Consider the following 56,065-nt stretch of genomic DNA (forward strand, 5'->3'; position numbering starts at 1 on the left):
GCCACGACGAATTCCGCGTAGAAGCCTCCCTTGGGGCTCAGGAACGCGGCGGCGTAGACGCGGTCCCCCACCTTGAAGCGCCGCACGTTCTTCCCCACGGACACCACCTCTCCCGCGCCGTCCGTGCCGGGCACGTAGGGGAAGTGGGGCTCTCCTTGCATCATCTCCGCCATCTCCCCTTCCCGCTCCAGGGCATCCCAGACGGCCACGCCCGCCACCTCGACGCGGATGAGGATTTCATCGTCCCCGCACGTGGGCACGGGCACGGTCTTGATGCCGAGGACCTCCGGGCCGCCGAAGCGATCCAGCGCCGCGGCCTTCATCTTCTCGGGAATGGAGGGGGCCATGGTGGACTCCTTTGGGTGAAGCCGGTTCACGCGGAGGATGGGCACTCTCCAAGGCCCTGTCAGGGCTCGGCCCGCCGCACGGTGGGCAAGGGTTGCATCCACGGGCGCCCGGTGAAGCGGCAGCCCCGTCAGGAGAGGTTCTGCGCGGTGTTGATGAGGGCCACGTGGCTGAAGGCCTGTGGGAAGTTGCCCAACTGCCGTTTCGTGCGCGGGTCGTACTCCTCGGCGAGCAGGCCCACGTCATTGCACAGCGACAGCAGCCGCTCGAAAATGGTGCGCGCCTCGTCCATACGGCCCAGCAGAATGAGCGCGTCCGCGAGCCAGAAGGAGCACGCCAGGAATGACCCCTCGCCCGGTGGCAGTCCGTCCTCCGAGCGGTGCGTGTCATAGCGGCGCACCAGCCCGCCCTCGCACAGCTCGCGCTGGATGGCGTCCACCGTGCCCACCACGCGCGGATCCTCCGGCGGCAGGAAGCCGAGCTGCGGAATGAGCAGCAGCGCCGCGTCCAGCTCCTTGCCCCCGTAGGCCTGGACGAAGCTGCCCCGGCTGGCGTCATAGCCGCGCTCGCACACCTGGGCGTGGATGCGCGCGCGCAGCTCCCTCCAGCGCTCGAGGGGCGCGGGCAGGCGGAACTCCTCGGCCGTCCGCAGTGCCCGGTCCACCGCCACCCACGCCATCACCTTCGAGTGGGTGAAATGTTGCGGCGGGCCGCGTACCTCCCAGATGCCCTCGTCCGTGCGCTCCCAGTTGGACTCGAGGAAGTCGAGCAGGTGCCGCTGCAACTCCCAGCCCTCCTCACGCGGCGGCACCCCCGAGCGCCGGGCCATGTGCAGGCAGTCGAGCACCTCGCCGTAGACGTCGAGCTGGAACTGGCACACGGCCGCGTTGCCCAGGCGCACGGGGCTCGCGCCCTGGTAGCCCGGGAGCCAGGGCAGCTCCTGCTCGGTGAGGCGGCGCTCGCCGGAAACGCCATACATGATTTGAAGCTCCCGGGGCTCGCCGGCCACGGCGCGCAGGAGCCAGTCGCGCCAGGCCTGGGCCTCCTCCCGGTAGCCCGCATCCAGCAGGGCGAGCAGCGTGAAGGTGGCATCGCGCAGCCAGCAGTAGCGGTAGTCCCAGTTGCGCACGCCGCCGAGCGCCTCGGGCAGCGACGTGGTGGGCGCGGCGACGATGCCGCCCGTGGGCGAGTAGGTGAGGGCCTTGAGGACGATGAGGGAGCGCAGCACCTGCTCGCGCCAGGGGCCCTCATAGGTGCAGTGCGAGGACCACTCGCGCCACCACGCCTCGGTGTGCTCCGCGGCGGTGGCCGGGTCGATGCTCGGGGGCGCGGGCTCGTGCGAGGGGTGCCAGGCGAGGAGGAAGCGGGCGCGCTCGCCAGCGGAGAGGGAGAAGTCCGCGCGCAAGGTGGCGTCCTCGTTGCGCGGGCGGACATCGGACAGGAGGGTGAGGGCATCGGGCCCGGCCATGGCGGAGAAGCGGCCGTCGATGGCGTGGACCCAGGGGGTGCGGCCGCCGTAGCCGAAGCGGATGACGAGCTCCATGCGGACGGAGACGTGGCCCTGGAGGCACACGGCCTCGCGCACCAGGTCCGGCTCGCGGCCGCGCGGGGGCATGCAGTCGACGACGCGCAGGGTGCCGGTATCCGTCTCGAAGTCCGTCTCGAGGACGAGGGTGCCGGGGCGGTAGCGGCGTTGGACGCGGCGGATGCCTCCCGAGGGGGCGAGCAGCCAGCGGCCATGCTCCTCGGAGCCCAGGAGGGCGGCGAAGCAGGCATCGGCGTCGAAGCGCGGCAGGCACAGCCAGTCGATGGAGCCATCCTTCCCCACCAGGGCGGCGCTCTGGGTGTCGCCGATGAGGGCGTAGTCTTCGATGGGGAGGGGCATGTCACTCGAATTGGGAGACGACGGTGAAGGGGACGCTCTTGGGCAGGGTGATGGCACGGTCGGTGGTGCCGGCCTCGGCGTGGATGCCGCCCGGAGCCTCCGCGCCGAGCACGAGGCACACGGGGTAGCTCTCTCCATCGGGCAGGTTCGCCCGGGTGTAGCGGACCTGGACCTTGCCGGTGTTCATCCAGAGCTCGCCCGCGACGAGCGTGCCCGCGGGCAGGTCGCCCACGGCGCTCTCCAGGCGGCTCGTCACCTGGCCCTGACGGTAGACGCCGTAGTCGTTGGGGCCTCCCGGCTGGGAGGCCTCGAGCTGTAGGGAGCCCTGCTGGCCCGGCTCCAGGCCCAGCTTCTTCATGAGCGTGACGGTGCCGGGGGCGCAGGTCAGCCGGGGCGCCTTCGTCTTCTCCTTGTCGATGTCGAACGTGACACACGCGGTGAGGGCGAGGGTGCTCGCGGCGATGAGGCAGGGCTTCAGGGATGAAGGCATGGGGGACCGGGTGTGTCAGGCGGGGGTGACGGGCCTCCGATGAGGAGTCCAGTCCCGGTGGTCCCAGACGAGCGACAGCGCGGTGACGAGCAGGCCCACGATGACGTCGTTGAGGGTGGCGGCGCGGTAGCCGCCGAAGCCCAGGAGGAACGGGGAGAGGATGAGCCACACGCCGAGCAGGGTGTTGGCGTAGCGCAGCTTGGGGACGGCGATGGCCGCGAGGGCCAGCAACATGACGCCCAGCCCCACGCACAGGTCATTCAACTCCGCTTCCTGGAGCCGGTAATCGAGCACGAAGGGCGCGGACACCAGCCAGAAGCCCAGGATGACGTTCAACCAGCGAGCCCACATTCGCCGCTCCTCCGGACGTTTGAAACGTTGACGGGTTCAAGGTGGGGAGAGAGGGGCACCGGGTGCAACCGGGAGCGCTGTCTCGGAGGGCGGGCGTGCACTCGCGAGCCCTTCCTCCTGCTCGCATGGGGGCACGGACGCGGTGACGAGCCCGAAGAGCAGGCATTGGACAGCGAGCCACCGGCGCTCGGCGGGAGACCAGGTGTGCGGGGGTGGAGTGACGCGCAGGCGCGGAAAGGAGAGCCACTCGAAGAGCCACACGCCTCCACCGAGCACGAGGCCGTGGACGGGACCCGGGAGCATGGGCCGGAGCCAGCCGCCGAGTACTCCGAGCGTGGGCCCGTAGAGCCAGCGCATGACGAGTCCCCACCGTTGAGCCTCCCGGGGACGCAGCCGCACGCCGAACCATGCGCGAGCCGCCCGCCTGGCGATGTGGCGCACCGAGTAGGGAGGCGGACGTCCGAGCAGGGCGTCGCGGAGGGGTTCGGAGGCGGTGAGGGCGAGGGTCCCGAGCACACCCGCGCCGAGAGCTCGAAAAATACGCCTGTTCGCCTGCTCGCTCACGGTCACCTCCGCGCCCACTCGCGTGAGATGCGCATCCATCCCCTCGCGCATCCATCCCCTCGCGCATCCATCCCCCCGCGCATCCTTCCACCCGCGCATCCTTCCACCCGCGCATCCTTCCCCTCGCCCTCCGGGAGAGGGACGGGGTGAGGGTATCGGAGACCCCGGGTTCAGCCCGTCAGGACCCGCTCCGGATCTCTTCTCGCTCTGTTGGCTTCTGTCCGGATGTGCGAATGCACACCGTGTCATTCGATTCCCGTGGGAGCATATCGGGACCAGGCTGCCCACGTTCACGGGCTGGAAGACAGTGACGGGTACCCTCACCCCGTCCCTCTCCCGAGGGGAGAGGGGAAATTGGGGAAACAGGAGACACGCGATGCCCCAGTACGACTTCGACTTGTTCACGATTGGCGCGGGCTCGGGCGGGGTGGCGGCGAGCCGCAGAGCGGGCTCGTACGGCGCTCGCGTGGCCATCTGCGAGGACAACCGCATCGGCGGCACGTGTGTGCACCGCGGTTGTGTCCCCAAGAAGCTGCTCGTCTACGGCGCCCACTTCCACTCGGAGTTCGAGGACGCCGCGGGCTACGGCTGGTCGGTCTCGGAGCCCGGCTTCGACTGGAAGAAGCTCCAGGCGGCGAAGGACAAGGAACTGGAGCGGCTCGACGGGGTCTACCGGCGGCTGCTGAAGGACTCGGGGGTGCAGCTCCTCGAGGGCCGGGGCCGGGTGGTGGATGGGCACACGGTGGAAGTGAATGGCCAGCGCTACACGGCCGAGCGCATCCTGGTGGCCACGGGCTCCCATCCCTTCCTCCCCGAGGTGCCAGGCATCGAGCACGCCATCACCTCGGACGGAGCGCTGGGGCTGGGCGAGGTGCCGCGGCGGCTGGCCATCGTGGGCGGGGGCTACATCGGGGTGGAGTTCGCGGGCATCTTCAACGCGCTGGGCGCGAAGGTGATGATGCTCATCCGGGGCGACACGGTGCTGCGCGGCTTCGATGACGACATCCGGGCGATGCTCACGCAGGAGATGCGCAAGAAGGGCATCGACATCCGGCCGGAAACCTTCGTCCGGGACATCGAGAAGCGGGCGGACGGGACGTTGAGCCTGCTGACGCGGATGGGGGACACGCTCGAGGTGGACGCGGTGCTGTACGCGACGGGGCGGGTGCCGAACACGAAGGGGCTGGGCCTGGGGGAGGTGGGTGTGCGGCTGGACGCGCGGGGCGCGGTGGAGGTGGACGAGTGGTCTCGCACGAGCGTGGAGAGCGTCTACGCGGTGGGAGACGTGACGGACCGCCTCAACCTCACGCCGGTGGCGATCGCCGAGGGCCGGGCATTGGCGGAGACGCTCTTCCACGACAACCCGACGAAGATGGACCACACGGGGGTGGCGTCGGCGGTGTTCAGCCAGCCGCCGGTGGGGACGGTGGGGTGTACGGAGCTCGAGGCGCGTGAGCGTTACGGCAAGGTGGACGTGTACGTGTCCAACTTCCGGCCGATGAAGCACACGCTGAGCGGGAGGGACGAGCGGACGATGATGAAGGTCATCGTCGAGCGCGAGAGCGGGAAGGTCTTGGGCTTCCACATGGTGGGAGCGGACGCGCCCGAAATCATCCAGGGGATGTCGGTGGCGCTGAAGTGTGGGGTGACGAAGAAGCAGTTGGACGCGACGGTGGGCATCCACCCGACGGCGGCCGAGGAGTTCGTGACGATGAGGGACAAGCGGCCGGATCCGGTGGAGGAGGCGGCGAAGGAGCTCGGCCACGACGCCCATCAAGGCTGACACGCCAGACACACACGGCATCGCGGAGACCCACCGTGCCCCCCACCCTCTCCCTCTGGGCGAGGGAAAGGGCGGGGGTCTCCACCCCCGTGCTCAGTTCCTCGAAGAAGACCCCGAGCCACCGAAGGTGGAGCCCGCGGTCAACTGAAGGATGCCCGGATAGGTGAGCTGTCCATGGTGCCCGATGATGTACTGGTACACGGGCACGCGGAGATTCAACCCGAGCCGCACGGCCCCCATCGGAAACGCGAGGCCCGCGCCGACGAGCACATCGGTGCGGCCGAGGTTGCCATCCTGCTGGACGAGCCCATCCCAGCGTTCGGGCTGCTCGTTGACGACATCGGCGCTCGCCATGAAGCGCAGGGCGCCGAGGACAGGACCCTCGGCGGAGACACCGGCGGCGAAGCGATTGCCACCCTGATATCCGAACCGGTTCTCCACGAGGGACAGCTGCGCCTGGCCCCACAGCCGGGTGCCCCAGCTTCCCCAGGTGCGCGAGGCCTCCAGGCCGAGCAACGGCTGCACGGTGCCGGTGCCGAACTGCACATGCTGATGGGGCAGTCCCTGGGCGCCGAGGGCGAACGGATTCTCCACCGTCCCGCCCAGGGGAACGGTCACCCCCAGACGTGCCGCCACGCCCACGTCGCCGAGCCGCCACGCATAGCGCCCCATGAGCCACGGGTCTCCGAGGCCGAACAGCGTCTCGTCGCGGTGGTGGATGTTCTCGTAGTCGAGCGTCAGGGGCGTGCCATCGAGCGTGGTGAAGCGCACGGTGGTGGCACTCAGCCGCAGGGGCAGTTGCACCTCCACGCCCAGCGCATCGGTGATTCCATGCTCCAGCGTGGCGCGCAGCTCGGCGATGGTGAAGTCCTGGTCATGGAGCTGGGGCGGCTCATCCCGCAGCTGGCAGATGGGGCCGATGTCCGGGCACTCGGACGGATGCACCACACGGACGGACGTGGCGAGGGTGGACAGGAAGACGCCGGTCTCTCCGGCGCGCAGGGTGGACAGGGTATTCCTCCCGACCGGGAGGTTGGGATTGCTTCAACCCGCGCAGGCGGCGGCGCGGTTGGGAATGGCGAGCCCCCACAGGCCCACGGCGATGGGCACCCATCTCATCGCGCACCCGCCTCGGCCAGGGCGGCCTCCAGCGCGGCGGGGTCGAACCCCTTCACGGCGCGCACGAGCTTCCCGTCCTTCCCATACACGACGAGGTACGGGAGGTTCTCCACCTGCCCGAGGTGGCGCTTCGCGAGCGGCGAGTCCCACGAGACGACGTTGAGCTTGCGGTAGGCGATGTCCTGGCGCGTGTTGAGCAGGGGGAACATGTGGGCATCCACCTTGCGGCAGGGCGGGCACCAGTCGGCGTAGAAGTCGAAGACGGTGACCTTGCCGGGCACGGCGTGGGAGGCGAGCTCGGGCACGTCCTCGCCCTCGTGGGAGAGCTTCACCAGGTCCGCGCCGGGGGCGAGCTCGGGCAGGGGCTCGAAGGACAGGTCCGGGTGGCAGGTGAAGCACTGGGACTCGGGGACGCCGTGCTCCCCGCACCAGTCCTTCGCGGCCTGGAAGCGGGGGGCGAGCTCGGGGTGGCAGCGGGTGCAGTTCTCCTGGGGAACGCGGTGCTCGCAGAAGGCGGCGTCCTGGGAGGAGGCGACGCTCAGCGAGCTGAGGTTGCCGTGGGGGGAGGGGGTGGTGGCGCATCCGGTGGCGGCGAGGCCACCCAGGACGCACAGGGTCTTCATCAGGCGCATGATTCAGCTCCTCCGCGAGGGCTTCGGGCCCGGGCGGAAAGGAATGGGTCGAACGGAATCCGAGACAGGGTGAGGGATTGGAATCCCCCAGGTTCCCGGGCGCTAACCCCCCGGAAACCCGAACCCGGAAATAAAAGAAGAAAGGGGAAGTTGAATTTCAGCCACGGGGAGGCTGGAATACGTCACGCGCGTGCGGCCGGAGGGACGGAGGAAGGGGTTCCGTCCATCCATCGGGCACGTGTTGCGGCCAGGCCGGTGGCGGCGAGGGGGCTTCCACGGGCAGGGGGGACACCATGCGGCCACAGGGGCAAGCCAGGCAGGTGGCGGGGCACGGCATGGTGCTCTCGCAGCAGTCCTCGCAGGACGCGTCCTCCGCCGCGCATGCGGCCGTCGCGCCCAACAGCAGGACGAGGGCGAGTGCGAGCAGGGTGGACAGGGCGCGCCGCATGGGGGGAATCCACACGTATCGTCATCCGCGGGGGGCGGCAAGCCTCGCGCCGGGAACATCCGGCTTCGTCAGGTTGTCAGGTCTTCAGTCGTCCCTGGCCGCGTTCCCGCCAGGCAATGGGCAGGTCCCCGTCTCTCCGATGGGAGGGGCGCGATGAAGGCGTCCGTCCGCCGGAAGTACAGGTCAGGGGGCCGTGCCAGAAAGGGGGTGCCTCATGAAGGACAGCAAGAGTGGAACATTGCAATCCTCAAGGATTGAGGATACCATGCCGGCCATGGAGTCCTGGGACCAGGACGGGGGAGGGATGATGGAGCTCACACTGGGGTACTTCCAGGTCGACGGCTCGCAGCTGGACGAGGGCTGCGAGGACGGGCTCTCGCTGTCGCGCCGCTCGGTCCTCACCGAGAAGCTCCTCCCGGCCCGCTGGACGCCGGTGCCGCGCAAGCGGGAGCGACGGGGGGGCACCCAGGAGCCCTCCTTCGCGTCCGTGTCCCTGCCGGTCTGACCGGTTCCTGTCACGAGCGTGCAACCTCAATCCTTCAGGTTGCAATCCGGGGATTCCCCGTTAGTCTCCGGCTCCATGGACACTCCGATTTCAGCCCGGACCGCCATCTTGATGTCGCTGATCGGCGGAAGGGGCTTCGGGCTGGAGATCATCGAGAGGGTCCGCGAGAGGTCGAACGGGAAGATCCACCTGAACGAGGGGTCGGTGTACCCGGCGCTCAAGGCGCTGGAGAGGGAGGGGTTGTTGCGCAGCTTCGATGGAGAGCCCCTGCCCGAAAGAGGCGGACGCCCGAGGCGGTACTACGAGTTGACGGGAGAAGGGCGGAAGGTGGCGAGGGAGCAGCGTACGGCCCTGCTCGGCCTGCTGCAGACGGTGGAGGCATTCTGAGATGAACGTCATGAACGTCCAGCACCCGCTTGACCCCCGGCAGGCGTTCCCCCTGCTGAGCGCCTTTGGGATGGAAGGGGACGTGGAGGACGGGCTCACGGACTCGCACCGGCCCGTCCTGGCCGCGGACCTCTGCCGGAAGGCACCGGAGCGCCCGCTCGAGCCCCAGGAGTCCGAGCAGGAGGACGGCCCCTGGGTGGACCCCGTGTGCCCACCACACCCGGTGGTGCGGCGGGTGGAGGGCTTCCTCGGGCGGTGGGGCCGGTGGTCCAGCGCGCGCGTGGCCAACGAGGAGCTGGGGGATGCCCTGGAGCTCATCCACAAGTTGGCCGCCGTCGGCGTGCCGGGGTGGATGCTCTACGCGCAGGCGGGCGTGGCCGCCTTCTGGGCGCTCGTCCACACGGTGCAGGATGCCGCCCTCCGGCTCACCCGGCGGCAGCGGGTGGAGCGCTAACCCTTCACCAGGTTCTTCATCACGAACCAGACGTTGGCGGGGCGCTCGGCGAGCCGGCGCATGAAGTACGGGTACCAGTGCTTGCCGTAGGGCACGTAGACGCGCACCGGGTGGCCCTCGGCCACCAGCCGCTCCTGCAAATCCCTCCGGATGCCATAGAGCATCTGGAACTCGAAGGCGCCGCGCGGCAGCCCCTTCTTCCGGGCATACGCGAGCGTCTCCTGAATCATGCGCTCATCGTGCGTGGCGATGCCGTGGTACAGCCCGCTGTCGAGCAGGATGCGCATGACGCGCAGGAAGTTCTCATCCACGTCCCGCTTGTCCTGGAAGGCGATGCCGGGCCCCTCCAGGTAGGCGCCCTTGCACAGGCGGATGCGGATGCGCTCGGCGCACAGGGCGCGGGCATCGGCCTCGGTGCGGTAGAGGTAGCTCTGCAGCACCGCGCCCACGTGCGGCTCGCCGAACTCCCGGTGCAGCGCGCGCACCACGTCCAGCGTGGCCTGCGTCACCTCGCCCTGCTCCATGTCCACGCGGACGAACGAGCCGCGCCGCTTCGCGTCGGCCACCACCTCGCGCGCGTTGCGCAGCGCCAGCTCCGGCTCGAAGAGCAGCCCGCACTGGGTCAGCTTCAGGGACACGTTGCCCCGGACGTCCAGTTGGTCGATGCGCGCCAGCAACCGCTGGTACTCGCGCACCTCGGCGAGCGTCTCGTCCGCGTCGCGCACCGCCTCGTTGAGGTGATCGAAGGAGACGGTGAGCCCGCGCGCGTTGAGCTCCTTCACGGCGGAGACGGCCTCCTCCAGGGTTTCGCCGGCGATGAAGCGGCGGGCGATGCGGCGCAGGGCGGGGACTCCGGTGGCGACATCCTTCAATCCCTCGCGGCGCGAGAGGAACATGAGTGCGGCGCGGGAGAGCTGGGTGGCCTGGTCCATGGGTGTCCTATCGGCGTCCTATCGGTGGTCTACGAATCGTGTTGGGCGAGGAAGTCGCCGACGAAGGCGTTGAAGGCGTCGGTGTGGCTCATGTAGGGCAGGTGGCTGGCCTCGCGGATGACCTCCAGGCGCGAGCCGGGGATGCGCGCGGCCACGTCCCGGGCATACGAGAGGGGCACGAGCAAATCCCGGGCGCCGTGGATGATGAGGGTGGGCACGCGCAGGTGCTCGAGGTCATCCAGGTAGTCCGCGGCGAGGATGTCCTCCAGCCGCCGCAGCAGCTCCAGGGGCGAGAGGCGGCGTGCCTCGCGGACGATTTCGGCCCGGCCCTCGGCGGGCAGGTGACGGCCGCCCAGCACCCGCGCCACGGTGGGGGCGAAGAGGTATGCGAAGGGTTTGGGCATGCGCACCAGCGTGGACAGGGCCAGGGCCCAGCGCCGCACGCGTTGCACGCTGGCCACCGGGGAGACGAGCACCAGCGCCTTGAGGCGCTCGGGGTGGGCCAGCGCATAGGCGATGGAGATGAGGCTGCCGAAGGACGAGCCCACCAGGGCGAAGCGCTCGGGGAGCCGCGCGTCCGGGTGAGTCAAGGCGGCGAGGTTCCACTGCAGCGGCGTGTGCGTCAGGGGCGTCTGCGGCGTCGGGGTCCACAGGAGGAGCCGCCGCTCGGCGGCCAGGGGCCGCATGGGCGCGAACGAGCGTCCCGAGGCTCCCAGTCCGGGCAGACACAGCACGGTGCGGGACTCGTCGAGGCTGCCTCCGGGGAAGGTGAAGAGCCGCACCGGGTGACCGCGCACCGGGCGCTGCTCGAAGGCCAATTCATAGCCCTGTTGAATCTCCTCCGGCTCGGGGACGAGTCGCGGTGGGGCGGGAAGGATGGCTTCACGCATGGCAGGCTCGGATGAGGAGGTGGTGCACCACCGAGGCGATCCGGTCACGAAAGTGTTTCAACCGGGACTCGGGTGCATCCGCCGGGGGCGGCTTCAGGGCGGGACCCACGGCGAAAGTCATTTTGACGGGCAGTGGGAGCGGTCCCAGACCCACCCCCAAGGGCACCCGGTATTTTTCACCGGGTGCGAGTGGAACACACCAACGCTCGTCATCGGGACAGAGGAAGGTGCCGTCCACGCCGAAGCCGGCGAAGGGGACGATGGGGACGCCCGCCCGGGCGGCCAGCCGGACGAAGCCCACCGTTCCTTCCCACCGCAGCGTGTAATGGTGGCGGGGCTTCTTGAATGTCTCCCACGCGCCGCCCGGATAACAGACGACGAGGTGTCCCTGTCTCAATGAGGCAAGGGCATTGTCCCGGGTGCCCTCAACGCCTCCCAACCAGGGCAGAACGGTTCTCACCAGGGGGACTTTGAAGAAGCCTCGCTCGGCCAGTCCCAGGGGGTAGCGGCCTGTAGCGCGATGTATCAAATGAAAGAAAGCAGGCGTTTCATAACCCCAGAGGCCGTGATTGCCCACGAGCAGGACGGGGCCGCGGGCGGGCAGGTGCTCGGCGCCCAGCAGGCGGGCGCGGTGGTAGAGGACGGAGAGCGCCGCGCCCGTCTCGGCGAAGCGGAAGACAGCCCGGCGCAGGGGGTTCAGGGTCGCATCCACGGGGTGGGAAGATGGAGATGCCCCGCCCGGATGACAGAGTGCCTCCGCCCGCCCGCCTGCCTCTCCTGCCCGCCTGGCATTGTTCGGACGCTGGAAGAACCAGGCAACCGCCACGGGGGTTCAACACCTGTCAGGAAGGCGGGAGGGCCCGGGGAGCGGGCGGCCTCCGGGCCCGGTGGTTGTCCGCCTCCGGTGGGGTGGCGATGGTTGTGGGGCCATGGGGCCTTTCGAGATGTTGTCAGGGAAGCAGAGGGAACTGCTGGCGTGCTTCGAGGCGCTGGCACCGGGTGAGGATGGGCTTCCACCGCCAGGGCGGGTGGAGGAGATGCTCGAGGAGCTCTGGCTGCATGTGCGGCTCACCGAGCGTCACCTGCAACCCCTGGTGGTGAGGGTGGAAGGACAGGCGAGGGCCCTCCAGGAGGCCGAGCTCCTCCTGGCCATGCATGAGCTGATGGCCGAGCTGGAGTGGTTTCCCCGGGGCAGCCTCGAGTGGCAGGTGCGGTTGATGGCCCTGGAGGACGCGGCACTGGCCCATGTCCGCTCGCTGGAGCTCCAACTCTTTCCCCGGTTCGCCGAGGCGCTCGATGCACGCGAACAGTCGGACCTCGTCCGGGATGTAGCGGCCACACGCGAGGAATTGTGGATGGAAATGCGGCGCTCCCAGTCCGTGTTCCGGGCGTTGGATCAGACCGATGCCTGTCTGATTTGACGCTGAACGTGTTTTCAGTGTGGGAGGGGTTGCTGACTACAATCTTCACGTCAGACGCAATCTTTATTTATTTTTGAGTGACAACTCGTGTATTGGTGGCGTTATGTCTGGGCGGCTGTTGAATAGAACAGGCCCTTGAACACAACCCCGAGATGGACCGGCTCGCCCCCCGAGACGGCCATCGAGAGAGGATACACGAGCATGTCGGTCGACAAGGCATTCCGGGAGATGGTGCGTAACGAGATCGAGTCGCAGCTCAAGCCGCTGCGCGACCTGGTGTCGCGGCTGGAGGCGGGCACGGCGGATCTCGACCGTCTCCGCACGGTGGCGGAGCAGCTGGCTCCCCTGGCGGGCGCGGTGGGCCCCCTGTTCGGCGTGAGCGCTGGCAGCCGCGGTGGCGCGGCGCCGGCCCGCCGGGGTCCGGGCCGTCCGGCTCGCGCGGCTTCGGCTCCCGCCGCGGCGTCCGGTGGCAAGAAGCGCGGCCGCAAGCCGGCCGCCGAGGGGGGGGCCCGCGATTGCGCCATCAAGGGCTGCGGCAAGCCCAGCCGCACCAAGGGGTACTGCGCCGCGCACTACCAGAAGCTGCGCATGCTGGAGAAGACCAACCGCCGCCCGAACAACTGGGTGGACTACGCCGAGCCCAACAGCGTCGAGGACATCAAGCTGCCGCGTGGCCGCGCCGCCGCCAAGGCGCTCGCCGAGGCCAAGAACGCGGGCTGAGCCGCACCCTGGCAGGGCTGGAGTCGAATCGGGCCCTCTCCTTTCTCCTTGGAGGGGGTCCGGTTCTTGCGGGCCCGTGGCGGGCCCGCCATTGTTGGCCATCATGAACAAGCGCGAGCTGGAACCCGGAATCTTCACCGACCTGGCCGGACGGACCACGTACGGCGATTACCTGCAGCTGGACCGTCTGTTGTCCGCGCAGGTGCCCCGCTCGCAGCCGCCGCACCATGATGAGCTGCTGTTCATCATCCAGCATCAGACGAGCGAGCTGTGGATGAAGCTGCTCGTCCACGAGCTGATGGCGGTCATCCGTTACATCCAGGCGGACCACCTGGAGCCGTCGTTCAAAATCTTTTCCCGGGTGGGCCACATCCAGCGGATGCTCTTCGAGCAGTGGAGCGTGCTGGAGACGCTCACGCCCAATGAGTACCTCGAGTTCCGCGGCGCGCTGGGGCAGGCCTCGGGCTTCCAGAGCCACCAGTACCGCGCGCTGGAGTTCCTGCTCGGCCACAAGGACGCGCACGCGTTGGGGCCCTTCCGGCACATGCCGGGCGTCCACGCGCAGCTCGAGCTCCTCCTGCAATCGCCTGGTGTGTATGACGAGTTCCTGCGTCACCTGTCGCGCCAGGGCCACGCCGTGCCGGCGGACCGGGTGGAGCGCGACTGGCGCGAGCCGTATGAGAAGAGCGCGGCGGTGATGGAGGTGTTCCGCCACATCTACGAGGCGCCCGAGAAGCACTGGGATGCGTACGAGATGTGCGAGAAGCTGGTGGACGTGGAGGAGCGTTTCCAGCTCTGGCGTTACCGGCACATGATGACGGTGATGCGAGTCATCGGTTTCAAGCAGGGCACCGGCGGCTCCTCGGGCGTGGGCTTCCTGCGCAAGGCGTTGGACCTGCGCTTCTTCCCCGAGCTCTGGGACGTGCGCACCGAGCTCGCTCCCCCGGCGGGCAGGTAGGGCGTCCCGCGCGGCTGCCCCGGGCGGCTCCCATTCCTAGCTTGAGCAGGAAAAGGAGGAGCCACCATGGGCGAGCATGACAGGCCGAAGCGCGAGCCCGCGCTTCCCGAGGACGACGAGGGCCATTCCAGGCGTCAGGCCGGAGACCGGCCCATCCCCACTCCGGGCCACATCGGCAATATTCCCGATGATGCGCCCGGCCCTGGCAAGCCGATCGTCTTTCCGCCACGTACGCCAGAAGACTGAGCCGTCCACCGCGGGAGGAGGGTGCATTGGGTCCCCTCCTCCCCCGTGCTAGAGCGGCGAGCATGCTCGCACCGACCCTCGCCCTCCTCCTCGCGGCCAATCCCAGTCCCGTCGATGCCTGGGCCCGTAAGGCCTGTCCTCTTCCCAAGCAGACGCCTGACTCCAACGTCGAGATGAAGTTCATGGAGCAGCAGCGCGCCGGGTGCCTCAAGAAGGCCATGAACAAGGCGCTCGACAAGGTCATCGTCCCCCTCAAGAAGTCCAAACCTCCCGCCTTCAAGGAATGGATGTCCTTGCAGGCCGACTACAACCGCTGGATGGCCGAGGCCTGCGCCGCCGTCGAGGAGGCCAACTGGGTGGACCTCGCCTCCGGTGAGCGCTCCATGGGCACGGGCTACGGTTTCACCGAGAGCCAGTGTCTCCAGCGCCAGTTCTCCTGGCGCGGCTTCTACGCGGACGCCTGGGCTCGCAAGGATTGGAATGCCATTCAACAGGCCCTCCAGGGCTTCTCCGAGTCCGCCCGCAAGGCGCGTGACACCCTCCAGTCCTACCGCTCCAAGGCCCAGGCCACCGCCGCCCGGGCCCCCGCCCACGTCGAGGAGTCCGACCTCCCCATGCGCCAGCTCGCCCAGGAGGACTGGAAGCCCTACCTGGAGCGCCTCGAGCGCGCCGCCTCCGCTCCCGAGCCCCTCGCCCGCCGTCAGTGCGCCCTCCACCCCAGCCCCGCTCCCGACTGCGCCCAGCGCCTCACCGACAGCCTCGTCTCCCAGCTCGACTTCTCCGAGGCTCTCAACAACCAAGAAACCGGGAATTGAGGAGAGAAACAGGGAATTGAGAAAAAGATGGAAGAGCGGTACGACGCCAGGAGGATGTCAGACCCTTCTGCAACATGGCATTCCTCATGACCGCCATGCTGAGCTCCGCCTTCCTCTCCGACGTCGAGCCCCTTCCCCTGCGCCGCAAGGGGCTCTCGTTGGCCCCGCGCCCCGTCAGCTCCCGCTCGGCCACGCTGCATGCCTATGCCGCCTCCCAGCTCGGCGCCGAGCTCATCGCCACCTACGGCGCCGGCCGGAGCACCGCCGGGGGTTGGCTGATGCTCTCCGGACTGGAAATCCACCTCGCCCAGAGTGTCCTCTCCCCGGACCTCATCGGCTGGCGGCGCGAGCGCCTGCCGCGCATGGCCCGTGGCACCGCGGGCATCACCCTCGTCCCGGACTGGGTCTGCGAGGTGCTCTCCCACCCCGAGGAGCGCGCCCACCTGCTGCCCCTCTACGCCCGCGAGGGCATCCGCCACGTGTGGCTGGTGGACCCCGAGGTGCGCACCCTGGAGGTGCTCCAGCTCGACGGCGCCCGCTATGCGCTCACTGCCCTGCACTCGGGGCTCGCCACCGTCCGTGCCGAACCTTTCCACGCCCTGGAGCTGCCATTGCGCCTCCTCTGGGCGGAATGAGCGGTTAAGGTACGGCCCTCATGGCCGCCGCTCCCCTCGTCTTCGAGAAGGCCCACGTCCTCTGCTACCGCACCTTTGATATCGCCGAGGAGATCAACCTCGAGCAGGCCCGCCGGGTCATCTCCTCGGATGCCCGCCGCCTGAAGCTCGGCCGGGAGAACAGCCAGTACCTCCAGCTGCCCAACCCGCCCCTGGCCTTCGAGCTGGGCCGGCGCGCGCTCGCCCTGCGCCACGGGCCCGTCACCGTGGACGTCACGGCGCGCCTCTTCGACCATGGCGCCGCCTCCATCATCCTGCGCGTCCCCGTGGCCCCGGACACCACGCTCGAGCCCCTCATCTCGCTCTCCGATGAGCTCTACGACAGCGTGGCCCTCGAGGAGCTCGCCGTGGAGCTCATCGAGTCCGTGCGCAAGATGATTGCCCCCGCCGTGCAGGGGCCGCACCTGTGGGACCAGAACGAGAGCTACACCGTCCTCTTCGTCGAGCGGATTCAAGGCAACCCCTCCGCCGAGGAGTTGATGGCGCGCGCGGACCTGGCCCGGGTGCTGCTCGGCGAGGTGAACGACAAGCCGCTGTCTCCGCGTGAGCGCGAGGCCGTCACCCAGTCCCGCTTCAGCTACACCGTGGACGACCTGGCCGTCATCGACTGGAACAGCGCCTTCGTCTACGAGCCCTCCGGCTCCAGCGACATTCCGGACCTGCTGGAGGTGGCCAACGCCCAGTTGCTCGAGTTCCGCTACTACGACTTCCTGCTCGACGCGCACATCGGCCGCATCCACGACGAGGTGCAGGCCAGGCGCCATGGCTTCCTCGGCCTGCTGCGCAGCCCCTACCGCGCCCTGGCCCGCGAGACGCTCTCCACCCTGGTGGACCTCAACGAGTTCATCGAGCGCGTCGAGAACAGCCTGAAAATCATCGGCGATTTCTACCTGGCCAAGGTGTACGAGGCCTCCGTCAAGCGCATGCGCATTCCGGCGTGGCAGGCCTCGGTGACGCGCAAGCAGCAACTGCTGGCCCAGACGTATGGCCTGCTCAAGGGCGAGGTGGACACCGACCGGAGCCTCACCCTGGAGCTCACCATCGTCCTGCTCATCGTCCTGGAGATCCTCTTCGCCTTCCTCCGGGTCTTCGAGTGACGGCGCGTCCCGTGTTCCGTCGGACATCCGGGTAAAGCAGGAAGTTCCGTTTATCCTGAATCGAACGCTCGGGCCGGGGGGTGGTGGGCAGCGGTCTGGCACCCGTGGAAAACTTCCACCTCACGCTCGGTGCAGGTGTCGCCGGGCCTGGGGGGTGGGGCATGCAGGTGCCCGGAAGCAATTTCGTCGCGGCGGTGGAGCGCATGTCGCGCGCGCTGGAGCAGCTCGCCTCGGCGCCATCGGCCATGGCCGTGTTGCAGGAGGTGGTGCGCTGCGCCGCGTCCTCGGTGGGGCTGGAGCGCGCCGCCGTCGCCTGGCTGGACGTGGACGGACGGCTGCTGGCGCAGGCCACTCCCGGGTTGTGCCCCGAGGCACTGGCCGCGTGTGGACGCCGCCTGCTGGACACTCCGCCTCCGGAGCCCGTGCCCTGGTTGTTCCACCAGACGGAGCGGGGGCTGGCGCCGGGGCTCTCCGGGGTGATGGATGGGCTGGGGGCGGCGTCGCTGCTGGCCCTGCCGGTGCGGGCCGCGGGCGGTGGCACCGTGGGCGTGCTGCTGGGGCCCTCGCCGGAGCCGCGGGGCTTCTCGCCGGAGGAGCTGCGGCGCTTCACCCTCTACGCGCAGCTGGCCGGGCTGGCCATCGAGCGCGGCCGGTGGGTGGAGTCCGCGCGCACCTCGGCGCTGCAGGCCCGCGCCGAGGCCGAGCAGGCCGAGCTGCTGCGCCTCATCAGCGTCCAGGCGGTGACGGAGGCCTTCGGCCGCGCCCTCACCCGCGAGGACGTGGGCCGGGCGGTGCTGGAGCTGGGCGTGCCCGCCGTGGGCGCGCTGGGCGGCACGGTGCACCAGGTCTCGGCGGATGGGGGCTCGGTGGAGCTGGTGGCGGCGGTGGGCGCGGACGAGAACGCGCTCGCCCCGGTGCGCTCCATGCCGAGGGAGATGCGGGAGATGCCCGGCTTCGACGCCGCGGCGCGGGGCATGCCGGTGTGGCTGGAGTCCCTGGAGGACGCGCGGGCCCGTTACCCCGCCTTCGTGGCGTACATGTCGCGCCAGCCCTGCCAGGCCTTCGCCTTCCTGCCCCTGCGCGTGGAGCAGCGCGGCCTGGGGGTGCTGACCTTCGGCTTCGCCCAGGCGCGGCGCTTCACCGAGCTGGAGCGCACCCTGATGATGGGGCTGGCCCGCCAGTGCGCCCAGGCCATGGAGCGCGCCCGCCTCTACGAGAACGAGCGCGCGGCCCGTCTCCAGGCCGAGGCCGCCGGGCAGCGGCTGCAACTGCTCGCCGACGCGGGCGTGTTGCTGTCCGGCTCCCTGGAGTGGGAGTCCACGGTGGCCAGCGTGGCGCGGCTCGCCGTGGGCGGCTTCTCGGACTGGTGCGCGGTGGACTTCCTCGACGACCACGGCGCCCTGCGGCGGCTCACCGTGCAGCACGTGCGCCCCGAGCGCTCGCTGATGCATGACAAGATTGAGAGCTACTCCCCGGAACGGGTCCGGCCCTCGGCCATCACCGAGGTGGTGCGCACCGGGCGCTCGCAGCTCGTCACCGGGCTGGTGCCCCCCTTCACGCGCCAGGAGGAGGCTCGTCCTGGAGAGCGGGCCGCGGGCGGCTCGTTCCTCATCGTTCCGCTGGTGGCTCGCCAGCGCACCCTGGGCGCCATGTCCTTCGTGCGCGGGCCCGACAGCCCTCCCTTCACCGACGCGGACCGCTCGCTGGCCGAGGACCTGGCCGCCCGCACGGGCATGGCCATCGACAACGCGCGCCTGTTGCGCAAGGCCCGCTCCGCCGAGGCCGAGTCCCGCCGCAACGCCGCGCGCCTGCGCAGCCTCGTGGATGTGGACAAGTTGTTGGCCGAGGCCGGCCTGGACCTGCCCGCGGTGTTGGATGTGATTGCCCGCAAGGTGTCCGAGGTGATGGGGGATGGTTGTGTGCTGCAACTCATGGCCGAGGACGGGGCCTTCCTGGAGCCCGTCACCATCCACCACCCGGACCCGGAGGCGCGCTGGCTGCTGGCCGGCACGGTGCACGCGCGGCGGCAGAAGCTGGGCGAGGGCCTCCACGGTAGCGCCGTCTCCAACGGGCGCGCGGTGCTGCTGCCGGACATCGACGTGGAGGAGGCGCGGGCCTCGGGCGGCCTGCCCGAATACCTGCCCTACCTGGACCGCTACGGCCCGCAGAGCCTGCTGGTGGTGCCGCTGACGGTGAAGGGGCGCGTGTTCGGCAGCCTGGGCGTGGTGCGCGACGTGGCCGGCGGCCGGCCCTTCGGCGAGGAGGACCAGATGTTGCTGCAGAGCCTCGGCGAGCGCGCCGCCCTGGCCATCGAGGACGCCCGGTTGTACGGCGCCGCCACCGAGGCCGTGCGCCTGCGCGATGACTTCCTCTCCGTGGCGGGGCACGAGCTGAAGACGCCGCTGAGCGCGCTGCGGCTGCAGATTCAAATGCTGGCGCGCACGGCTCGCGAGGTGGCCACCACACCCGGTCTGGCGCAGCGCGTGGAGAAGGCCGAGCGCACCAGCGAGCGGCTGGGCGCCTTGATCGACGAGCTGCTGGACGCGGGACGCATCACCGCCGGGCGGTTGAAGCTGGAGCGCGAGGAGGTGGACCTGGCGGCGCTCACGCGCGACACCGTGGGCCGCATGTCCGAGGCGCTCGCCCGCACCGGCAGCGAGGTGAAGCTGGTGGCCGATGCCTCCGTCCCCGGCCGCTGGGACCGGGTGCGGCTGGAGCAGGTGGTGGGCAATCTGCTCTCCAACGCCGCCAAGTACGGGCGCGGTCAGCCCGTGGAGGTGCTCGTCGAGTCCGGGCTGGATGGGCGCGCCCGGCTCTTGGTGAAGGACAACGGGATTGGGATTGCCCCCGAGGACCAGGCCCGCATCTTCGAGCGATTCGAGCGCGCCGTGAATGGTCAGCAGTTCAACGGGCTCGGGTTGGGGCTGTGGATCTGCCGGGAGATCATCGAGTCACACGGGGGGCACATCCTGGTGCGCAGTGTTCCCGGCGAGGGGTCCACCTTCACCGTGGAGTTGCCTCGGGAGTAGGTACTCACTCGAAGTCGACCGGGCGGTGTGGGTCGGCAAGTACCGCTTCGATGGGGCGGCGCCAGCGCGGAGCCAGCTCGGGCGCGGCGTCGAGCGCGGACGGAAGGCGGCTCAGGAAGTCCATGCCCGCCGGGGTGCGTGCGGCCCTGCGGGCCAGCCGGAAGAAGAGAGCGGTGTCACCGTCCAGGCTGCGGAGGAAGCTCTCCGGGGGCCAATCGCGGGAGACGTAGGTGTCGACGAGCCACTGCCGCAACTGCTTTGCCCTGTCCCAGTCCTTTCCGGTGAGGAGGGAGGCCAGAGCGCTGAACAGAGACTTCGCATCCTCGAGCAGCCGGGCATGAATGCGGGCGAAAACGAGTTCGACGATGTGCCAGCCCGAGGAGGGGCGGGTGCGCTCCATGAGGGCCAGGAGCTTGCTGGCCAGGTGGTCGTCCAGACTCCGTGGGGGGAGTCCACGCAGAACGTGAGCCAGATTCTCACAGGCTGGGTCCAACTCCTGGACCGAGGCATTCCACACCAAGTACTCCAACAGCCCGGGAATCCAGTCCCGGTCGTACGCCTGGGATGTGTCCAGCCAGGCGCGCAGGGTGGCCGCCAGTCCCGAGATGAGGCTGCGTTCATCCGAGGTGCTCGTGGCGGAGAGGAGCTGACCGCGCATGCCCTGGCTCAGCCATTGGCGCAGCATGGGGATGTCGAGCCACTGGGCGAGTACGTTGGGAGGTTGGGTGCCCTCGCAGAGGGCGCGGATCCACTGGGGGCCCAGTCGTCCCATCAGGTCCCGGACACGCCACCGGTCGCGCGTGTCGAGCAGGGCCTGGCGCAACTCCGGCGCGAGCAACTGCTCCGGGGGGATGAGACTGGCGGCCACCTGCGTGAGACGCTTGATGTGAGGGCCATCCTCACGCAATGAGAGGACGATGAGGTTCATCGCCAGCCCAGGAGTCTGGAGCAGTGCCTGGACGAACGGCTCGATGCGGTGGGCCTTCTCCGCGAACACGAGCAGCAGACGTGCTCCGTTGGGAGTGCCATCGCATTGACGCACGAGCTCGTTCGGGCCAAGTCCCAGCTCTCGTGCCGCCTCCGCTCCCGCCTCGGCCGCGAACCAGGTGAGGTGCCGGGGCGCCGATATCTCCAGAGCCCAGGAGAGCCGTGTGGACGAGGCCACCTCTGAGAGAAGGGAACTCATCACCTGGGGACGTATCTCCTGAGTCCGTTCCAGGCGCGCGATGAGGGTCCGCAGCGACTCCAGCTCGCTGCCCCTCAGTGTTCCCAGGAAGAGGTACAGCCCGAAGTCGTTCATGCGAACGGCTGCCTCTTCCAGGAGTGGAAGCAGTTTCTCCCCGGCAGGCGCGGGCAAGGGAGACAGGGCGTGCTGAGCAGCCGTTCGGCGTCCATGGGGCGGCAGAGAGGCGAGACCTGTCTCCACCAGCTCAGTCCAGTTCATTTCCGCCGCCGTCAGCAGCAATGGAGGCCCCAGTCGTATCGCGGCCTCTGGGCTGGCTGACAGGGTGTTCTTGACGACATCGAGAAGGGTGTTGCTCCAGCGGGTTCCCGAAGCGGTGAGCAACTCGGGGAGCGCGCGCAACGTCTGCTCGGGGACCCGCTCGAAGCGCCGCGCCAACTCCCGGGTCAGCACCTGCTCGACCTCGCGGGTGAACTCCTTGTCGGCATCGAGCCGCTTGCGTACCAGGGGTCTTCCGAGAAAGTCGGTCAACTCCCATAGGGGACGTGGCTCGAAGGCTGCATCGGCTTGGCGGTCGAGCAGGTTGCCCAGCACCTGATGGGTGGATGGGTGGCTCGCATCGAGGCCGGGCCAGAGCTTCTCGAAGAGGTCAGCCCGGGCGCGTGCCGCGGCGAGTCTTTCGGATGCCGCGGGCTCCAGGCTCAGGAAGCGCCAGAGGGTGGGGATGTCCTTGGCAGCGGGAATGTCCAGTCCGTTCTCGTGGCAGAAGGTCTCGAGCCGGCGAAGCGTCGTGACTCCATCGCGGGCGAACTCCGCTGCCCAGGGTTGTTGTGTGAGGCTGGCCAGGCGGGGGTTGAGTAGCCTGCCCGAGTCCCACCAAGCCTCACTGTTGGCCTGCTCCAGGAAGGAGCCCCGGGCGGCTGGCGGGATGCCCAGGAAATCGAAGGGACGGCCTTCTTCCCGCGTGCGGAACTGGAGGGCGAAGGTGCAGAAGGCGAACTGCTCACGCTGCTCGGTGCGAAGCAGCTCCCAGATGAGACGCGCGATGGCATCGGGCTGGCGCTCATCCACCCAGAGAAGGGGCCGCTCCGAGGTACCGAAGAGCAGCGCCACCACCGCGAGCACTTCATCAGGGTGGGGTTGCTCCCGAGGTGGGAGCGTGGGTTCGGCGGTCGAGAGCGGCTGGCGATAGGGCTCCCGGTCGCTCGCGCCTCGCGGACAGCGGTGAAGAGGCGCGAGCCGCCACAGGTCATCGAGCCTGCCGGCCTCGTCCCGGGGAAGCAGCAGGGTGTGGGTCAACACCGTGCCCGCGCGTGTGGCGGTGAGGTCCGGCCAGGTACAGGCGAAGGCATGGTACCGACCGCAAGGAAACCCGGTGTGGTAGTGGTCGAACCCGGCTCCCATGGGGAGGTAGCCGGAGAGGTCGCTCAGACGCTCCAGGAGCGCCAACTCGCGCGCATCGAGCACCGCGCCCTGGCTCGATGCGAGCAGGCGGTGGCCCTGGTCATAGCCGTGCAGCGTCTGGACGAGGTGGAGCATCGAGCGCTTCAGAGGGCCGCGAAGGCACGGTCGCCGTAGAGGGCCCAGTAGAGGGGCAGACCCATATCCCTGCTGTTCAGGATGCCCTGCGCCGGGTCCAGCCATTCCACGAAGCCAGAGGGGTCATCCATGTAGGTCTCGCTGTAGGTGGTGTCCTTCAGATCTCCTCCGGTGGCCGAGAGACCGAAGCGGAAGACGTCGTCCGGGAGGAAGTTGCTCCAGAGGTAGTCTTCGAGCAGCGGGAAGTGGTGGGACAGGAAGGCCGCGGGGCCCGCCTTGCGCCACTCCGGGGGGATGGCATCCCAGGCGGTGACGAGCAGCGCGATGCGGAAGCGCTCGCCGTCCTTCCGGGGGCGTCGGCCCGGGGGCAACTCGCGCACGTTGCGGATGAACTGAAGCAACTCGATGAGAGGAAGCTCGGCGGGAATGGAGACCGGGTCCGAGGCGGTGGCGTACGGCGGAGGCGGTGCTTCTTCCAGGTGAATTCGTCCGAAGTAATCAGCGGAGCGGTGCTGCTGCGCCGTCACCGGCGCGGAGGCCGATGAGGCCCCCGGCTCACGGAGCTGGCGCCAGCGCGTCATGTCATCCGGCATGGGGTGGGAGTGAAGGCGGGGGGGCCGTATGTCACCAGGACGGATCAGCAGCAGGAAGCCATGGGCGAGTGCGCGCTGCTGCCACTCGGAGGTCCACTCCCGGAGGCGGTCACGGAAGAGACGGTCAACCTCCTCGCCATCGTAGTCTCCCGCGCGCAGGGTGAAGGCATCGGAGCCGAAAGGCCCGCCTTCCGTGCGCAGCGGAACCACGAGCTCCTGGCGCTCCCCTGCCTTGGTGCGCTGCGGATAGCGGCCATGGTGGAGCGGCTCCGCGAGCCGTTGCAGCGCACGGGCATCCGCGTCCAGCCCGGCCATGTGCAGATGCTTGAGCGCCTTCGCCTTGAGCGCGTTGCCGAGCGCGCCCAGAAAGGTCGACTTTCCGCTGAACTGGGCTCCGAGGAGGGCGATGTTACGCGACATGCTCATCCCTCCAGCGGCGCATGGTGGCGAATCCCCTGGCGTCTTCGGGAACGGGCACTTCCAGGGGGGGCCAGCGCTCCCGGCTGTCGGCGTGCTTCATGACGTAGGCGAAGGGGTCCAGGATGCCAATGGGCTGTCCCTGGTTGAGCGCGCAGGGAAAGGCGCTGACGGGGAAGACCTCGATGGGTTGGCCCGCGCGCCGGGCCTCCTCTATCGCGGGCCAGGTGAGCCGGAGTCTCTTGGCCAGCGCACCCCAGGCTTCGCGATCGGCCCGCTTTTCGGGCGCTGGTGGCTCGACGGATTGGATGATGCGGTCGAACTTGCTGAGCACGAGGGCGAGCGGGGGACGGGGGTTCACGTCCTGGGTGTGCTCGAGCACGCGCCGGATGAGGATCGCGGTCTGGTCGTCGGTGGCTCCGCCTCCCCGAGCCAGCAGTGCATTCGCGTCCGCCAGCAGGATGAAGGCATCGCAGCGGCGGATGAAGCTCATGCGCTCGGTGGCGGTCGTATCGACGTACTCGGTCCAGTCCTTCACCCACTCGCCTGGGAGATCACTCAGGAGCAGGTCGACATGGCGGTCATCGTGGTCGTCCTGTGGGCGCAGGCCGATGTGTAGGAAGTGGCGCGGCTTGCTCGTATCCGCTCCAACGGTGGTGTGCGGGACGATGCCCTCCTGCTCCGGTCCGGTCCATTGGCCCGCCTGCTCCATCAACTCTCGCAAGCCGTGCAGGGTCAGGCTGGAAGCGAACCGGTAGGGGAAGGTGCCGCGTTGCCCGTTGGCGAGCTGGAGGAAGAACGAGGTCATCAGGCACGTCTTCCCGGCGTTGTACGGGCCGAGCACACCGATGAGCCGGGCCGGCGATCGCCACAGCAGGCGATTGGCTTCGCTCGGATCGAGATGCCGGCCGGACCAGGGCGCGGTCGTGGAGGGCGTGTCGGCGGCAGTCCTGGTCTCGCGGGCGAGTTCGGGACAGTCCGCGAGCGGCTCGGAGAACTCGGCGATCCTGGCACAGCGTCCACCCTCGGGCAGGGTGCAATCCGGGTTGCCGCAGCGCAGTGGGCGGATGGGGGAGGGCAGGGGCATCAGTCCTCCTCTTGCTCTTCGTCGTGGTCGTGGAGGTGCCGGTCGAGCAGTGCCTCGCGGAAGATCCACGCGGCCCAGTCTCCACGGCTGATTGGCGCATCGACGTCGAGGGCGAGGGCTTCACGTGCGCGCTCGCCGATGTCGGAGTCCTTCCCCTTGGGATTCATGGCCTCCAGGCGGGCCCAGGTGACGGGCAGGCCCAGCGCGTCCTCAGTGGCCAATTCCTTGAGGGTCTCGCTCATGATGAGCGCGTCCGTTGGTGCGGTGCCGCGGAGCATGAGGATGAGCTCTCCGAGCCAGTCCTTGAGCGGACGCTTCGGTTCGTTCACGTTTCCCTCGAGCTGGTACAGGGTTTCGACCAGGAAGGAAGCGGCTGGCTCGGAGGGGAGATTGAGCGCGAACTCGGATGCCTCCCATGCCATCCACCACAACCGCTCCGTCGTGTTCTCGATGCGGCGGTAAGGGCGGCGGGCGGCTTGCGAGTAGCGGGATTGGCCCCACCACATCAAATCCAATGTCGAGGGCGACCTGCTTGAGGCGTTGTTCAGCGCTGTTTCGGTCTGATGGGTCAGATTGGCGAGGGCCTTGGAAATTTCTGTGCGGATGGAGTTCGCCCAGGTAACTACGGCGACGAATCCCTGCCTGTTGATTTTGAAGAGGTCGATGATTTGAGCGCCAACATGGGAAAAAAAGGCGTTCTGCTCTTTGTACTTCGCCAAATGTTGCAGGTTGGGGTCGTTTTCCGGCCAGTGAATCGCTGGCGCTCCGATGGCTACATCAGGCACATCCAACTGCACGTCATCTGTGCTGTCCCCATCGTCAGTCTGAACCAGAAGCAGTTGGCGCCATGCATTGAGCTGCGCCCGCTGACGAGTCCTGCCCTGCATCACATCCCAGGCCGAATCGAACAGGGGCGCGAGCGCGAAGCCACCGCTGTTGAGATCATATGGCCACGCGGCCAGCAGCATGGCCTGGAGACCGAACATGCCCTGCGCCTCCACGCCCGCGTTGGCCCAGAGGTCGGAAACCTGACGGATGACCGTTTCGACGGCAGGGTGCTTGTCCACTCCGGACAGCTCCGGGTCCGCGAGCAACAACTGCACCGCGCGGACGACCACCTCGGGCGAATCCTCCCCTTCACGCAGCCACTTCGCGAGCGGTTCGAGTGCCTTGCCCTGAGCCTGGGCGGTCGCCTCGTCCACCGACGAGAGTCCCCATTCCCGGCGGATCGCATTCAACCGCATCGTCGGCGTCTTCTCGGAATCCGTCTTCGCCACGCTCGTTTCCTTTCCTCTGGCCCAGGCCGTGGCTATGTTGCGTCCGTCCCACCCGCCTGGGCCGCGAGCACGGCCTTATAGCACTCGAAGTCTTCCCCGAAGCGGGACTCCATGACCTCCCCCCAGGAGCCCACCGATGCCCTCGATGGCCTCGAACGCACCGCCCAAGAACTCGCGGTGCACGGTTACGAGGCGGGTGTCTCCTGGGATGATCTCCTGGTCCGGCTCCAGGCGCCTCCCCTCCAGCAATCTCCCTCGTTGCGTCCCGGTGCCGCGCGCCGCTCGGGGACGGAACTCCAGGCGCTCATCATCGCGCTCCGCGAGAAGTCGTCCTCCAGTGCTCCCCGGGAGGACAGGTCTTTCGTCCGCGCCGGCTATCTCATCGAGGGGACCCCAGGCCTGCCGGAGCCCAGCGTGCGTCCGGCCCTGGCCGAAGCGCTCGCAGCCCGCCAGCCCGCGCTGGAACTCCGTCAGCTCTTCCCAGACCTGTGGGCCGTGGACCTGGAGCTCTGGCAGCAGCTCGACTCGCAGGCCGTGAGCCCTCGCACCCTGGCGCTGCTCTGGCTCTCCAGCCCGGGCCGTCGGCTCGTCCAGGACCTCTCCGTCCTGCCTCACCTGCCGCGCGTCCGCACGTTCGGCGCCAGCGACTTCTCTCCCTCGCGGCTCCACTCCGCCTCCGGACCGTTCCCCTCCGGCACGTCCGCCCCGTCACCGCGCACTCCCTGGCACGAGCTGCACACCGCCGTTCCCGGCCGCGCCCTCGCGCACTGGCAGCCCGCGGACGGCAGCGTGCGCTCCGCGTTGCGCATCCTCGGGGGCCAACAGGGGGAGCCGCTCTTCCTGCGCGGCGCCGCACTCGCCTGGCTGTTGGACCGGGCCGCCGAGCAGCCCAGCTACGAGCTGGAAGGTCTCCAGCGGTCTCTTCGCGACGACCTGTTGCTGGCCTTCATCTCGGGCTTTCCTCCTCCCGAGGACGCGTCTCGCCACGCCAGGTCGCGGGACTCCGCCCGTCTTGAGACGGCCTGCTTGCTGCATGCCGCGCGTCTGGTGGAGGACGCGCCGTCCGGGACGGCTGCGGCCCGAGGCTGGAGCCTCGCCCGCTGGTTGCAATCCTGCACCTTCCGCAGTCCCTTCGTCGGAGGGGACGAGGAGGCCCTCTCCGCGCGTCTCCGGGCGCTGCTGCCTGCTTCCCCCTCGGACATCCCGAGCCGGGACGACGTGCTCGACCCGAGCCGCTTCAGTGACGAGGGCCAGGGGCTCGACATCGCCGAGCTGGCGCTCGTCGCTGGAGCCGCCCTTCACTACCGGCCGGATGCGCCCGAGACGCGCGCCAGGCTGCTGCCCACGCCCCTGCCGCTCGTCCAGGCCCTGCGCCGCGTGGCGGACAGGACGCTCAATCCCGGAGAGCTTCAGGCCGAGGCGCTCCTCGCGCGCTTCCAGGAGGGCTCCCTCCCGCGCGAGCCCACCGGACAGGGCCATGCCCCCTTGGCCGGGCCGGTGTCCAACGCTCTGGGCTGGGAAGCCCGCCACGTGGCCCCGCCCCTGGTTGCGCGCTGGGTGTTGTCGCACCATCGCATCTCCTGGCTGGCCAGGGTGTCGGCCAGGGTCCTGGAGGAGTGTCTGGAGCTGTTCCAGCATCAGCCGCCGCGCCATGACTGGCTGGCCCTCGCCGTCTTCGCCGAGGGGCAGGAACTGGGGCCCGGGGCGCGTGCCCGGGTGGCGGAGGTGTGGCGCGGCGTGCTCCAGGCGACCGGGGGCAGTCTGGGACAGCGCGGCGAGCTGACCCTGATGGCCATCGGCGTGCTGGATCAGCTCTCGGAGGAGGAGTCCGAGGGGGTGGCCGCGCTGGTGCGCTTCGCGGCCCCGGACTGGAGGCATCGCGACCTCGAGGCGCTCGCCGAAGCGGCCGAGAAGCAGGGGCGGGTCACGCCCTGGCGCGCGTCCATGGAGGGGTTGTTGAGCATGTGCGCGGATAAGTCCGTGGACACGGAGAACCGGTTGCGGGCGGCCCTGCTGGCGCTGCGCCGGGCCTCGAGTTCCTCCCTGCCCGAGCGTGCCGGGTACCTCCAGCGTCTGGCTTCCCTGGGCGCCCGGGCGCCTTTCATCCAGAACGTCGCGCTGCGGCGCGAGTTGCGCCGGCTCGGACTCGTCTCCGCGCTGGAGTCGAAGGGGGGACGGTGAGCGGACTGCTGCGGTGCTACTCGTTCCATTCGGTGAAGGGTGGGGTGGGCAAGTCCACCTTGTCCGTGCTCACGGCGCTCGGGCTGGCGCAGCGCGGTGCGCAGGTGACGCTCGTGGACATGGATCTCACCGGCACCAGCCTCGCCGACGTGCTGCCCCTGGAAGCACCGGCCTGGGAGGACCTGGAGCCCTCCGCGGCCCTGGCGCTGCTGCGGCCGCCCACCGGCTTCCTCTCCCATGAGGAGACCCGGGACCGGATGGAGCTGCGCGACGAGCTCGCGAGCGAGGCCATCGAGCGCGACCCCGAGGGCGCCGAGGCGCTCGTGCCCCGGTGCGTTCCCTTCCTCAATGACTTCCTGCTCTTCGCTACCCCGGATTGGGACGAGCAGCGGGACGTGGACATCCGCACCATGCTCTGGCGGATGCAAGGCGTCCCTCACGAGTCGCTGCGCGTGGTGCCCAGCAGCGCATTGCCCTCCGACCTCGACCGGACCCTGCCCGTCATCTTCGATGAGAACCACTCGGGTTTCCTCGAGGGGCGGTTGGAGTACCTGCTGGAGGCGCTCGTGCCCGGGCAGGGGGAGGCGGTGGTGGTCGTGGACACGCCGCCCACCATCCCCGGGCTGTCGCGAGCGGTGTTGAGTCTGGCCCTGCGCCTGTCGCGCGAGCCCAAGCGACCACTGGCCGACGATGGCTTCATGCCCGAGCGCCTTCGGGCCGCCCGTGTCGAGTGGACGGCCTTCCTGGTGGGGTCCATGGACCTCCAGGACATCCGGGCCGCCAACCGGTGGCTCTCGCAGGTGGGCGAGGAGGAGCGGCCCCATGTGCGATTCCTCGTCAACCGCATCCAGGAGGGGGACGAGCACCAGCTCCAGGAACTGCTCAAGGATAGGATCGGACACGAGCCCAATCCGCTTCTCAATGCCCCCGCCCACGTGAAGGACGACCGCATGCTGCGCTTCTTCCGCTCCGCTGCGGTGCCGGCGATTCCGGACTCGGCGCTGGGCTTTCTCGAGGAGGGGTGAGGCGCGATGGGGTCATCCCGGCTCATCAGTCACCCCCGGCACCGGGCGCCGCGCCATCTGCCTGGCCCCGCACGTCCTCGTGGACTGGAGACCCCACCACTCGAGCTGCGCCCGGCGCGTTTCGTGGTGGGCGTGGGAGAGCCGGTCCGCTGGTCGCGCCTGGCCGGGGCGCATGCCGCTCCCGTCTGTCCCGCCTTCTACCTGGGCCGGGTGGAAGAGGTGATGGAGCACGAGGTGCTGGCCACCGTCTGGGAGCGGCCCAGCGGGCGCGAGGCCAGCGTCACGCTCTCGGTGCAGGAGCAACTGAAAGGTCAACGGCCCGCTCCCGGCAGCCTGCTGCGGCTATGGACCTGGCTCGAGCTTCCCGGCGAGGGGGAGCAGGTGCCCCGGCTCGAAGTGGTGGTGGAGTCTTCCCGGCTGGACGCACCCGGGCGGCAGCGGCTGCGTGAGCTCGTGGAAACCCTGAGGCATGAGGTCTGGGAGCGCGGCGAGCATGATTCCTGATGGGAACACGGTGCCGCATCCCACGCAGGTGGATCAGGTACGTCCCGAGCACCTGCCCGATGGGGCCTTGAGCCTCGTGGTGTTCGGACCCGGGCGTGGCGAGGCCATGGTGGTGATGCTCCCCGATGGTGGGGTGGGTGTCGTGGACGGTTGCCGGGAGCCGTCCTCGCCGGAGACGGGCCGGGGAGATCCCGTTCGGGAGTTCCTCGCGGCGTTGGAGCAGCGGGCCCGTCTTCGGGGCGCGGATTTCCGGCTGGGCTTCGTCTGCCTGACACATCCCCATGATGACCACTACGCGGGCCTGGGGCGTCTGCTGGAATCCTATCGCGGTCGGGTCGACGAGGTATGGTCGGTACCGAATGTGGGGGATCGCTACGCCGAGGCGCTGCGGAGCTTCGTGGAAGTGACGCATGCTGGACGCGAGACGCTCCCGGATGATGCGAAGGTTCGGGGGTTGCAGCGCGTCCTGGCCGAGTTGGTCGAAGCCTACGAACGGCAGAACTCGCGCTTTCGTCATGTCGGCCAAGGCAAGCGGCTGCTCTCGAAGGTGGTTCAGTCCAAGAACCTGGAGCTTTCCGCATGTGGGCCCGCGGACGCGGACGTCAACCACGCGCAGATGGCCCTGGTGGAAGGATTGGAGTCGCTCATCGCGGAGGGCGAGCATTCCGCCCGCTTCGATCCCAACGTGACGAGTGGGGCCCTGCTCATCCGCTGGGGGCAGGCGGGGATGCTGCTCGGTGGAGATCTGTTGTGCAAGCACGGGCGCCACCTGGGCTGGGACGAGGTGTGTGGAGACATCCATCCGCCCATCCAGGTCATCAAGGTGGCCCACCATGCCTCCTTGGAAGCACACCATGAGGAACTGTGGGCCCGACTGGGGGCGGCCCTCGCCATCGTGACGCCCTTCAAGGATGCCAAGGGCTCGATGCCGCCTCGTCCGGAGCAGGTTGCCCGGCTCGCCCAGGATGCCGTTGTGGCCATTACCTCCGTGCCCGCATGGCCCCGGCGCGCTGGTGTTCCTCTGGCCATGTATGCCACTCCACGGAGTGCACGCAGTCGCCAGCGTGTCACTTCCGCGCGGAATGGAGTGCTCTCCTCGATGTCCCCTTCACCGGGCGAGGCAGACACCCACAACGCCGTGGCTGTTTCCCTGGATGCAACCGGCAAGCTGGTGCGTTTCGTTCTCGCGGGCAAGGCCAACGTCTATGTGCCTCCCGCTCGTGCCAGGGCCAGGCCCTAGCTGTTGCGCGCGGGTTCTGCTGGCATGCGGGTACACCCTCACCCCAGCCCTCTCCCAGGGGGAGAGGGGGCATCCACGGGCACAAACCCCTGAAATCAGGAAATTTTCTGGCTGCCCGGCGCCCCGCCGGGGGAGTTTGGACGCGATGTGTCTCGACCCCCGGAGGCTGGGGTACGCTGGACCCCTGAATCACCCTTTTCGATGGTGGATGACCGTTTGACCCGTGCCGATGGCAGCAACCGCTCCGCGGTTCGCGCTGACAGCCCTCTCTTCGGCGAGCTCCTGCTCAAGCTCGGCATCGTCACGCCCAATCAAATAGAAGAGGCGCTCGCCCTCCAGTCCCTCAACGGTCAGCGTCTCGGCGAGGCCCTCATCTCCCTGGGCTACGTCACCCGCGAGCAGATTCAAGACGCGCTGGGCGAGGCGCTCGGCCTCCACAACGTCCCCCAGGGCTTCACCCCCGCCCAGCCCCCCCTCGGCGAGCTGCTCGTCGGCCTCAAGTACCTCACCGTCGCCCAGCTCGACGAGGCGCTCGCCCTCCAGCGCCGCACCGGCCGCAAGCTGGGCGAAATCGTCGTCGAGAACGGGTACTGCACCTACAAGCAGCTCTACGAGGGGCTCGGCCTCCAGAACCGCGTCACCGGCCGCCAGGAGCCTCCCGCCCGCAGCACCCAGGCCCCGGAGGGCGGCCACCACCGCGTCATGGTCGTCGACGACAGCCCCCTGGCCACGGCCTTCGTCCAGGATGGGCTCGTGTCGCTCGGCTACGAGGTCATCTGCTTCCAGGACCCGTACGAGGCCCTGGAGCAGGTGGGCAAGGTGCAGCCCGCCATCGTCCTGAGCGACCTGGACATGCCCGGCATCGACGGCATGGAGCTGTGCCGCCGCCTCAAGGAAGGCCCCAGCCGGGCCATGCCCGTCATCATCCTCACCGCCAACGACAACGACACCGAGCGCGTGAAGGGCCTGCGCGCGGGCGCGGATGACTACGTCAACAAGTCCGCCTCCATGGACGAGCTCGCCGCGCGGATTGAAAGCGTCATGCGCCGCACCGGCGAGACGGAGCGGATGCGCAAGCTCTTCGCCCGCTACACCTCCGACGCCGTCGTCGAGGAGATCCTCAAGAGCCCCGACTCGGTGGTGCTCACCGGCGAGAAGCGCGAGGTCACCATCCTCTTCGCCGACATCCGCAACTTCACCGGGCTCGCGGACAGTCTGCCGCCCGAGCAGACCGTGGGTGTCTTGAATCAGGTGCTGGGCGGACTGTCCGACGCGGTGCTCACCTGCGGCGGCACGTTGGACAAGTTCCTCGGGGACGGGCTCATGGCCGTCTTCGGCGCGCCCGTGTTCCGCGAGGACGACGCGCTGCGCGCCCTCCAGTCCGCGAAGATGATGATGGCCTTCATGGTCGAGCTGCGCCAGCGCGCCGAGGCCGAGTGGGCCACCACCCGACAGGGCCGTCCCCTCACGCTGGAGCTGGGCATCGGCATCAACTCGGGCATGGCCGTGGCCGGCAACATCGGCGGCGCCATGCGCACCGAGTACACCTGCATCGGCGACTCGGTGAACGTGGCCGCGCGGCTGTGCGCCCTGGCCGGGCCGGGGGAAATCCTCGTTGGCGAGCGCACCGTGGAATTGCTGGCCGGCCACGAGTCGAACTTCGACGAGCTGCCCCCCGTGCGCCTCAAGGGCAAGCCTCACCCCGTGCCCCTCTTCCGCGCCCTCTGGTAGGCGCGAGGGCCGGTGGGTTGACACGCAGTGTGTCCTTCCTTCACCCTGATCCGGACCCACTATCCGGTCGGAAGGGACTGCCATCATGACGAAGGTCGAGAAGAAGTTCCCCCGCAGCAATGTCATCGAGCGTCAGAACGAGAAGGCCCGCGAGGTCCTCGAGCTGGACGAGGGCACCCTCGAGAGCGTGCGCGGCGGCAGCGCCAAGTACGGCCTCCCGCCCCCGGTGCTGGAGCTGGACCCCGTCATCGTCCGGGAGCCGTAGTTTCTCTTCACCGTTCGCGCCCCCCGCCCATGCCACCTCCGGTCGTCCAGCCCCGCACGGCCTATGCCGTGTGGGAGCTCACCCTGAAGTGCAACCTCGCCTGTGGACACTGCGGCTCCCGGGCGGGGGACAAGCGCAACGATGAGCTCTCCCCCGAGGAGGCGCTCGACCTGGTCCGCCAGCTGGCCGACGTGGGCATCCAGGAAGTCACCATCGAAGGGGGAGAAGCCTTCCTGCGTCCGGACTGGCTGGAGATCGCCCGGGCCATCACGGACGCCGGCATGCGCTGCACGATGACGACGGGCGGTTATGGCCTGTCGCGCGAGACGGCGCGCAAGATGAAGGACGCGGGCATCGCCCATGTCTCCGTGTCGGTGGACGGCCTGGAGGCCACGCACGACCGCATCCGAGGCAAGCCCCGCTCCTTCTTCTTCTGCTTCCAGACGCTGGGCCACTTCCGCGAGGTGGGCCTGCCCTTCAGCGCCAACACGCAGCTCAACCGCCTGTCCGCCCCCGAGCTGCCCGCGCTCTACGAGCGTCTGAGGGACGCCGGCATCCGCGCGTGGCAGGTGCAACTCACCACGCCCATGGGCAACGGCGCGGACAACGCGTGGATGTTGCTGCAGCCGGCGGAGCTGCCGGACTTCTACCGGATGCTCGCGCGCATCGCGCGGCGGTCCCTCGAGGAGTCGCGCGTGGCGTTGGTGCCCGCCAACGACATTGGTTACTACGGCCCGTACGACGACCTGCTCTTCGCGAGCGCGGGCAAGGTGTGGGCGGGCTGCAAGGCCGGCCTGTCCGTGCTGGGCATTCACGCGGATGGCGGCATCAAGGGCTGCCCCACGCTGCCGTCCGAGTACGTGGGCGGCAACATCCGCAAGCAGCCCCTGGCCGATATCCTCGAGTCGCGTGAGCTGACCTTCAACGTGGATGCCGGTACCGAGAAGGGGACGGCCCACATGTGGGGGTACTGCGGAAGCTGCAAGTACGCCGCCGCGTGCCGGGGCGGGTGCAGCCAGCAGGCGCACGTGCTCTTCGACAAGCGCGGCAACAATCCGTTCTGTCACTACCGCACGCTGGAGCTGGCCGGGCGCGGCCTGCGCGAGCGCGTCGTTCCGGGCAAGCCGGGAACGGGCCGGCCCTTCGACCACGGTGTCTTCGATCTGCTGGTGGAGCCGGTGGACGCGCCCTGGCCCGAGGACGATACCACCCACCGCTTCACCTACGAGCGCGTGCAGTGGCCCGCGGGTTGGGAGGCCTTCCCCGTGCCCCTGGGGGCGTAGCGGCTCGGACGCCTGCCCGGGTGCTTCGCTCGCGCGCGCCCTGTGGTAAGCCCCCACCGTGACGACGCCGCGCCGCCGCATCCATCCGATGGTCATCTTCCTGCCGATCGCCTTCGTGGCCCTCGGCCTCTCCGTGTGGCTCGGCCTGCGCGGCAAGCATGATCCGGGCGCCGCCCAGGTCCACGCCGACTTCGCCCGCATCATCGCCGCGCTCGAGTCCTACCGCGCCGACCACGGCTCCATCCCCGACGAGGGGGACCTGTCCTTTCTCGTGCCCAAGTACCTTCCCGCCGAGCCCTCGGACCCCTGGGGCCACCCCTATGCCTACGCCAGTGATGGGCAGCGGCCCTTCCTCCAGTCCTATGGGCAGGATGGGTTGCGCGGCGGCAATGGTCCCAACCAGGACCACACCAATCATGACGGCCATGCCGCCGTGGGGACCCGGTAGGTACCCGAAGGCCGTAGACCCTCACCCCAGCCCTCTCCCAGCGGGAGAGGGGGTTTACGCGGATTCAGCCCTTGTTCCCCGGCACCATCACTCCGCTTCTCTCCCGGCGGGAGAGGGGAGGGGCGTCCTGGTGGGGACTCTCGTGGCCGGGGGCCTCCTGGCCTTTCGTGCAATGTCCATCCTCCCGTCGAGGGTTTTCCTCGAAGAGGGCATTCCCCTCCTCGCGCCCTCGGTGGGAGGCTGTCATGGCCGTCGTGTGCGCAATCAACCTGACCGAAGCCTCGAGCCGCTCCGCCCGGGCCGCCGCCGCCATCGCCGCCCGTCTCGGTGAGCCCCTCTGGTTGCTCGGCTTCCCCAACACCGAGCACTCCTCACGTCCAGGCTCCCGCGCTCGCGATGAGGCCCGCACCCGGCTCTCCGCCGAGGTCTCCCGCCTGCGCACCCCCGCGCTCTCCGTCGACGCCTGGCTGCTGGAGGGCCCTCCCAGCACCGTGCTCGTGCAGGACGAGCGCGTCCGCCACGCCCGGCTCCTCATCGTCTCCGCCGAGGGCTGGGGCCACCTCCCCGCCTGGCACCGCACCCCCGTCTACGAGCGGGTGGCCCAGCAGGCCCACGTCCCCGTGCTCGTGGTGCGCCGCCGGGGCGACGCCCTCATCGATTGGGCCCTCGGCCGGCGCCGTCTCCAGGTGCTCGTCGGCGTGGATGACTCGCGCGCCTCGGCCGCCGCCATCGCCTGGCTGCACGAGCTGCGCCGCGTGGGCGCCTGTGACGTCCTCGCCGCCTCCGTGTGCTCGCCCGTGGAGGAGCGCGAGCGTCTGGGCATCCACACTCCCGTGCACCTCGAGGTGTTGGACCCCGTGGTGCGCCGCATCGAGGTGTTGGATCCGCAGGTGGAGCGCGTGTTGTTGCGCGAGCTGCGCGAACGCGTGGGCGAATTGCCCGGAGAGGGCCGTCTGGAGTTGCTCCTGGAGCCCGGCTTCGGCCGCCCCGCGGATCACCTGCTGCACGTGGCGCACGCGCATGCCGTGGACCTCGTCCTCGTGGGCAACCACCAGCGCGGCGGCCTCGCCCGGCTGTGGCACGGCTCCGTGTCCGCCGGCGTGCTCCGCCATGCCGAGCAGTCCGTGGCGTGCGTGCCCTCCACCCAGCCCACGGCCCGCAAGAGCGTCCCGCCTCGCAGCGTCCTGGTTCCCGTCGACTTCTCCGAGGCCAGCTCCCGCGCCATCTCCCAGGCCCGCTCGCTCGTGCGCCCCGGCGGCCGCGTCCACCTGCTCCACGTGCACCGCCGCCGCACCGCCGACCGCTCCTGGGTGATGGACCAGTACGGCGTGGTGCCCGAGCCCCCTCGCGAGCAGTCCTCCGTCCTCGCGCGCCTTGAGGCCCTCGTGCCCCACGAGGACGGCGCCTCCGAGGTGCAGTGGACCCTGGAGGGCGTCACCGGCGACGACGTGGCCCGCGCCATCTGCCAGGCCACCGAGCGCGAGGGCGTGGACCTGGTGTGCCTGGGTACGTCTGACGCGCCGGGTCATTCCCACTACCTGGATGAAGCCGTGGCCCGCACCCTCGTGGAGCGCTGCCGCCGCCCCGTCGTGGTCCTCCACGCCTGACCCTCCCCGACAGGTTTTCCTCCGTCCCCCGTTGTTTTTGCAACTCCATGGAAATACTGGGGGATTTCCGCTTCCGGGGCCGGTTTCCAGGCCCCGGAGCCGTTGCGGGGTTCGACGGGAAACCTGATTTGCGTTAGGCTTTCCCAAAAAGCAGTCAACGACGGGGGAGGTCTGCCTTTGACACCGCGAGGGTACCGCGAAGAGGAGCTCGTAGCGAACCGCGCTTCGGTGCTCCTGAGCGGCGGCACGGAAGATGAGCGGCGCACGTGGGCGGCGACGGCGGCGAGGAACTTTTCCAAGGAGGGGCCCCTGGTGGAGGTCCGCCAGACCGAGCAGGTCGGCGAGGCCCTCAAACAGCCCCGGGGGGTCGTTTTCATCCCCGATGTGGCCCGGCTGAGCATCCCCGCCCAGGGCCTCATCGTCCGCTGCCTCCAGACCCAGGAGGAGCGTCCCAAAATCGTCGTCGGCCTCTCCGGCGGCGTCGAGCAGGCCCGCACCAAGGGCACCCTGCGCGAGGACCTCCTCTACCGGCTCCACCTCGCCCAGGTGGACCTCACCACCGAGGGCATGCGCGAGCTCATCGCCCAGCGCCGCGCCCAGCTCGCCGCCGACGAGGCCGCCCGCAAGGCCGAGGCCGAGCGCCTCGCCGCGGAGAAGGCCGCTCAGCTCAAGGCCTCGGGCATCTCCATGAAGAGCTCGCGCATGCGCAGCAAGGTCGCTCCGCGCGCCACGTCACCCAAGGTGACTCGCAGGTAGCACGGCGGGCCCGCACGGGTGGAACCCGGGGCCCGGGCACCCTCACCCTGTCCCTCTCCCGAGGGGAGAGGGGAGGTGTCTCCGTGTGGCTTGAGGGGCTCTGGCACTCGGGGCCCCGGCACTCGGGGCTCCGTGGGGCGGCCTCCGGGGCCGGCTCAGTGTTTGTGCTTCTGGCCCCGCTTCGCCTTGAAGCCTTGTTCCGGCGCCGTGACCCGTTTGGGCGCCGTGGCCGAGGCCATCGTCTTGCGGCCCTCCGTCCGCGCCGTCTTGCGCGTCGTCCGCCGCTTCGCCGGGTTGGGCAACCGCTCCTCGACGTCCGCCGAGACGATCAGCGGCTTGGGCGCCGGCTGCGCCTTCTTGAGGCGCTCCTTCGCCGCCCGCGCCTCCTCCAGCACCCGCTCCGCCGTGGCCTGGACCTCGGGGGAGGGCTGCTTCTTCTCCGGACGGGTCCTCTCCGGTGGAGGCCGGTACAGCGCCGGCTCCCGCTGTTGGTGCGCCATCACCGAGTTCCCACGCCCCGGCCGCCGCGGCGCCTCCCGCTCCTCCCGCGGCAGCCACTCCCGCAGCCGGTCCAGGCTCCTCAAGGCCGCGGCCGTCCCCTCCACCACGAACCACACTCCCCTGGTGCCCAGCCGCAACGCCTCGTCCTTCACTCGTTCCACCAGGCGGGTCCCCATCGTCGCCATGTGTGTCCCTTCCCTGTCCGATGTCTTTCCGGCCAAGGTATGCATGTGGGGACAGCATGGAAGCACTGCGTCATCGTTCCGGCCGGCCGTGGGGCCGTCAGCCCCTCCAGCGCCCGTTCGTCCGCCCGGTCCCTCTCCCAGGAGCACTGAATGACCCAGAACCCCTCCCGGCTGCTTCTCACCCAGGGCGACATCACCCGGGTGGACGCGGAGGCCATCGTCAACGCGGCCAATACCTCGCTGCTCGGGGGTGGAGGCGTGGATGGCGCCATCCACCGCGCCGCCGGGCCCGGCCTGCTCGACGAGTGCCGTACCCTCCGCGGCTGCCCCACCGGCGAGGCCCGCATCACCGGGGGTTACAACCTCCCCGCCCGCCACGTCATCCACACCGTGGGTCCCGTCTGGCAGGGCGGCCACGAGGGCGAGCGCGAGACACTCGCGCGCTGCTACCGCTCCGTCTTCGAGCTCGTCGAGCGCCAGGGCCTGCGCTCCGTGGCCTTCCCCTCCATCTCCACCGGTGCCTACCGCTTCCCCATCTCCGAGGCCGCTCCCATCGCCCTGCGCGAGATGCACGCCGCCCTCGCGCGTCTGCCCCAGCTCGAGCGGGTGACGGTGGTCCTCTTCAGCCCCGAGGACCTCGACGTGTACCGCCAGGCGCTCGCCGCGCTGGGAGCAACCTCCTCCTGATGACGGGGGCTACTCGCCGCTCTTCACCAGCCGGGCGGTGTCGAGCACCAGCCGCGCCACGTCGTCGTCGTGCTCGCTGTTGTAGTAGCCGCGAATCTCCCCGGTCCGGTCCACCAGCACGAAGTGCGAGCCGTGGAAGATGCTGGCGATGTCGCTCTCGTCCGCGCCCTCCTCGCGGCCCATGGCGATCTTGAAGCCGCCGACGATGGTGTCCTTGAGCTGCTGGTAGTCGCCGGTGAGGAAGCTCCAGCGCTTGGGGTCCGCGCCGTGCTTCCGGGCATAGTCGGTGAGGCGCTCGGGGGTGTCGTACTTCGGGTCCACCGAGAAGGAGACGAGCGCGAGCTCCCTGCCCAGCTCCGCCGTCTGCTTCTGCACGCCCGCCATCTTCCGGGTGAAGACGGGGCAGATGGTGGGGCAGCGGGTGAAGATGAAGTTGGCCACCCAGGGCTGGCCCTCGAGCTGCTTCAGGCCGAAGGGCTCACCGTCCTGGCGCGTGAAGGTGAAGGCCGGGAGCCTGCCGAGCCTCGGCAAGGGCTCCTCCCGGGGGCGCACCAGCCCCGCCACGAGCAGCACCAGACACAGGGAGACACCCAGCCCCACCCACAGGAATGCATGGGAGGAGCGCGGCGGATTCGGAGTCGGGACGTCGGTGGACATGGGGGCTGGCCCCGACTGCTAGCGGATGCGTCCCGGCCGCACAAGGCCGCGGGTTTTCGGGCCGCCTCCTTCCCCTCCGGGCGGCTTCAGGCTCCCCCAGGTGTCCGCTACTCCCACCTCGGAACGGCCTGCGCCGGACAGTCCACCGGTCATCCGCGAGCGGCCACCCTCGCGCTCTGCTAAGCCTGTCCGAGGGCAGGGGGTCCATGGCCAATCACGAGCCGTCCATAACTCCAACCGGGGGGCTGGAGCGAGGGGTACCAGTGGGAGTGGATCCGCTGCTGGATGGCGTCACCGACGGCATCCTCGTGGTGGATGGGGCCTGGCACCTGGTGTGGATCAACGCCGTGTTCGAGCGGCTGCTGGGCCGCTCACGCGAGCAATTGCTGGGACAGGAGTTGTGGACGGCGCTGCCCGAGGTGGCCGAGAGCCCCTTCGCGCCGGCGTGGCGGCGCGCCATGGACGCGCGCACGCTGGTGTCGCTGGAGGACTTCTTCGGGCCCGGCGGGGTGTGGCTGGAGTCGCGGGCGTTTCCCTCGGGCGAGGGGCTCGTCGTCTTCAGCCGGGACGTGACGGAGCGGCGCCTGGCGGAGAACGAGCGGGTGCGGCTGTTGTCCGCGGAGCAGACGGCGCGCACGGCGGTGGAGGGTGAGCGCACGCGCTTCCAGGAGATGTTGATGCTGGCGCCCGCCGCCGTCAGCATCACCCGCGGCCCCGAGCACCGCTTCGTCTTCTCCAACCTGCTGCACCGACGCTTCCACGGCGGCCGGGACATGGTGGGCCAGCCGGTGCGCGAGGTGCTGCCGGAGCTGGCCGGCCAGGGCGTCTTCGAGGTGATGGAGCGGGTGTACACCACGGGCAGCTCGTACGTGGGCCGGGCCCGGCCGGTGAAGGTGCCGCGCACGCCGGGGGCGCCGACGGAGGAGATGTTCTTCGACATCGCCTACCACCCGCAGCGCGACGCCGCCGGACGGGTGGAGGGCGTGGCCATCTTCGCCTACGACGTGACGGACCTGGTGCGCTCGCGCCGCACCGCCGAGGCGTTGGCGAGGGACCTGGGCCACAGCGAGGAGCGCTTCCGCTCGCTGGTGACGGCGACGTCGGACATCATCTGGGCCACGCCGCCCTCGGGCGAGTTCGTGGAGGAGCAGCCGGGCTGGAGCGCCTTCACCGGGCAGCCGCGCGAGGAGTACCAGGGGTGGGGATGGTTGGACGCGGTGCACCCGGAGGACCGGGAGCGCTCCGTGCGCTCCTGGGAGGAAGCGCTCTCCACGCACACGTCCTTCCAGGTGGAGCACCGGCTGCGGCACCACGACGGCTCGTACCGCCACATGCTGGCGCGCGCGGTGCCGGTGCTGGAGAAGGACGGCTCGGTGCGCGAGTGGGTGGGTGCGCACCGGGACATCACCCAGCAGCGCCAGGGCGAGGCCGAGCGGGAGCGCCTGCTCGCGCGGGAGCAGCGCCACTCGGTGCAACTGCAGGGGCTGGCCAGCGCCGCGCTCGTCATCAGCGAGGCGGAGTCCGTCGAGCACGTGCTCAAGGCCATCACCGAGCAGGCGCGCGAGGTGATTGGCGCGCACCAGGCCGTCACCAGCCTGCTGCTGGAGGGCAACTGGTCGCAGGCCATCCACTCGGTGTCGATGTCGGACAGGTACGGGGCGTGGCGCGAGTGGAAGCAGTCGCGGGAGGGGACGGGCATCTACAGCTGGGTGTGCCGGTTGAACCTGCCCATGAGGCTGACGCAGCCGGAGCTGGAGGCGCACCCGGCGTGGCGGGGTTTCGGGCGGCACACGGGCAAGCATCCGCCGATGCGCGGGTGGCTGGCGGCTCCGCTGGTGGGCCGGGATGGGCGCAACCTGGGCCTCATCCAGCTGTCGGACCGGTACGAGGGAGACTTCAGCTCGGAGGACGAGGCGATTCTCGTGCAGCTGGCGCGCATGGCGTCGGTGGCGATCGAAAACACGCGGCTGATGGCGGAGACGCAGGCGGCCAACCGGGCCAAGGACGAGTTCCTCGCGGTGATGAGCCACGAGCTGCGCACGCCGCTGACGGCGGTGCTGGGCTGGACGCAGATGCTGCGCAACCGGCAGGGCGACGCGAAGGCGGTGGAGAAGGGGCTGGCCGTCATCGAGCGCAACGCGCGCACGCTGGCGCAGTTGATTGAAGACGTGCTGGACGTGTCGCGCATCATCACCGGGAAGCTGACGCTGCACCGCAGGGGCGTGGAGCTGGTGGGGGTGGTGCAGGCGGCGGTGGAGGTGGTGAAGCCCCACGCGGAGCAGAAGGGCGTGTCGCTGTCGCTCGAGGTGGACGTGGGCGGCAATGGCGCGGCGATGCTGGTGGGGGACCCGGGACGGTTGCAGCAGGTGTGCTGGAACCTGCTGGTGAACGCGGTGAAGTTCACCCCGGCGGGAGGGCGGGTGTACGTGCGGGTGGAGCGCGACGAGCGCGAGCTGCGGGTGCGGGTGACGGACACGGGGAAGGGGATTCGCGCGGACTTCCTGCCGCACCTCTTCGAGCGCTTCTGGCAGGCGGACGGCTCGGCGACGCGCGAGCACGGGGGATTGGGGCTGGGGCTGGCGATCGTGCACCACCTGGTGGGACTGCACGGGGGCCAGGTGCGGGCGGAGAGCGAGGGGGAGGGGAAGGGGTCCACGTTCACGGTGGCGCTGCCGGTGCCGGCGGTGCTGCCCGAGGCGAAGACGGACGCACTGCCGGGAGCGGAGACGCAGGCGCCGGAGGTGAGGCTGGATGGGGTGTCGGTGTTGCTGGTGGAGGACGCGCCGGACGCGCGGGAGTTGATTGCGTTGATGTTGCGCGAGCGGGGCGCGGTGGTGGGGACGGCGAGCAACGCGGCGGAGGCGATGGAGCGGCTGAGGGAGTCGATGCCGGAGGTACTGGTGTCCGACATTGGCCTGCCGGGGGAGGACGGGCACGCGCTCTTGAGGAAGGTGAGGGCGTGGGCCGAGGCGAGGGACCAGTGGGTGCCGGCGATCGCGCTGACGGCGTATGCGGGCGCGGAGGACGCGCGGAAGGCGTACCGGGCGGGCTTCCAGGTGCACCTGGCCAAGCCGCTGGAGCCGGCGGCGCTGGTGGAAGCGGTGGCGAGGCTCGCGGGACGCGGGGACGCGGGCGCGCGGGTGGGGTGAGGCGCGCGCCGGAGTGCCGATTTGGCTCTGGCTCGCTGTGTTAGACTGAGCCGTCCACTCCTGGAGACGCGAATGCGCCGTGGGTACATTCCCCTCTTGCTATGGGTACTCGTTGGCGGCACGGCCTGTCCGCATGCCTTTGGCAAGGGAGGCACGATCGACCGGGCCGTGCTCAAGGACATGATGGAATCCACTGAGCCGCTGAAGCTGACCGACTGCGGGCAAGCCACCCTCCAAGCCATCTGCCTTCCTGAAAAGCTCGTGGAGTGTGAGCGGCGATGCTGGGAAGCGCTCGCGGCGCAAGAGGACGACGAATGATGAAGTGGCGCGCCGCGGCTGCGCTCGTGGGGACGCTGCTGCTGCCAGTGCCGCTCGTGGCCGTCTTTGCCAGCCACTGGCGCGCGTCTGTGCCCCAGCCCGTCCCCCATTTGGCGAAGGCCGTGGTGCCCATGCTCTCCTTGGACCAGCGCCGTGAGCGTCCCACCTGGCGCAAGTCCTGCCACCGCAGCACCGACTGTGACCCACCACTCGCCTGCCTCTTCGACACGAACGTCGCGGGCCTCTACTGCACGGACAGCGAGTGCACGACGGACTCCCAATGCCGGGAAGGTTTCGTCTGCCGGACCGTGGAGACCTTGGGTGGAGAGTTGCTGAAGCGGTGCGCGTTGGAGGGAAACCGGCGCGAGGGAGAGGGCTGCTCGCCGCAGTCGAAGAAGTACGCCAGCGCCTGCGCTCCGGGCTTGCTCTGCAACGAGTGGTGTGGCCGCTCCTGCCAGCCGGACGAGCCGGAGAGCTGCCCCGAGGGGTTCTTCTGCCCTCGCGAGGGCGGACCCGAGGGTCCTTCCTGTCTTCCCACCTGTGAGGCCCGGGGCTGCCCTCCCGATCAGGCGTGCATCCGCTTCGATCAGGGCGTCTCGGTCTGCTCCGTGGTCCACGGGACGAACTGCCAGCAGTCCCCCTGCCCCGAGACCCAGCGCTGCGAGGTGATCGCCCGGCCAGCAAAACCCGGCGCGGTCCGGATGCGGTGCGTGGCGCGCCCGTAGCCCGGAAACCCGCTCTCCGAGTGCGTCTCCGCTCCTGTTTCCAGGCCCTTGCTCACTCCGGGTGTGGGCCTGCGGGTTTTTTTCCTACCCCCCCAGCAACCTTTTTTCGCTTCGCGCGAGAATAGGTCATCGCTGTCCTTCTTCCCCCGATTTCTTCCTTCGTTCGGAGTCCCTCGTGTCCGTCCACACCGTTCGTCGCGGCGACACCCTGTCGGCGCTCGCCAGGCAGTACAACACCACCGTCGACAAGCTGGCCAAGGCCAACAACATCAAGGACGTGAACACCATCTCGGTGGGCCAGAAGCTCAAGCTGCCCGACAGCTTCGAGCGTCCGTCCACCAACCGCCCCTCCCAGGGCGGCGGTGACACGTTCAACCAGGCTCCCACCGCCTCCGGCGGCCGCGCCGGCCCCGCCCGCGATGACGACGGCCGTCAGTTCCCCACCTCGGCCGATGGCACCCCCATCTTCAAGCAGGGCGATGCCCAGTGGGGCGGCCGCTCCCTCGGCACCGGCTCCTCCATCTCCGCCGCCGGCTGCGCCATGACGTCCACCGCCATGGCCCTCAGCAAGATCTCCGGCAAGGTCATCAACCCCGGCGAGCTCGACGCCTACCTCGACAAGAACGGCGGCTACTCCGGCAACGGCCTCATCTGGGGCCAGGCCGCCAAGATGGCCGGCATGGGCGCCAGCAAGCCCGGCTGGAGCATGGAGAACATCAACAAGCAGATCGACGCCGGCCGCCCCGTCGTCATCGGCGTGGACTACAAGGCCGGCTCCAACGGCGGCGCCAACGGCACCGACCACTGGGTCGCCGTCACCCGCCGCGAGGGCAACACCTACTTCGCCAACGACCCCGCCACCGGCAAGGAGATCTCCCTCAAGCTCCAGGGCGGCAAGCTCGTCGGCGGCCCCAGCAACTACAAGAGCACCGGTGAGCTGGTGACCTTCTCGGGCGGCAACCCCAAGCCGGGCACCGCTCCGGCCGGCGGTGGCAACACCCCCGCGCCCGCCAGCCCCACCAAGCCCTCGGGCGGCAACGCCTCCATCAAGGGCCTGGACCTGCCCACGGGTGACCTCGAGAAGGGCGCCAAGGGCGCCGCCGTCAAGCAGCTCCAGACGGCCCTGGTGAAGCTCGGCCACATGACCCAGGCCGAGATGAACACCGGCCCGGGCACCTTCGGCCCCAAGACCGAGGCGGCCCTCAAGGAGTTCCAGGCGGCCCACGGCGTGCCCAACACCGGCTACTACGGCCCCCTGACGCGCGCCGCCTTCAAGAAGCTCGGCGCCGACGTGGGTGGCACCGGCGGCACCGGTGGCTCCTCCGGCCCCGGCCCCGTCACGGGCCCGGGCAACGAGCCCGGCTCCAAGGGCGGCGTGAGCCTCGCGCAGCTGCGGAAGATCATGCCCAACCTGTCGCAGGCCAAGGCCGAGCAGTACCTGCCCCACCTCAACAAGGCCATGGCCGAGGCCGGCATCAACACCCCCAAGCGGCAGGCCGCCTTCCTCGCGCAGCTCGCCCACGAGAGCGGTGAGTTCCGCTACATGGAGGAGATCGCCTCCGGTGCCGCCTACGAGGGCCGCAAGGACCTGGGCAACACGCAGCCCGGCGACGGCGTGCGCTTCAAGGGCCGTGGCCCCATCCAGATCACCGGCCGCGCCAACTACCGCGCCGCGGGCAAGGCCCTGGGCATCGACCTGGAGAACAACCCCAAGCGCGCCTCGGACCCGGATGTGGGCTTCCGCACCGCCGCCTGGTACTGGAACAGCCGCAACCTGAACCAGTACGCGGACTCCGGCAACTTCAAGGAGCTCACCCGCCGCATCAACGGCGGCTACAACGGGCTCGCCGATCGCCAGAAGTACTACCAGCGCGCGCTCGACGTGCTCACCTGAGATACGGCTTCACATGATTCGGCACGGCTCCCCTTCCCCCCGGAAGGGAGCCCGATGACCGCGGCCAACCCCCCTCGGCCGCGGTCATTGTTTTTTCCGGGGGATGCCGTCAGGCCTCCGGTGGCTCCTCGCACCTCGAGGGCGTACGGGTAGCCGAGCCGCAGGAGGGTCTCCAGCGCGGCCAGCCCCACCCGGCGTCCGCTGCTCCCGGCCAGCGCACACAGCCACTCCTCCTCCAGGGCGTCCGACATCAGGTCCGCCCGCTCGCGGGGGGACGCGACGGGCCCGGCTTCACGCGCGGAGGTGGCGGGAGGGGCATTCCGGAGGCGTTGCCTGGACAGCGCCGAGCCTGCTGCGAATCCGGACCGGGTGGCAAGCCACTGGCTCCCGGTTCCTCCGCACGCAGGCCGGGCGGGCAGCCGGTGGGCAAGGCACCGCCCGGGGGCCGTGCGCACCGTGCGAGGCATCAGGACCCTTCACGGCACTCTTCACGAGGACCCCCATGGCGATGGAGCGAGCGCAGCGTTTCGTGGATGCACTGGCGAAGCTGGAGGAGAACGGAGACGTGGAGCCCCTGTTGGAGCTCTTCGGGGACGACGCGCAGGTGAGCAACGTGGCCTCGCGGCGCACCTTTCATGGCAAGGACGGCGCCCGCGGCTTCTGGCGCGAGTACAAGGGCATGCTGCGTCAGGTGAAGTCCACCTTCCGCAACATGATCGAAGCCGGAGACCGCGTGGCGCTCGAGTGGGAGTCCAGCGGCACCGCGCACAACGGGGCGGCGGTGGACTACGAGGGCGTCTCCATCATCGAGTGGGATGGCGAGCGCATCTCGCGTTTCTACGCCTACTTCGATCCGCGCTTGCTGGGCATGGAGCTGTCGCGGGGCACCGCGGCGCGCTCGGAGGCCCCGGCCACCGCCCCGGCTTGAGAAGCCCGATAGGACCGAGTCCCACGCTCTCTTTTTCTCACGTCGGAGGAAGCGTGGGACATGGGCCCGGATGAAATATCTCGGCATGTAACGCGCCGCGTCCTGGCGCATACTGGGACTGTTACTTTCCTGACCAAGGGGAAGAGATGTCCCGCACCGTCGTTGCCTTGTTGGTCCTGCTCGTCGCCGCCTCCCCCTCGAGTGCCTACGCCGTTGGGAAGAAGAAGGCCGCTTCGACGCAGACGTCCCAGAAGTCCTCCGAGTCCAAGCCCGCCGAGACACGGCCGGCCGACGCTCCGGTGCAGCAGACCGAGGATCCGGACATGGACTTCGATCTGCTCGAGCCCTCCCCGGCCGCCGAGGCCCCCCGCCTGGTGGACCCCGAGCTGGAGAAGGCCATCGCCACCCGCCGCACCATGCTCACCGTGCACCAGGGGCTGGGGCTCGCCACGCTGACGACGCTGGCCGCCACCGTCGTGGTGGGGCAGCTGCACTTCGACGACCGCTACCGCGGCGGGGGCGACACGGGCCGCTATGCCGGCTGGCACAAGGGCCTGGTGATCGCCAGCAGCACCCTGTTCGTTGGCACGGGCGTGCTCGGCCTGTTCGCGCCCACGCCCTTCAAGAAGGAGCTGCGGCTGGACACCATCACCCTGCACAAGTTCTTCGTCTCCCTGGCCACCGCCGGCATGCTCACGCAGGTGGTGCTCGGCCTGGTGACGGCCAGCCGCGAGGGCCAGCTGTCCCAGGTGAACCTGGCCACGGCGCACCAGGTGGTTGGGTATGCGACGCTGGGCGCCGTTGGCGCGGGCGCCCTGATGATCGTCTTCTGAATACACTCCCAAGCGAACGCGTCGAGACACCCGGAGGCTCATCATGAAACGCTCGTCCCTGGCCGTGCTGGCCACGCTGTTGCTGTCCACGCCCGTGCTCGCGCAGGAGGCTGCTCCCGCTGGCCCGCGCATGTACTCGGTGAAGACCGCGGACAGCTCGCTCACCTATCGTCTCAACCACAAGCTGCACCTGGTGGAGGGCAAGGCGCGCCCCACCGAGGGCAAGGCCCTGCTGAAGCCGGACGGCACCCTGCAGGTGGCCGTGCGCGCGAACGTGGGCGACTTCGACTCGGGCAACTCCAACCGTGACGCCCACATGAAGGAGGCCACCGAGGAGCCCAAGTACCCCACCATCGAGTTCAAGGGCATCGCCAGTGGCGTGAAGGTGCCCACCACCTTCCCCTCGGAGCAGACGGTGGCGCTCAAGGGCCAGCTCACCTTCCACGGCGTGAAGCAGCCGGTGGAGGTGCCCATGAAGGTGGTGTTCACCTCGGCCAAGGACGTGACGGCCACGGGCACCTTCCAGATCAGCCTGGATGCCTTCAAGGTGGAGCGTCCGTCGCTGATGATGGTGAAGGTGGACGACGCGCTCGTCCTGGAGACGAAGTTCCAGCTTCAGGAGGGGAAGTGAGCACCAATCGCCGGGGCTTCCTGAAGGGACTGGCGGGAGCGGGCGTCGGCGCGGCCGCCACGGGCATGGCGGGTTGCGCGCCGGACATCTCTCCCGCCCCCTTCGTGAACGCGGAGAAGGACGCCAGCAGGCGCGTGGTGTTGACCGTGAGCCGCTACCCGGACCTGTCGCGTCCGGGCGGCGCCATCACGCTGCGCGTGGAAGGTGAGCAGCAGGTGCTCGTCGCTCACCCGCAGGGCACCCAGTACGTGGTGCTGACCAGCCTCTGCACGCACTCGGGGTGCCCGCTGGGCTTCGAGAAGAACGAGGCCATCTGCCCGTGCCACCTGTCGCGCTTCGCGCTGGATGGTTCGGTGACGCATCCGCCCGCCCGCTCGCCGCTGCGGCAGTTCTCCTCGAGCTTCGACTCGGAGACGGGCGAGCTGACCATCGACTTCGGGGCCGGTGAGGAGGGCTTCCCCTCCGTCGTGGATGGGAAGATCTTCTTCCCCTTCGCGCAGTTCCCCCAGCTCCAGACGCCGGGCGGCAAGGTGGAGGGGACGCCGGGCGGTTACGGGACGCTCATCTTCGTCTTCGCGCTCGAGGACGGGACGTACGCGGCGGTGGACTCCATCTGTACCCACCAGCAGTGCCCCGTGCAGTACCGGGAGGCGGAGGCGGACCTGTTCTGCTTCTGCCACAACTCGCGCTTCACCAAGACGGGTGAGGTGCGGGAAGGCCCCGCGGTCGTGACGGGCGATCTCAAGAAGTTCTCGGTGACGAGCGACGCCACCGGCGTCACCGTGGCCATCGTGTAGCCAAGCTCCCCTCGCCCTCCGGGAGAGGGACGGGGTGAGGGTACCTGGAACAACCAGGTTGCCCCTCGCCCCGGCCCACCGTGGGGAGCACGGGGACGGATACCCTCACCCTTTCCCTCTCCCGGGGGGAGAGGGGTGGATCCAACCCTAGTAGAGTCGGCTCCAGAACGAGCGCCGCGCCGAGATGTGATCCAACGCGTCCTGCAGCTCCTCGTCGTAGTCGGCCCGGGTGGCGATGTCCGCCATCGCGATGATGCCCACCAGCCGGTCGTCCCTCTCCACCACCGGCACGCGGCGCACCTGGCGGCGGCCCATCAACGCGATGATGCCGTGGATGTCCTCGTCCGGCGTCACCACCTCCACGTCATCCGTCATGATGTCCCGGGCGAGCATGCCGTCCGGCGGCCGTCCCTCGGCCAGCGTGCGGATGACCAGGTCCCGGTCCGTGATGAGGCCGCGCAGCCGGCCCTGCTTGTCCACCACCGGCACCACGCCGCAGTCCTCGTCCTTCATGATGCGCGCCACCTCGCGCAGGGTGCTGTCCAGCTGCGCGCTCTTCACGGTGCGCGTCATGATTTCCCGCGCGTTCAAGGGCTCGCGCTTCCACCGGCCCTGGCGCCGCGTCTCGCCGCGGGGAGCCCCCGTCTGGCTCATGCCCATCAGGTCCGAGTACACCTCGCCCGTGCCCGCGCGCTGCTCCGCTCCCGGCCGGTCCTCGCGCCATCGCTCCTCGCGCCAGCGCGACTCCCGGTCGCGCGGATCTCGAGGGCCAACCCCGGCCCGCGTCATGCGCTCGTCCTCTTCGTACGGGGCCTTCGCGCCCGGCTCCTGGCCCGTGCCCGAGCGGTCCCACGGGCGGTACTCGCGCGGCGGATGGTCGTCCTCCAGCGAGTGGTAGCGCTCCTGCTCGCCCAGCAGCGGCCCCGGGCCCATGCCCGCGGCATCGTCGGCGTTGCGATCATCCCGCCCGTAGGGGCCGTGGGGCATGCTGGCGCTGAGGCCCGTGGGGCGCTCGACGGGACGGCCCCGGCCCCGGTGGAAGAGGCCGCGGCGCTGCGGAACCCGCTCGTAGCGCGTGTCGTCCCCGGGAGGCGGTGCGCCCTCCTCGGTGCGCGGCTGGGCCATGCGCAACTGGGCGGCGCGGTGGAAGCGGCCCTCCCTCACCTCGGGGGGCTCGTCACGCTCGGTGCTCCAGCCGGTGACGTCGGACTCGGAGCGCTCGCGGGAGCCCGGCGGAGACTCCGCGGCGCGGCGCTCGCGCTCGGCGTGCGTACCGTTGGGCGGCGAGCCGCGGACCGGGGTGTCCCTTCCATCATCGGTGTGCCTCTGGGCCATGGGGATGCGACCTCCTGAGCTGTGTGTGCCGCCGGAGGCTCGGCACGCACCCGGTTTCCTCCAAGGCCCCCGGAGGACACGGCGCGCCCGGCTGTCGGCCCACGGGCATGCCCACCCCCACCGAGTGCCCGGCTCCGGACACCCGCCCTGTCCTCGGGGACGGGCTTCCCTCAGGAGGTGGCGAGCGCCTCGCCCAGGCGCACCAGGCCGCCGAAGTCCTCCAGCTCGCCGCCGGCCTCGGGAGCGGCCACCGCCACGGCGCCCGCGGGCAGCTTCTCCGCGAGCCGCGCGAGCACGCCCCGGTGGGCCTCGGCGCGGGCCCGCTCCAGGTCCGCCAGGCGGATGAGCGCCTCCACCCCATCGCGCGCGGCACCCGCGTCCTCCACGTGCCGCAGCAGCGCCTCGGGGGACGTCAGCCCATCCTCGCGCGCCCAGCTCCGGTTGAGCACGAAGCCCGCGAAGGGCAGCCCCTTCTCGTGCAGCATGTCCCGGAAGAAGGCCGCCTCCGTCAGCGAGGCCCCCTCCGGCGACGTCACCAGCAGGAAGGCCGCGTCCGGCGACGTCAGCCGCGAGCGCAGCCGATCCGCCCTCAGCCGGATGGCCGAGAACAGCCCGCTGAAGGCCCCCATGAAGGTGCGCATCTCCTGCGTGAAGCTCTCGCCGAAGACGCTCCCCAGCACGTTGCCCAGCAGCTGCGACGTCTTGCGCCACAGCCTCCCGCCCCGGCCCTTCTCCTCCGGCAGGAAGAGCGAGACGATTCTGTCGTCCAGGAAGCGCGCCAGCCGGCCCGGTGCCTCCAGGAAGTCCAGCGCGTGGCGGCTCGGTGGCGTGTCCAGGACGATGAGCTCGTAGCGGCCCTCGTCCAGGAAGTTGTCCAGCGCCTCGGCCGCGGCGTACTCCTGCATGCCCGCCACCAGGTCCGACAGGAAGCGGTAGAGGCGGTTCTCCAGGATGGTGCGCGCCGCCTCGGGCGAGGGCGACAGCCGCCGCACGAAGCGCTCGAAGACGACGCGCGGGTCCAACATCCACACGTCCAGCCGGCCCTGTCCGGGCTCCTGGCCCGCGAAGAGGCGCTCGGGGGAGATGGGGGTGGGCTCCGCGCCGGCCTCGGACAGGCCCATGGCCTCGGCGAGCCGTTTGGCCGGGTCGATGGTCAGCACCAGCACCTTGCGGCCCGCGCGCGCCGCCGCCACGCCGAGCGCCGCCGCCGTCGTCGTCTTCCCCACGCCGCCCGCGCCACACAACACGAGGACACGTTTCTCCCGCAGCAGGGACTGGAGGCTCATGAGGGGGCTCCGGCGCGCTCGCTCCGGGGCGGAGACGCGGGGTGGACGGTGGGACGGGCGAGGTGCCTGGCGAGCCGCTCCACCAGCTCCGGGCCGCTGCCGGGCAGCTCGGGCAGGGTGAGCAGGGGGGCCGGAAGGTTGCCCGCCAGCCGGGCCTCGGCCTCGCGGGCCCTATCCAACCGCCCCAGCGCGCGCTGTCCCAGGTGGGGCCCGTGCTCACCCAACAAGCGCTCCACCGCGGCGCGCCCGTCCGGTGAGAAGGGATTGTCCGGCATGCGGTTGAGCACGCCCGCGGCGATGGGGATGCGGTGGCGCTGGATGGCGGTGGCCAGCTCCAGCGTCTCACTCACGGGCAGGGGCTCGGGCAGGGTGACGAGCAGGGCCCCGGTGAGCCGCGGGTCCCTCAACAACGTGAGCCCCTCGCGCACCGAGCGGCCAATGGGCCCGCCGGGCATGACGGACAGCAGCGTGTCCGGCAGCGCGGCGATGGCCAGCGCGTGGCCGGTGGCCGGCAGGTCCAGGAGGCACAACGGGTACAGGGGGCTGCCATCCGGGCGCGTGCGGCGCACCAGGTGGAGCATCTGGAAGAGGACGCCCATCTCCCGGAGGGCGGGAGCGGCCTCGAGGAAGCGGCGCAGGGCACGGGTGCGCATGGCGGCCTCGGCCATGACACGCAGCGGCAACACGTCCTGCAGGAAGAGGCGCTGGCCCTCCACGGGGGACAGGCGGACGAAGGACAGGCCCGGAGACACCTCGCGCACCTCGGGCCCGGAGACGCGCGGGGCGCCCACCAACGCGCCGAGGGCGGAGGGGCTGTCCTGCTCGTCGGAGCCCACCTCCACCTCGGCCAGCAGCACGCGCCGGCCCGCGGCCACCGCCGCGCGCGCCAGGGCCGCCGTGAGTGTCGTCTTGCCCACTCCCCCCTTGCCCGAGACGAGCAGCGCCCTCCGATCCCACAGTGCGTCGAGCAAGGCCGTCGCCCCTCCCAAGGTGGCTTCCACCAGTGGCTTCCACGTGTCGTGCAGGAAGCCAGTCATAACGACCGTTTCCCGGTACGACAAGGGATGCCACCGGGTGGGAGTCACCGGGCGGGCAGGCCCGGGCGTCCGCGGCCCGTCACTGCATGGGCCAGCGGGCGGCGATCTCCTCGCACGCGCGCTGCACGTCGCACAGCCGGCGCACCCGCGCCTTGGGCGGCAGGAACTCCTTGCCGGAGAACACGTCCACCAGGCGCACCAGCCTCGGCTCGATGGGGCCCAGCGTCGTCAGGTGCTGGTCGGCGAAGGCCTGCAGGAGCGTGGCGATGTACTGCCCGGAGCGCTCGTCCAGCGGGTGGTGCTTGGAGAAATACAGCTTCATCACCCCGACCTTGTTGTGGCCGTTGCGGTCCACCGTCTGCAGCACCACCTGGGGCCCGACGCGGATGGTGACACCGGCCATCTGCAGCGCGGGCGGCTCCTCGCCCACCGCGGTGGCCACCACGCCCTGCAAACCCAGACGCGGGTGCAGCTTGCGGTAGTGCTCGAGCGCCTCGATGCACAGGCGGGCGCGCTGCGTGTCGAAGTCGTCCGAGAAGACGCTGGTGGCCAGGCGGTGCTGATGGTGGCGGAGGATGGCCTCGTCCTGGCCGCGGCACAGGAAGTCGGTGATGGCGTATGCGGCCTCGGGGTAGCGCAGGTACTGCGGCTCCGGCGGGTGCTTCTGGGACTCGATGAGCCGCTTGCGGAGCGCGGGCGTCGCCGTGAGGTAGCGGCCCAGCTTGTTCACCGACACGTGAGGTGACTCCGGAAGTCCGTTCATGAAGTGCCTCCCTGAGAAGTCGAGATGTGAAGACATTAACGGATGGGTCTGACATGTCCTGGGAGCGGGAGTCCGAGGGAAAAGGGCCGTCTCTTGCCCTCGGGGAGGGGCGTGGACATGGGAGGGGAGGGACGTGAGCCGGGCCCCAGTTTCGGGGGAGAGATGAATGGACCATCCATGCCAGCGCCCACTGCGCCGCCCGTGCTGCTGGAGGCCGGGGCGGCGGTGGGAGAGACGGCCCGGCAGCTGACGAGGCTGGGGCGGGGGGACCATGTCTGCCTCGTGTACGAGCGGCCCGAGGAGCACGTGGCGGCGCTGGTGCCGTACATCCGGCAGGGGCTCGAGCGGGGCGAGCGCTGCGTGTACGTGGTGGACGAGCACGGGGTGGGGGAAGTGGCCGCGACGCTGCGGGCGCACGGGGTGGAGACGGAGCGGGCGCGGGCGCGGGGGGCGCTCGTCTTCCTCTCGCAGCGCGAGGCCTTCCTGCGCGGGGGGCGTTTCGAGCCGGACGAGATGATCGCCTATTTCCGCCGGGTGGAGCAGGAGTCGCTGGCGGCGGGCTTCACGGGGGTGTGCGCGACGGGGGAGATGAGCTGGGCGCTGGGGCCGGAGCCCTCGCGCGAGGAGCTGCTGCGCTACGAGACACTGCTCAACTGCTACCTGCCGGGCAGCCGGGCGATGGCCAACTGCCAGTATCACCGGAGCCGCTTCTCGCCCGAGGTCATCCGGGACGTGCTGCGCGCGCACCCGCGGGTCATCCTCGGGGACGAGGTGCACGAGAACCTCTTCTACGAGACGCCGGAGATGTTGCTGGGGGAGGAGTCGGCGGCGAGGCGGGTGGAGTGGATGGTGCGGCAGCTGAAGCGGGTGCGGGAGGCCGAGCGCAAGCTGGTGATGATGGGGATGAGGCTGTCCGAGCAGGCGGAGGAGAACGGGCGGCTGTACCAGGAGGCGCGCGAGGCGGTGAGGGCGCGGGACGAGTTCCTCTCGGTGGCGTCGCACGAGCTGAAGACGCCGCTGACGCCGCTGCGGCTGAAGCTGCAGGGGTTGAAGCGGGAGGCGGAGGGGAACGAAGGGGAGCTGGTGCCGCGCGAGCGGGTGGTGCGAGCGGCGCAGGGAGCGGAGCAGCAGTTGCGCAAGCTGGCGGTGCTGGTGGACGCGCTGCTGGACGTGTCGAGGCTGACGCAGGGGAAGCTGGCGTTGACGTGGGAGGAGTTGGATGTGACGGAGGTGGTGTGGGAGGTGGTGGAGCGGTTCGAGCAGCAGGCGGAGAAGGCGGGGAGCGAGGTGGAGGTGGTGGCGGAGCGGGAGGTGGTGGGGAGGTGGGACCGGTTGAGGCTGGAGCAGGTGGTGACGAACCTGCTGTCGAACGCGCTGAAGTACGGGGCGGGCCGGCCGGTGCACGTGACGGTGGCGGAGGAGCGGGGGCGGGCGGTGCTGGTGGTGCGCGACGAGGGGATTGGGATTGGACCCGAGCACCAGCAGCGCATCTTCGGCAAGTTCGAGCGGGCGGTCTCGGGGCGGCACTACGGAGGGTTGGGGCTGGGGCTCTACATCACGAGGCAGATCGTCCAGGCGTTGGGGGGGAGCATCGAGGTGGAGAGCGAGCCGGGCCGGGGCGCCACGTTCCGCGTGGTGTTACCGCGCACCACTCCCTCTCCCCTCGGGAGAGGGCCGGGGTGAGGGTACCCGTCACCGGGGTTGGCTCCGTGAGGCACGGCGCGCGAACGTGGGCGGCACGGCCCGGTTCTGCTACGACCCGGACTCCGTATGCGAGTCAAACGAATCGTGGCCAACGTGGTGAGCCCGAAGCCGGCGGAAGCCGCGCGCTTCTACCAGGACATCCTCGGGCTCGACATCCTGATGGACATGGGGTGGATCGCGACCTACGGCTCCGAGGAGGAGATGCAGGTTCAAATCAGTTTCATCTCGGAAGGGGGCTCGGGAGCACCGGCGCCAGACCTGTCGATCGAGGTGGATGACCTGGACGCGGTGTTGCGCCGGGTGAAGAAGGCGAAGATCCCCGTGGAGTATGGCCCGTGTGACGAACCCTGGGGTGTGCGCCGGTTCTTCGTGAGGGATCCATTCGGCAAGTTGGTGAACATCCTCGTTCACGACTGAGGGCGATCAGGAGTCCGCTGTATCCTCGTTGGCTTCCTTGGGACGCAGGGCCTCGTACAGCTCGGTCATGCGCTGCAGTTGCTCGAGCCGCTCTCGGGCCGCCTCGCCAGGAGGTCCCGGTGGAAACGCCACTCGGAGGACGGCGCGCGCCGCCCCTCGTGGCTCCCGTCGAAGCGCATCAGCACGAGGTCCTCCGGCACCAGCGCGTCGTAGTCCATCCCCGTGGGCGTCAGCAGGAAGCCGTCCTCCACCCGCTGGCTCAGGTTGCCGCTCGTCCCTGGGAAGATGTGGCGAATGATCAGCCTCGGGAGAGGGCCGGGGTGAGGGTATCCGTCACCCAGCCTGGCTTCGTGGAGCATGGAGTTCGCGCATCTGGAGCGCTCCCTCGTTGGCGCTGCGGGGGGGTGGTCTTGAATGGGAGCCGATGAATCGCCAGGGTGGGAACGTGCGAGAATCCCCCTGTTTGAAGATCTTCCAATCCCTCTGGGTGACGGTTTGCCTTCTGGCCAGCATGAGCGCAGCCGGCGAGGAGTCCAGGCGCGTGAGGGTCATGCTCTCGGCCGATCCCCATGCGCGAGCGGGAGTGCCCGAGCCCCGCCCGGAAGACTGGAAGGGGGGCGTGCTTTTCTTCCAGGTGAAGGACCCGGGCTTCCTCGTGGTGGAGGCAGGCGATGAGCTCATCGCGGCGGGCGAGTTGCTGTGGGGGGAGGACAATCGGCTGCGGGTGGAGCCGCGCAGGAGCCACCTCTCCGCGGCGCTGCCCCGGTTGGTGAGCCACGAGCCAGGACGGGAGGCGGTGGAGGTGGACGTCCCGGAGGGCGTGGGCGCCGGAGGGGTGCTCACCCTCACCTATGCGTGGAACTGGAAGCATACGGGCCGCCCCGCCCTGGTGCGCACCTGGCGCCTCCCGCCCATGGAGGACATCCCGCCAGAGTGGCTGGAGGAGGAGCAGGCCGAGACGGAGGACACGCCCGAGGACGGGGAGGATGGCGCGTGGGCCCTGGTGCCGGACCAGGAGGCGTCCCTCCCCGTGCAGGTGGACCCGGAGTGGCCCGAGCTGTTCTGGGTGGCCGGGTACGCCTCGCGTGAGGAGATTGCCGCGCGCCTCTTCGGGGATGCCGCGGCGGCGGGCGCTTTCGACCTGGAGCCCCGTCTACCTCCACCCGGCGCCGTGGAGGGCTTGCAGGTCTGCGTGCGCGTGCGTCACCCGCTGTCGCTCGTGCCGCAATTGCTCGCCACTGTGAGCCGGGCCCTGGAGGTGCAACTGGAGGCGGATATCGCCTGGAGCCGCTCCCAGCTCCCGGTGGCCTCCCTGGACAGGGCCGCGGCCGCCGCGC

The 56,065-nt window shown here is 69.8% G+C and carries 54 protein-coding genes and 1 pseudogene (2 of these 55 running past the window's edge); 34 read left to right on the plus strand and 21 right to left on the minus strand.

Annotated elements, in window-relative coordinates; genetic code table 11:
- From Q664_RS11685 to Q664_RS11705, 5 genes are all read right to left on the minus strand, one after another.
- Positions 1-347: the start of an NADP-dependent oxidoreductase gene (locus Q664_RS11685; protein ID WP_200883690.1), read on the minus strand. Its footprint begins 628 nt before the window's first position; the window shows 347 of its 975 coding nt (coding positions 1-347); the start codon lies at positions 345-347; its stop codon lies beyond the left edge, outside the window.
- Between the two features lie 128 nt (positions 348-475).
- Positions 476-2,230, minus strand: coding sequence for a glycoside hydrolase family 15 protein (locus tag Q664_RS11690; protein WP_043393650.1), 1,755 nt, complete (start codon positions 2,228-2,230; stop codon positions 476-478).
- A 1-nt stretch (position 2,231) separates the two neighbouring features.
- Positions 2,232-2,720, minus strand: coding sequence for a hypothetical protein (locus Q664_RS11695; RefSeq protein WP_043393652.1), 489 nt, complete (start codon positions 2,718-2,720; stop codon positions 2,232-2,234).
- A 15-nt stretch (positions 2,721-2,735) separates the two neighbouring features.
- On the minus strand, positions 2,736-3,071 hold the full coding sequence (locus tag Q664_RS11700; RefSeq protein ID WP_052517972.1) for an SPW repeat protein: 336 nt from the start codon (positions 3,069-3,071) through the stop codon (positions 2,736-2,738).
- A gap of 36 nt (positions 3,072-3,107) precedes the next feature.
- The gene (locus Q664_RS11705; RefSeq protein ID WP_152622042.1) at positions 3,108-3,674 is read right to left on the minus strand and encodes a hypothetical protein; all 567 of its coding nucleotides are present in this window, start codon (positions 3,672-3,674) and stop codon (positions 3,108-3,110) included.
- A gap of 337 nt (positions 3,675-4,011) precedes the next feature.
- Between Q664_RS11705 and gor the strand changes: the two genes are divergently transcribed.
- Positions 4,012-5,418, plus strand: coding sequence for a glutathione-disulfide reductase (gene gor / locus Q664_RS11710; RefSeq protein ID WP_043393658.1), 1,407 nt, complete (start codon positions 4,012-4,014; stop codon positions 5,416-5,418).
- 93 nt (positions 5,419-5,511) lie between these two features.
- Here gor and Q664_RS11715 read toward each other — a convergent pair whose 3' ends face one another.
- Together Q664_RS11715 and Q664_RS51950 are read right to left on the minus strand one after the other, a co-directional pair.
- Positions 5,512-6,363, minus strand: a complete 852-nt coding sequence (locus Q664_RS11715) for a hypothetical protein (RefSeq protein ID WP_152622043.1) — start codon at positions 6,361-6,363, stop codon at positions 5,512-5,514.
- 170 nt (positions 6,364-6,533) lie between these two features.
- Positions 6,534-7,169: a thioredoxin family protein gene (locus Q664_RS51950; RefSeq protein ID WP_052517973.1), complete on the minus strand. Its 636-nt coding sequence runs from the start codon at positions 7,167-7,169 to the stop codon at positions 6,534-6,536.
- 713 nt (positions 7,170-7,882) lie between these two features.
- Between Q664_RS51950 and Q664_RS11730 the strand changes: the two genes are divergently transcribed.
- The 3 genes from Q664_RS11730 to Q664_RS11740 all read left to right on the plus strand — a co-directional run bounded on the left by Q664_RS11730 (position 7,883) and on the right by Q664_RS11740 (position 8,963).
- Positions 7,883-8,122, plus strand: coding sequence for a hypothetical protein (locus Q664_RS11730; RefSeq protein ID WP_043393664.1), 240 nt, complete (start codon positions 7,883-7,885; stop codon positions 8,120-8,122).
- A 111-nt stretch (positions 8,123-8,233) separates the two neighbouring features.
- Complete coding sequence (locus Q664_RS11735; RefSeq protein ID WP_052517974.1) at positions 8,234-8,509, plus strand: PadR family transcriptional regulator; 276 nt, start codon at positions 8,234-8,236, stop codon at positions 8,507-8,509.
- 1 nt (position 8,510) lies between these two features.
- Positions 8,511-8,963 (plus strand): hypothetical protein, encoded by a 453-nt coding sequence (locus Q664_RS11740; RefSeq protein ID WP_043393668.1) that lies wholly within the window; start codon positions 8,511-8,513, stop codon positions 8,961-8,963.
- Here Q664_RS11740 and Q664_RS11745 read toward each other — a convergent pair.
- From Q664_RS11745 to Q664_RS11755, 3 genes are read right to left on the minus strand one after another with little or no spacing between them, the layout of a single operon-like run.
- On the minus strand, positions 8,960-9,895 hold the full coding sequence (locus Q664_RS11745; protein WP_043393670.1) for a proline dehydrogenase family protein: 936 nt from the start codon (positions 9,893-9,895) through the stop codon (positions 8,960-8,962). The genes Q664_RS11740 and Q664_RS11745 overlap by 4 nt on opposite strands.
- Positions 9,896-9,924: 29 nt before the next feature.
- On the minus strand, positions 9,925-10,785 hold the full coding sequence (locus tag Q664_RS11750) for an alpha/beta fold hydrolase (RefSeq protein ID WP_043393672.1): 861 nt from the start codon (positions 10,783-10,785) through the stop codon (positions 9,925-9,927).
- Complete coding sequence (locus tag Q664_RS11755) at positions 10,778-11,497, minus strand: lysophospholipid acyltransferase family protein (RefSeq protein ID WP_043393675.1); 720 nt, start codon at positions 11,495-11,497, stop codon at positions 10,778-10,780. The genes Q664_RS11750 and Q664_RS11755 overlap by 8 nt, the downstream gene beginning before the upstream one ends.
- A 232-nt stretch (positions 11,498-11,729) precedes the next feature.
- Between Q664_RS11755 and Q664_RS57615 the strand changes: the two genes are divergently transcribed.
- The 8 genes from Q664_RS57615 (at position 11,730) to Q664_RS11790 (ending at position 19,745) form a co-directional block, all read left to right on the plus strand.
- Positions 11,730-12,206 (plus strand): hemerythrin domain-containing protein, encoded by a 477-nt coding sequence (locus Q664_RS57615; protein WP_160174390.1) that lies wholly within the window; start codon positions 11,730-11,732, stop codon positions 12,204-12,206.
- Between the two features lie 201 nt (positions 12,207-12,407).
- The gene (locus tag Q664_RS11765; protein ID WP_043393677.1) at positions 12,408-12,926 is read left to right on the plus strand and encodes a hypothetical protein; all 519 of its coding nucleotides are present in this window, start codon (positions 12,408-12,410) and stop codon (positions 12,924-12,926) included.
- 103 nt (positions 12,927-13,029) lie between these two features.
- Positions 13,030-13,884 carry a tryptophan 2,3-dioxygenase gene (locus Q664_RS11770; protein ID WP_043393804.1) on the plus strand — a complete coding sequence of 285 codons (855 nt, stop codon included), beginning with the start codon at positions 13,030-13,032 and terminating at the stop codon, positions 13,882-13,884.
- Between the two features lie 66 nt (positions 13,885-13,950).
- Positions 13,951-14,130, plus strand: a complete 180-nt coding sequence (locus Q664_RS57620; RefSeq protein ID WP_152622045.1) for a hypothetical protein — start codon at positions 13,951-13,953, stop codon at positions 14,128-14,130.
- A gap of 62 nt (positions 14,131-14,192) precedes the next feature.
- Complete coding sequence (locus tag Q664_RS11775; RefSeq protein WP_043393680.1) at positions 14,193-14,945, plus strand: hypothetical protein; 753 nt, start codon at positions 14,193-14,195, stop codon at positions 14,943-14,945.
- Between the two features lie 86 nt (positions 14,946-15,031).
- On the plus strand, positions 15,032-15,580 hold the full coding sequence (locus Q664_RS11780) for a Uma2 family endonuclease (RefSeq protein WP_043393681.1): 549 nt from the start codon (positions 15,032-15,034) through the stop codon (positions 15,578-15,580).
- 20 nt (positions 15,581-15,600) lie between these two features.
- Positions 15,601-16,716, plus strand: coding sequence for an RMD1 family protein (locus Q664_RS11785; protein ID WP_043393684.1), 1,116 nt, complete (start codon positions 15,601-15,603; stop codon positions 16,714-16,716).
- 161 nt (positions 16,717-16,877) lie between these two features.
- A complete protein-coding gene (locus tag Q664_RS11790) occupies positions 16,878-19,745 on the plus strand; it encodes a GAF domain-containing sensor histidine kinase (RefSeq protein ID WP_043393685.1) in 2,868 nt (955 codons plus the stop codon).
- Positions 19,746-19,749: 4 nt separating this feature from the next.
- Here Q664_RS11790 and Q664_RS11795 read toward each other — a convergent pair whose 3' ends face one another.
- The 4 genes from Q664_RS11795 to Q664_RS11810 are packed head-to-tail and all read right to left on the minus strand — an operon-like array spanning position 19,750 to position 25,841.
- On the minus strand, positions 19,750-22,467 hold the full coding sequence (locus tag Q664_RS11795; RefSeq protein WP_043393687.1) for a GAP1-N1 domain-containing protein: 2,718 nt from the start codon (positions 22,465-22,467) through the stop codon (positions 19,750-19,752).
- Between the two features lie 8 nt (positions 22,468-22,475).
- Positions 22,476-23,480: a TRAFAC clade GTPase domain-containing protein gene (locus Q664_RS11800; protein WP_043393689.1), complete on the minus strand. Its 1,005-nt coding sequence runs from the start codon at positions 23,478-23,480 to the stop codon at positions 22,476-22,478.
- On the minus strand, positions 23,470-24,564 hold the full coding sequence (locus Q664_RS11805; RefSeq protein WP_043393691.1) for a TRAFAC clade GTPase domain-containing protein: 1,095 nt from the start codon (positions 24,562-24,564) through the stop codon (positions 23,470-23,472). The genes Q664_RS11800 and Q664_RS11805 overlap by 11 nt, the downstream gene beginning before the upstream one ends.
- Positions 24,564-25,841 carry a GTPase-associated system all-helical protein GASH gene (locus tag Q664_RS11810; protein WP_043393693.1) on the minus strand — a complete coding sequence of 426 codons (1,278 nt, stop codon included), beginning with the start codon at positions 25,839-25,841 and terminating at the stop codon, positions 24,564-24,566. Before Q664_RS11810 ends, Q664_RS11805 begins: the two co-directional genes overlap by 1 nt.
- A 111-nt stretch (positions 25,842-25,952) precedes the next feature.
- Between Q664_RS11810 and Q664_RS11815 the strand changes: the two genes are divergently transcribed.
- The 10 genes from Q664_RS11815 to Q664_RS11860 all read left to right on the plus strand — a co-directional run bounded on the left by Q664_RS11815 (position 25,953) and on the right by Q664_RS11860 (position 36,881).
- The gene (locus Q664_RS11815; protein WP_043393695.1) at positions 25,953-28,022 is read left to right on the plus strand and encodes a hypothetical protein; all 2,070 of its coding nucleotides are present in this window, start codon (positions 25,953-25,955) and stop codon (positions 28,020-28,022) included.
- Complete coding sequence (locus Q664_RS11820) at positions 28,019-29,047, plus strand: P-loop NTPase (protein WP_043393697.1); 1,029 nt, start codon at positions 28,019-28,021, stop codon at positions 29,045-29,047. Before Q664_RS11815 ends, Q664_RS11820 begins: the two co-directional genes overlap by 4 nt.
- Positions 29,048-29,053: 6 nt before the next feature.
- Positions 29,054-29,551 (plus strand): hypothetical protein, encoded by a 498-nt coding sequence (locus tag Q664_RS11825; protein ID WP_152622047.1) that lies wholly within the window; start codon positions 29,054-29,056, stop codon positions 29,549-29,551.
- Positions 29,541-30,791, plus strand: a complete 1,251-nt coding sequence (locus tag Q664_RS11830) for an MBL fold metallo-hydrolase (RefSeq protein ID WP_043393701.1) — start codon at positions 29,541-29,543, stop codon at positions 30,789-30,791. The genes Q664_RS11825 and Q664_RS11830 overlap by 11 nt, the downstream gene beginning before the upstream one ends.
- Positions 30,792-30,992: 201 nt before the next feature.
- Positions 30,993-32,522 carry a cyclic di-GMP-binding domain-containing protein, MshE-related gene (locus tag Q664_RS11835; RefSeq protein ID WP_052517976.1) on the plus strand — a complete coding sequence of 510 codons (1,530 nt, stop codon included), beginning with the start codon at positions 30,993-30,995 and terminating at the stop codon, positions 32,520-32,522.
- A gap of 85 nt (positions 32,523-32,607) precedes the next feature.
- On the plus strand, positions 32,608-32,787 hold the full coding sequence (locus Q664_RS11840) for a hypothetical protein (protein WP_043393702.1): 180 nt from the start codon (positions 32,608-32,610) through the stop codon (positions 32,785-32,787).
- A gap of 29 nt (positions 32,788-32,816) precedes the next feature.
- Positions 32,817-34,070 (plus strand): radical SAM/SPASM domain-containing protein, encoded by a 1,254-nt coding sequence (locus Q664_RS11845; protein WP_043393704.1) that lies wholly within the window; start codon positions 32,817-32,819, stop codon positions 34,068-34,070.
- 58 nt (positions 34,071-34,128) lie between these two features.
- Positions 34,129-34,518 (plus strand): type II secretion system protein GspG, encoded by a 390-nt coding sequence (locus Q664_RS11850; protein ID WP_043393706.1) that lies wholly within the window; start codon positions 34,129-34,131, stop codon positions 34,516-34,518.
- Between the two features lie 245 nt (positions 34,519-34,763).
- Positions 34,764-36,125, plus strand: coding sequence for a universal stress protein (locus tag Q664_RS11855; protein WP_043393708.1), 1,362 nt, complete (start codon positions 34,764-34,766; stop codon positions 36,123-36,125).
- 177 nt (positions 36,126-36,302) lie between these two features.
- Positions 36,303-36,881 carry a hypothetical protein gene (locus Q664_RS11860; RefSeq protein ID WP_043393709.1) on the plus strand — a complete coding sequence of 193 codons (579 nt, stop codon included), beginning with the start codon at positions 36,303-36,305 and terminating at the stop codon, positions 36,879-36,881.
- A gap of 155 nt (positions 36,882-37,036) precedes the next feature.
- On the opposite strand, the gene Q664_RS11865 is transcribed toward Q664_RS11860, so the two are convergent.
- Positions 37,037-37,567 (minus strand): hypothetical protein, encoded by a 531-nt coding sequence (locus tag Q664_RS11865; RefSeq protein WP_043393711.1) that lies wholly within the window; start codon positions 37,565-37,567, stop codon positions 37,037-37,039.
- 150 nt (positions 37,568-37,717) lie between these two features.
- Here Q664_RS11865 and Q664_RS11870 point away from each other — a divergent pair, with 150 nt between their 5' ends.
- Entirely contained in the window at positions 37,718-38,254 is a 537-nt protein-coding gene (locus Q664_RS11870; RefSeq protein ID WP_043393713.1) for an O-acetyl-ADP-ribose deacetylase, read from the plus strand.
- Between the two features lie 9 nt (positions 38,255-38,263).
- On the opposite strand, the gene Q664_RS11875 is transcribed toward Q664_RS11870, so the two are convergent.
- A complete protein-coding gene (locus Q664_RS11875) occupies positions 38,264-38,911 on the minus strand; it encodes an SCO family protein (protein ID WP_084609761.1) in 648 nt (215 codons plus the stop codon).
- Between the two features lie 269 nt (positions 38,912-39,180).
- Here Q664_RS11875 and Q664_RS11880 point away from each other — a divergent pair, with 269 nt between their 5' ends.
- From Q664_RS11880 to Q664_RS11920, 8 genes are all read left to right on the plus strand, one after another.
- Positions 39,181-42,060, plus strand: coding sequence for a PAS domain-containing protein (locus Q664_RS11880; RefSeq protein ID WP_235216662.1), 2,880 nt, complete (start codon positions 39,181-39,183; stop codon positions 42,058-42,060).
- A 72-nt stretch (positions 42,061-42,132) separates the two neighbouring features.
- Entirely contained in the window at positions 42,133-42,378 is a 246-nt protein-coding gene (locus Q664_RS11885; protein WP_043393719.1) for a hypothetical protein, read from the plus strand.
- Complete coding sequence (locus Q664_RS11890) at positions 42,375-43,103, plus strand: hypothetical protein (RefSeq protein ID WP_043393722.1); 729 nt, start codon at positions 42,375-42,377, stop codon at positions 43,101-43,103. Before Q664_RS11885 ends, Q664_RS11890 begins: the two co-directional genes overlap by 4 nt.
- 175 nt (positions 43,104-43,278) lie before the next feature.
- Positions 43,279-44,997, plus strand: a complete 1,719-nt coding sequence (locus Q664_RS11895; RefSeq protein WP_052517977.1) for a LysM peptidoglycan-binding domain-containing protein — start codon at positions 43,279-43,281, stop codon at positions 44,995-44,997.
- A 502-nt stretch (positions 44,998-45,499) separates the two neighbouring features.
- A complete protein-coding gene (locus Q664_RS11905; RefSeq protein ID WP_043393726.1) occupies positions 45,500-45,925 on the plus strand; it encodes a nuclear transport factor 2 family protein in 426 nt (141 codons plus the stop codon).
- Positions 45,926-46,071: 146 nt separating this feature from the next.
- Positions 46,072-46,758, plus strand: a complete 687-nt coding sequence (locus Q664_RS11910; RefSeq protein ID WP_043393729.1) for a hypothetical protein — start codon at positions 46,072-46,074, stop codon at positions 46,756-46,758.
- A gap of 43 nt (positions 46,759-46,801) precedes the next feature.
- Positions 46,802-47,389, plus strand: coding sequence for a YceI family protein (locus tag Q664_RS11915; protein ID WP_043393732.1), 588 nt, complete (start codon positions 46,802-46,804; stop codon positions 47,387-47,389).
- Positions 47,386-48,186 carry a QcrA and Rieske domain-containing protein gene (locus Q664_RS11920; protein WP_043393735.1) on the plus strand — a complete coding sequence of 267 codons (801 nt, stop codon included), beginning with the start codon at positions 47,386-47,388 and terminating at the stop codon, positions 48,184-48,186. Before Q664_RS11915 ends, Q664_RS11920 begins: the two co-directional genes overlap by 4 nt.
- Before the next feature lie 147 nt (positions 48,187-48,333).
- Here the strand turns inward: Q664_RS11920 and Q664_RS54725 are convergent, their stop codons facing one another.
- The 4 genes from Q664_RS54725 to Q664_RS11940 form a co-directional block, all read right to left on the minus strand.
- Complete coding sequence (locus tag Q664_RS54725) at positions 48,334-49,521, minus strand: CBS domain-containing protein (protein ID WP_052517978.1); 1,188 nt, start codon at positions 49,519-49,521, stop codon at positions 48,334-48,336.
- Positions 49,522-49,691: 170 nt separating this feature from the next.
- Entirely contained in the window at positions 49,692-50,807 is a 1,116-nt protein-coding gene (locus Q664_RS11930; RefSeq protein ID WP_043393738.1) for an ArsA family ATPase, read from the minus strand.
- Entirely contained in the window at positions 50,804-51,778 is a 975-nt protein-coding gene (locus Q664_RS11935; RefSeq protein ID WP_084609773.1) for an ArsA-related P-loop ATPase, read from the minus strand. The genes Q664_RS11930 and Q664_RS11935 overlap by 4 nt, the downstream gene beginning before the upstream one ends.
- 145 nt (positions 51,779-51,923) lie before the next feature.
- On the minus strand, positions 51,924-52,607 hold the full coding sequence (locus tag Q664_RS11940) for a hypothetical protein (protein WP_043393740.1): 684 nt from the start codon (positions 52,605-52,607) through the stop codon (positions 51,924-51,926).
- A 177-nt stretch (positions 52,608-52,784) separates the two neighbouring features.
- Between Q664_RS11940 and Q664_RS58980 the strand changes: the two genes are divergently transcribed.
- Both Q664_RS58980 and Q664_RS11950 read left to right on the plus strand, forming a co-directional pair.
- On the plus strand, positions 52,785-54,290 hold the full coding sequence (locus Q664_RS58980; protein ID WP_235216663.1) for an MEDS domain-containing protein: 1,506 nt from the start codon (positions 52,785-52,787) through the stop codon (positions 54,288-54,290).
- A gap of 87 nt (positions 54,291-54,377) precedes the next feature.
- A complete protein-coding gene (locus Q664_RS11950) occupies positions 54,378-54,728 on the plus strand; it encodes a VOC family protein (RefSeq protein WP_043393742.1) in 351 nt (116 codons plus the stop codon).
- Positions 54,729-54,811: 83 nt separating this feature from the next.
- On the opposite strand, the pseudogene Q664_RS11955 reads toward Q664_RS11950, so the two are convergent.
- A pseudogene (locus Q664_RS11955) lies at positions 54,812-55,087 on the minus strand (class II aldolase/adducin family protein); the annotation flags it as partial.
- Positions 55,088-55,269: 182 nt separating this feature from the next.
- Here Q664_RS11955 and Q664_RS11960 point away from each other — a divergent pair.
- A protein-coding gene (locus Q664_RS11960; RefSeq protein WP_152622048.1) for a hypothetical protein crosses the window boundary here: on the plus strand, positions 55,270-56,065 show its start. The gene runs 2,834 nt beyond the window's last position; 796 of the gene's 3,630 nt are visible here — the first part of the coding sequence; it begins with the start codon at positions 55,270-55,272; its stop codon lies off the right edge, out of view.

The sequence above is a fragment of the Archangium violaceum Cb vi76 genome, from assembly GCF_000733295.1.
GTDB lineage: Bacteria > Myxococcota > Myxococcia > Myxococcales > Myxococcaceae > Archangium > Archangium violaceum.

Coding starts and splice junctions, on each gene's coding strand:
- Q664_RS11690 (WP_043393650.1), bottom strand. CDS start 2,230: ATGCCCCTCCCCATCGAAGACTACGCCCTCATCGGCGACACCCAGAGC.
- Q664_RS11695 (WP_043393652.1), bottom strand. CDS start 2,720: ATGCCTTCATCCCTGAAGCCCTGCCTCATCGCCGCGAGCACCCTCGCC.
- Q664_RS11700 (WP_052517972.1), bottom strand. CDS start 3,071: ATGTGGGCTCGCTGGTTGAACGTCATCCTGGGCTTCTGGCTGGTGTCC.
- Q664_RS11705 (WP_152622042.1), bottom strand. CDS start 3,674: ATGGATGCGCATCTCACGCGAGTGGGCGCGGAGGTGACCGTGAGCGAG.
- gor (WP_043393658.1), top strand. CDS start 4,012: ATGCCCCAGTACGACTTCGACTTGTTCACGATTGGCGCGGGCTCGGGC.
- Q664_RS51950 (WP_052517973.1), bottom strand. CDS start 7,169: ATGCGCCTGATGAAGACCCTGTGCGTCCTGGGTGGCCTCGCCGCCACC.
- Q664_RS11730 (WP_043393664.1), top strand. CDS start 7,883: ATGCCGGCCATGGAGTCCTGGGACCAGGACGGGGGAGGGATGATGGAG.
- Q664_RS11735 (WP_052517974.1), top strand. CDS start 8,234: ATGTCGCTGATCGGCGGAAGGGGCTTCGGGCTGGAGATCATCGAGAGG.
- Q664_RS11740 (WP_043393668.1), top strand. CDS start 8,511: ATGAACGTCATGAACGTCCAGCACCCGCTTGACCCCCGGCAGGCGTTC.
- Q664_RS11745 (WP_043393670.1), bottom strand. CDS start 9,895: ATGGACCAGGCCACCCAGCTCTCCCGCGCCGCACTCATGTTCCTCTCG.
- Q664_RS11750 (WP_043393672.1), bottom strand. CDS start 10,785: ATGCGTGAAGCCATCCTTCCCGCCCCACCGCGACTCGTCCCCGAGCCG.
- Q664_RS57615 (WP_160174390.1), top strand. CDS start 11,730: ATGTTGTCAGGGAAGCAGAGGGAACTGCTGGCGTGCTTCGAGGCGCTG.
- Q664_RS11765 (WP_043393677.1), top strand. CDS start 12,408: ATGTCGGTCGACAAGGCATTCCGGGAGATGGTGCGTAACGAGATCGAG.
- Q664_RS11770 (WP_043393804.1), top strand. CDS start 13,030: ATGAACAAGCGCGAGCTGGAACCCGGAATCTTCACCGACCTGGCCGGA.
- Q664_RS57620 (WP_152622045.1), top strand. CDS start 13,951: ATGGGCGAGCATGACAGGCCGAAGCGCGAGCCCGCGCTTCCCGAGGAC.
- Q664_RS11775 (WP_043393680.1), top strand. CDS start 14,193: ATGCTCGCACCGACCCTCGCCCTCCTCCTCGCGGCCAATCCCAGTCCC.
- Q664_RS11780 (WP_043393681.1), top strand. CDS start 15,032: ATGACCGCCATGCTGAGCTCCGCCTTCCTCTCCGACGTCGAGCCCCTT.
- Q664_RS11785 (WP_043393684.1), top strand. CDS start 15,601: ATGGCCGCCGCTCCCCTCGTCTTCGAGAAGGCCCACGTCCTCTGCTAC.
- Q664_RS11790 (WP_043393685.1), top strand. CDS start 16,878: ATGCAGGTGCCCGGAAGCAATTTCGTCGCGGCGGTGGAGCGCATGTCG.
- Q664_RS11795 (WP_043393687.1), bottom strand. CDS start 22,467: ATGCTCCACCTCGTCCAGACGCTGCACGGCTATGACCAGGGCCACCGC.
- Q664_RS11800 (WP_043393689.1), bottom strand. CDS start 23,480: ATGTCGCGTAACATCGCCCTCCTCGGAGCCCAGTTCAGCGGAAAGTCG.
- Q664_RS11805 (WP_043393691.1), bottom strand. CDS start 24,564: ATGCCCCTGCCCTCCCCCATCCGCCCACTGCGCTGCGGCAACCCGGAT.
- Q664_RS11815 (WP_043393695.1), top strand. CDS start 25,953: ATGACCTCCCCCCAGGAGCCCACCGATGCCCTCGATGGCCTCGAACGC.
- Q664_RS11825 (WP_152622047.1), top strand. CDS start 29,054: ATGGGGTCATCCCGGCTCATCAGTCACCCCCGGCACCGGGCGCCGCGC.
- Q664_RS11830 (WP_043393701.1), top strand. CDS start 29,541: ATGATTCCTGATGGGAACACGGTGCCGCATCCCACGCAGGTGGATCAG.
- Q664_RS11835 (WP_052517976.1), top strand. CDS start 30,993: ATGGTGGATGACCGTTTGACCCGTGCCGATGGCAGCAACCGCTCCGCG.
- Q664_RS11840 (WP_043393702.1), top strand. CDS start 32,608: ATGACGAAGGTCGAGAAGAAGTTCCCCCGCAGCAATGTCATCGAGCGT.
- Q664_RS11845 (WP_043393704.1), top strand. CDS start 32,817: ATGCCACCTCCGGTCGTCCAGCCCCGCACGGCCTATGCCGTGTGGGAG.
- Q664_RS11855 (WP_043393708.1), top strand. CDS start 34,764: ATGGCCGTCGTGTGCGCAATCAACCTGACCGAAGCCTCGAGCCGCTCC.
- Q664_RS11865 (WP_043393711.1), bottom strand. CDS start 37,567: ATGGCGACGATGGGGACCCGCCTGGTGGAACGAGTGAAGGACGAGGCG.
- Q664_RS11870 (WP_043393713.1), top strand. CDS start 37,718: ATGACCCAGAACCCCTCCCGGCTGCTTCTCACCCAGGGCGACATCACC.
- Q664_RS11875 (WP_084609761.1), bottom strand. CDS start 38,911: ATGTCCACCGACGTCCCGACTCCGAATCCGCCGCGCTCCTCCCATGCA.
- Q664_RS11885 (WP_043393719.1), top strand. CDS start 42,133: ATGCGCCGTGGGTACATTCCCCTCTTGCTATGGGTACTCGTTGGCGGC.
- Q664_RS11890 (WP_043393722.1), top strand. CDS start 42,375: ATGATGAAGTGGCGCGCCGCGGCTGCGCTCGTGGGGACGCTGCTGCTG.
- Q664_RS11905 (WP_043393726.1), top strand. CDS start 45,500: ATGGCGATGGAGCGAGCGCAGCGTTTCGTGGATGCACTGGCGAAGCTG.
- Q664_RS11910 (WP_043393729.1), top strand. CDS start 46,072: ATGTCCCGCACCGTCGTTGCCTTGTTGGTCCTGCTCGTCGCCGCCTCC.
- Q664_RS11915 (WP_043393732.1), top strand. CDS start 46,802: ATGAAACGCTCGTCCCTGGCCGTGCTGGCCACGCTGTTGCTGTCCACG.
- Q664_RS54725 (WP_052517978.1), bottom strand. CDS start 49,521: ATGGCCCAGAGGCACACCGATGATGGAAGGGACACCCCGGTCCGCGGC.
- Q664_RS11930 (WP_043393738.1), bottom strand. CDS start 50,807: ATGAGCCTCCAGTCCCTGCTGCGGGAGAAACGTGTCCTCGTGTTGTGT.
- Q664_RS11940 (WP_043393740.1), bottom strand. CDS start 52,607: ATGAACGGACTTCCGGAGTCACCTCACGTGTCGGTGAACAAGCTGGGC.
- Q664_RS58980 (WP_235216663.1), top strand. CDS start 52,785: ATGCCAGCGCCCACTGCGCCGCCCGTGCTGCTGGAGGCCGGGGCGGCG.
- Q664_RS11950 (WP_043393742.1), top strand. CDS start 54,378: ATGCGAGTCAAACGAATCGTGGCCAACGTGGTGAGCCCGAAGCCGGCG.